The organism is Verrucomicrobiia bacterium, from assembly GCA_036405135.1.
GTDB lineage: Bacteria > Verrucomicrobiota > Verrucomicrobiia > Limisphaerales > JAEYXS01 > JAEYXS01.
In genome coordinates this window covers 57,672-115,342 of sequence record DASWYF010000025.1, presented here as the reverse complement: position 1 = coordinate 115,342, position 57,671 = coordinate 57,672, and the positions used below count along the sequence as shown (strand labels likewise).

38 protein-coding genes, 2 tRNA genes, 3 rRNA genes, 1 other RNA gene and 1 pseudogene (2 of these 45 cut by a window edge) are annotated in these 57,671 nt (G+C 55.5%); 21 read left to right on the top strand and 24 right to left on the bottom strand.

The features are described from left to right. On the bottom strand, window positions 1-293 hold the 5' portion of the coding sequence (locus VGH19_13385) for an MFS transporter (GenBank protein HEY1172354.1). The gene continues 877 nt to the left of window position 1, outside the view; 293 of the gene's 1,170 nt are visible here — the first part of the coding sequence; the start codon lies at window positions 291-293; its stop codon lies off the left edge, out of view. A gap of 1 nt (window position 294) precedes the next feature. Next, window positions 295-789, bottom strand: coding sequence for an NUDIX domain-containing protein (locus VGH19_13380; protein ID HEY1172353.1), 495 nt, complete (start codon window positions 787-789; stop codon window positions 295-297). Window positions 790-1,053: 264 nt separating this feature from the next. Between VGH19_13380 and VGH19_13375 the strand changes: the two genes are divergently transcribed. Then, window positions 1,054-1,692: a DUF1080 domain-containing protein gene (locus VGH19_13375; protein HEY1172352.1), complete on the top strand. Its 639-nt coding sequence runs from the start codon at window positions 1,054-1,056 to the stop codon at window positions 1,690-1,692. 151 nt (window positions 1,693-1,843) lie between these two features. Here the strand turns inward: VGH19_13375 and VGH19_13370 are convergent, their stop codons facing one another. From VGH19_13370 to VGH19_13360, 3 genes are read right to left on the bottom strand one after another with little or no spacing between them, the layout of a single operon-like run. Further along, a complete protein-coding gene (locus tag VGH19_13370; protein ID HEY1172351.1) occupies window positions 1,844-2,851 on the bottom strand; it encodes a type II secretion system F family protein in 1,008 nt (335 codons plus the stop codon). A 30-nt stretch (window positions 2,852-2,881) separates the two neighbouring features. Continuing rightward, complete coding sequence (gene trxA, locus VGH19_13365) at window positions 2,882-3,211, bottom strand: thioredoxin (protein HEY1172350.1); 330 nt, start codon at window positions 3,209-3,211, stop codon at window positions 2,882-2,884. A 59-nt stretch (window positions 3,212-3,270) separates the two neighbouring features. Continuing rightward, window positions 3,271-3,870, bottom strand: a complete 600-nt coding sequence (locus tag VGH19_13360; GenBank protein ID HEY1172349.1) for a hypothetical protein — start codon at window positions 3,868-3,870, stop codon at window positions 3,271-3,273. A gap of 134 nt (window positions 3,871-4,004) precedes the next feature. Here VGH19_13360 and VGH19_13355 point away from each other — a divergent pair, with 134 nt between their 5' ends. The 3 genes from VGH19_13355 to VGH19_13345 all read left to right on the top strand — a co-directional run bounded on the left by VGH19_13355 (window position 4,005) and on the right by VGH19_13345 (window position 4,820). Beyond that, complete coding sequence (locus VGH19_13355; protein ID HEY1172348.1) at window positions 4,005-4,358, top strand: hypothetical protein; 354 nt, start codon at window positions 4,005-4,007, stop codon at window positions 4,356-4,358. A 59-nt stretch (window positions 4,359-4,417) separates the two neighbouring features. Further along, a complete protein-coding gene (gene arfA, locus VGH19_13350) occupies window positions 4,418-4,537 on the top strand; it encodes an alternative ribosome rescue factor ArfA (GenBank protein HEY1172347.1) in 120 nt (39 codons plus the stop codon). 121 nt (window positions 4,538-4,658) lie between these two features. Then, window positions 4,659-4,820, top strand: a complete 162-nt coding sequence (locus tag VGH19_13345; GenBank protein ID HEY1172346.1) for a hypothetical protein — start codon at window positions 4,659-4,661, stop codon at window positions 4,818-4,820. Between the two features lie 79 nt (window positions 4,821-4,899). Here the strand turns inward: VGH19_13345 and VGH19_13340 are convergent, their stop codons facing one another. Both VGH19_13340 and VGH19_13335 read right to left on the bottom strand, forming a co-directional pair. Next, window positions 4,900-8,232 carry a PSD1 and planctomycete cytochrome C domain-containing protein gene (locus VGH19_13340; protein HEY1172345.1) on the bottom strand — a complete coding sequence of 1,111 codons (3,333 nt, stop codon included), beginning with the start codon at window positions 8,230-8,232 and terminating at the stop codon, window positions 4,900-4,902. Between the two features lie 246 nt (window positions 8,233-8,478). Then, the gene (locus VGH19_13335; GenBank protein HEY1172344.1) at window positions 8,479-9,894 is read right to left on the bottom strand and encodes a DUF1501 domain-containing protein; all 1,416 of its coding nucleotides are present in this window, start codon (window positions 9,892-9,894) and stop codon (window positions 8,479-8,481) included. Window positions 9,895-10,364: 470 nt separating this feature from the next. Here VGH19_13335 and VGH19_13330 point away from each other — a divergent pair, with 470 nt between their 5' ends. Continuing rightward, window positions 10,365-11,168, top strand: coding sequence for a hypothetical protein (locus VGH19_13330; GenBank protein ID HEY1172343.1), 804 nt, complete (start codon window positions 10,365-10,367; stop codon window positions 11,166-11,168). Window positions 11,169-11,208: 40 nt separating this feature from the next. Here VGH19_13330 and VGH19_13325 read toward each other — a convergent pair whose 3' ends face one another. The 3 genes from VGH19_13325 to VGH19_13315 all read right to left on the bottom strand — a co-directional run bounded on the left by VGH19_13325 (window position 11,209) and on the right by VGH19_13315 (window position 16,255). Further along, window positions 11,209-11,955, bottom strand: coding sequence for an SDR family oxidoreductase (locus VGH19_13325; GenBank protein HEY1172342.1), 747 nt, complete (start codon window positions 11,953-11,955; stop codon window positions 11,209-11,211). Between the two features lie 3 nt (window positions 11,956-11,958). Further along, on the bottom strand, window positions 11,959-13,146 hold the full coding sequence (gene eboE, locus VGH19_13320; protein ID HEY1172341.1) for a metabolite traffic protein EboE: 1,188 nt from the start codon (window positions 13,144-13,146) through the stop codon (window positions 11,959-11,961). A 181-nt stretch (window positions 13,147-13,327) separates the two neighbouring features. Continuing rightward, entirely contained in the window at window positions 13,328-16,255 is a 2,928-nt protein-coding gene (locus tag VGH19_13315) for a M28 family peptidase (GenBank protein HEY1172340.1), read from the bottom strand. A 227-nt stretch (window positions 16,256-16,482) separates the two neighbouring features. On the opposite strand from VGH19_13315, the gene VGH19_13310 reads away from it, so the two are divergent. Continuing rightward, window positions 16,483-17,265, top strand: a complete 783-nt coding sequence (locus VGH19_13310; protein HEY1172339.1) for an MBL fold metallo-hydrolase — start codon at window positions 16,483-16,485, stop codon at window positions 17,263-17,265. Between the two features lie 148 nt (window positions 17,266-17,413). After that, on the top strand, window positions 17,414-18,046 hold the full coding sequence (locus VGH19_13305) for a hypothetical protein (protein HEY1172338.1): 633 nt from the start codon (window positions 17,414-17,416) through the stop codon (window positions 18,044-18,046). A gap of 69 nt (window positions 18,047-18,115) precedes the next feature. Here the strand turns inward: VGH19_13305 and VGH19_13300 are convergent, their stop codons facing one another. Together VGH19_13300 and VGH19_13295 are read right to left on the bottom strand one after the other, a co-directional pair. After that, window positions 18,116-19,567 carry a hypothetical protein gene (locus tag VGH19_13300; GenBank protein HEY1172337.1) on the bottom strand — a complete coding sequence of 484 codons (1,452 nt, stop codon included), beginning with the start codon at window positions 19,565-19,567 and terminating at the stop codon, window positions 18,116-18,118. Window positions 19,568-19,752: 185 nt separating this feature from the next. Further along, the gene (locus VGH19_13295) at window positions 19,753-21,198 is read right to left on the bottom strand and encodes a hypothetical protein (GenBank protein HEY1172336.1); all 1,446 of its coding nucleotides are present in this window, start codon (window positions 21,196-21,198) and stop codon (window positions 19,753-19,755) included. A 1,225-nt stretch (window positions 21,199-22,423) separates the two neighbouring features. Here VGH19_13295 and VGH19_13290 point away from each other — a divergent pair. The 11 genes from VGH19_13290 (at window position 22,424) to VGH19_13240 (ending at window position 32,132) form a co-directional block, all read left to right on the top strand. Then, window positions 22,424-23,988: ribosomal RNA gene (locus VGH19_13290) — 16S ribosomal RNA — on the top strand. Between the two features lie 161 nt (window positions 23,989-24,149). After that, window positions 24,150-24,225 (top strand) — tRNA-Ala (locus VGH19_13285). A 26-nt stretch (window positions 24,226-24,251) separates the two neighbouring features. Next, window positions 24,252-24,328 (top strand) — tRNA-Ile (locus VGH19_13280). Window positions 24,329-24,497: 169 nt separating this feature from the next. Further along, a 23S ribosomal RNA gene (locus tag VGH19_13275) occupies window positions 24,498-27,358 on the top strand. Between the two features lie 105 nt (window positions 27,359-27,463). Beyond that, window positions 27,464-27,579: ribosomal RNA gene (rrf, locus tag VGH19_13270) — 5S ribosomal RNA — on the top strand. Together the 16S, 23S and 5S rRNA genes with 2 tRNA genes alongside form the textbook arrangement of a ribosomal RNA operon. A 168-nt stretch (window positions 27,580-27,747) precedes the next feature. Beyond that, window positions 27,748-28,479: a C4-type zinc ribbon domain-containing protein gene (locus VGH19_13265; protein HEY1172335.1), complete on the top strand. Its 732-nt coding sequence runs from the start codon at window positions 27,748-27,750 to the stop codon at window positions 28,477-28,479. A 124-nt stretch (window positions 28,480-28,603) separates the two neighbouring features. Continuing rightward, an RNA gene (gene rnpB, locus VGH19_13260) (RNase P RNA component class A) lies at window positions 28,604-28,995 on the top strand. A 146-nt stretch (window positions 28,996-29,141) separates the two neighbouring features. Continuing rightward, on the top strand, window positions 29,142-30,191 hold the full coding sequence (locus VGH19_13255) for an Mrp/NBP35 family ATP-binding protein (GenBank protein ID HEY1172334.1): 1,050 nt from the start codon (window positions 29,142-29,144) through the stop codon (window positions 30,189-30,191). A 116-nt stretch (window positions 30,192-30,307) separates the two neighbouring features. Beyond that, window positions 30,308-30,526: a hypothetical protein gene (locus VGH19_13250; GenBank protein ID HEY1172333.1), complete on the top strand. Its 219-nt coding sequence runs from the start codon at window positions 30,308-30,310 to the stop codon at window positions 30,524-30,526. Window positions 30,527-30,651: 125 nt separating this feature from the next. Further along, on the top strand, window positions 30,652-31,185 hold the full coding sequence (pyrR, locus tag VGH19_13245) for a bifunctional pyr operon transcriptional regulator/uracil phosphoribosyltransferase PyrR (protein ID HEY1172332.1): 534 nt from the start codon (window positions 30,652-30,654) through the stop codon (window positions 31,183-31,185). Next, window positions 31,182-32,132, top strand: coding sequence for an aspartate carbamoyltransferase catalytic subunit (locus VGH19_13240; protein HEY1172331.1), 951 nt, complete (start codon window positions 31,182-31,184; stop codon window positions 32,130-32,132). The genes pyrR and VGH19_13240 overlap by 4 nt, the downstream gene beginning before the upstream one ends. 113 nt (window positions 32,133-32,245) lie before the next feature. Here the strand turns inward: VGH19_13240 and VGH19_13235 are convergent. The 5 genes and pseudogenes from VGH19_13235 to VGH19_13215 form a co-directional block, all read right to left on the bottom strand. Further along, window positions 32,246-33,707, bottom strand: a pseudogene (locus tag VGH19_13235) (FumA C-terminus/TtdB family hydratase beta subunit). Window positions 33,708-33,768: 61 nt separating this feature from the next. Beyond that, window positions 33,769-37,413: a PAS domain S-box protein gene (locus VGH19_13230; GenBank protein ID HEY1172330.1), complete on the bottom strand. Its 3,645-nt coding sequence runs from the start codon at window positions 37,411-37,413 to the stop codon at window positions 33,769-33,771. A 224-nt stretch (window positions 37,414-37,637) separates the two neighbouring features. Beyond that, window positions 37,638-38,942, bottom strand: a complete 1,305-nt coding sequence (locus VGH19_13225; protein ID HEY1172329.1) for a PhoH family protein — start codon at window positions 38,940-38,942, stop codon at window positions 37,638-37,640. Further along, window positions 38,939-39,607, bottom strand: coding sequence for a glutathione S-transferase family protein (locus VGH19_13220; GenBank protein ID HEY1172328.1), 669 nt, complete (start codon window positions 39,605-39,607; stop codon window positions 38,939-38,941). Before VGH19_13220 ends, VGH19_13225 begins: the two co-directional genes overlap by 4 nt. Window positions 39,608-39,928: 321 nt before the next feature. Then, entirely contained in the window at window positions 39,929-40,645 is a 717-nt protein-coding gene (locus VGH19_13215) for a 3'-5' exonuclease (GenBank protein ID HEY1172327.1), read from the bottom strand. A 373-nt stretch (window positions 40,646-41,018) separates the two neighbouring features. On the opposite strand from VGH19_13215, the gene mutS reads away from it, so the two are divergent. Beyond that, entirely contained in the window at window positions 41,019-43,586 is a 2,568-nt protein-coding gene (mutS, locus tag VGH19_13210; protein HEY1172326.1) for a DNA mismatch repair protein MutS, read from the top strand. A gap of 233 nt (window positions 43,587-43,819) precedes the next feature. Here mutS and VGH19_13205 read toward each other — a convergent pair whose 3' ends face one another. Beyond that, window positions 43,820-46,402, bottom strand: coding sequence for an FtsX-like permease family protein (locus VGH19_13205; protein ID HEY1172325.1), 2,583 nt, complete (start codon window positions 46,400-46,402; stop codon window positions 43,820-43,822). A 242-nt stretch (window positions 46,403-46,644) separates the two neighbouring features. Between VGH19_13205 and VGH19_13200 the strand changes: the two genes are divergently transcribed. Next, complete coding sequence (locus tag VGH19_13200; GenBank protein ID HEY1172324.1) at window positions 46,645-48,054, top strand: hypothetical protein; 1,410 nt, start codon at window positions 46,645-46,647, stop codon at window positions 48,052-48,054. Between the two features lie 108 nt (window positions 48,055-48,162). Here the strand turns inward: VGH19_13200 and hrpB are convergent, their stop codons facing one another. The 6 genes from hrpB to VGH19_13170 all read right to left on the bottom strand — a co-directional run bounded on the left by hrpB (window position 48,163) and on the right by VGH19_13170 (window position 56,434). Continuing rightward, window positions 48,163-50,772, bottom strand: a complete 2,610-nt coding sequence (gene hrpB, locus VGH19_13195; GenBank protein HEY1172323.1) for an ATP-dependent helicase HrpB — start codon at window positions 50,770-50,772, stop codon at window positions 48,163-48,165. Window positions 50,773-50,893: 121 nt separating this feature from the next. Continuing rightward, the gene (locus tag VGH19_13190; protein HEY1172322.1) at window positions 50,894-51,409 is read right to left on the bottom strand and encodes a hypothetical protein; all 516 of its coding nucleotides are present in this window, start codon (window positions 51,407-51,409) and stop codon (window positions 50,894-50,896) included. 13 nt (window positions 51,410-51,422) lie between these two features. Then, window positions 51,423-52,772, bottom strand: a complete 1,350-nt coding sequence (locus VGH19_13185) for a DUF1552 domain-containing protein (GenBank protein HEY1172321.1) — start codon at window positions 52,770-52,772, stop codon at window positions 51,423-51,425. Window positions 52,773-52,804: 32 nt separating this feature from the next. After that, a complete protein-coding gene (locus VGH19_13180) occupies window positions 52,805-55,165 on the bottom strand; it encodes a DUF1592 domain-containing protein (GenBank protein HEY1172320.1) in 2,361 nt (786 codons plus the stop codon). A gap of 372 nt (window positions 55,166-55,537) precedes the next feature. Then, window positions 55,538-55,726, bottom strand: coding sequence for a hypothetical protein (locus VGH19_13175; protein ID HEY1172319.1), 189 nt, complete (start codon window positions 55,724-55,726; stop codon window positions 55,538-55,540). Window positions 55,727-55,948: 222 nt separating this feature from the next. After that, window positions 55,949-56,434, bottom strand: coding sequence for a SprT-like domain-containing protein (locus VGH19_13170; protein ID HEY1172318.1), 486 nt, complete (start codon window positions 56,432-56,434; stop codon window positions 55,949-55,951). Window positions 56,435-56,521: 87 nt separating this feature from the next. Here VGH19_13170 and VGH19_13165 point away from each other — a divergent pair, with 87 nt between their 5' ends. Further along, window positions 56,522-57,671, top strand: the 5' portion of a protein-coding gene (locus tag VGH19_13165; protein HEY1172317.1) for a hypothetical protein. The gene runs 497 nt beyond the window's last position; the window shows 1,150 of its 1,647 coding nt (coding positions 1-1,150); its start codon is at window positions 56,522-56,524; its stop codon lies beyond the right edge, outside the window.

Sequence of the window (57,671 nt, the reverse complement as noted above, 5' to 3'; positions counted from 1 at the left end):
AGCTGCATCACGATGGAGGGGAAAATCCCGCCCAGCAGTACGCTCAAAGCCATGCCAATGAAACCGATGCGCAGGATGCTGAAATAACCGGCCTTCTGCCCGATCTTGCCGCCCAGCCACGAGGCCACCACGTAGATGAGGCCATGCACGGCACCCACGGCGAGGTTGTGCTTATTATCGAACTGATACTCCTTCTGCAGGAGAAACATCAGGTAATTGAAATAATACGCCGTGGCGAAGGCGTTCAGGCCTTCGAGCAGGTAGCAAATGACTTTGACGAACGGCGGGCGCATATCAAACCAGCATCACTGGCTGCTTGGCGTCGGCGGGGATGGCGGAGATCTCACTGATAGCCTTCAGGCAATACCACTTCACGGCATCGGACATCGGCGGATCGAGCGTGAGCAGTTCATCCGCGCTGCACCAACGGATGGCGTGATGCTCCTCTTCCGCAAGGGCGACATCGCCCCCTTTCGGTCGCGCCCAGTAGATGAGGCCGATGTGTTCGTGCGTGTCACTGATACGATGAATATCGAGAAAACGTGGTGCGATGAGCGCGCGGGTGCCGGGGCTGGTGGTGGGCGGGCGTTCGCCGATGAGTTCCACGTCGAGGCCGCTTTCTTCTTTCGCTTCACGGAGCGCGGCTTGCTCGGGCTCCTCTTCCAATTCCACGTGTCCGCCGAGCGGGAGCCACTTGCCAAGCTTGCGGTGATGGATGAGCAGGATTTTCTGCTCGTGCACCACAAAGATGGCGACGGTGAAATCAATTTTCTCGTGAATGTGCGGCATATAGCGAGACGTTAAGGCGGCGGAACTCTGTGGTGAACGGGGCGAGCCGTCAAGGGAGGGGAGGGAGCGCGGCTTTTAAGCCGCTTCAACGGTCATAAGCTATAAGCAGTTTCAAAACGCCTTACAGTCTCAAGAGCTATTCACTCGATGACCTTAAAATTTCTATGTCATCTGGTTTGCGGACGTTGAAGCGGCTTGAAAGCCGCGCTCCGCTGGCTGCGTCTGCGCTCGACAGATTTTAGGTTCCTCTTTTTAATCACACTCATGACCACCTTGAAGTGTTTGTTCGGCCTTGTGTCGGGTTGTGTGTTGCTGGGTTCCGTATTCGCAGCGGAACCGGCGAAGAAGGTTTCTCTTTTCGATGGCAAGACGTTTACGGGCTGGGAAGGGGATACGAGCAAGAGTTTCCGCATCCAAGATGGCGCGATCGTGGGCGGCAATTTGCAGACAGCGATTCCGCGTAATGAATTCCTCTGCACGACGCGGCAATACACGAATTTCGTCCTGCGCGCGAAGTTCAAGCTGTTGGGTGGTGAGAAAGCGAATGCGGGCATCCAGTTCCGCACGCAACGCATTCCGAATCATCATGAGGTGATCGGGTATCAGGCCGATATGGGGCAACAGTATTGGGGCGCGTTGTATGATGAATCGCGGCGCAAGAGAATCTTGGCCGGTCCGGCGAAGGAGGAGATTCCGCAGTTCGTGAAAACGAATGACTGGAATGAATATGAGATCCGGTGTGAAGGGGCACGGATACAGCTTTTAGTGAACGGTAAGAAGACGGTGGATTACACCGAGGAGGATGCGACGATCCCGCGCTATGGAATCATCGCGGTGCAGATCCACAGCGGTCCGCCGACAGAGGCGTGGTATAAGGATATCACGATCGAGGAGCTACCGTAACAAGGAGCGGGGTCCCGCATGCGAGACCGCTTCAGCATTCGATAACTTGCGGAGTTTAGAAGCAGGAAGAAGCCCTCTTCTTGGACGCAGGACTGGATTTTGAACCTGCTGTGATAGCTTTTACATTGAAGCGGCATAAATGCCGCGCTCCTTAATCGCCACCGGCAGCAGCGCCCATCTGGTTGAACATGCCGACGTAGAACATGATGATGCTGGCGGCGATGCCGAGCATGATGAGCAGGGTGATGGCTACGCCCAAAGCGGTAAGAAAACTGCGCATCTTGCGGGAGCCTTCTTCCTGATAAAAGGTGTAGATGCGGCCCAACGATTCATCGAGTTGACCGCTTACTTCGCCGGAGTGGTAGAGATTGCCAAAGAGTTCGGGGAAGACGCGGGCTTCGTTGACGAGTTCGGAGGGGAAATCGCCGTTCTCCAATCTTCTTTGCCAGCCTTGCACAGTCCAATGGATTGCAGGTGAACCACAGGCAGCGGAAGCCAGCATCCATGCTTGAATCGTGGGCACACCGGCGGCGAGCAGTGCTTCCAAGGCAGCGGAGAGGCGGGCCAAGGCTAGGCTACGCCGGGCGGTGCCCAATACTGGGATGGGGTGGAGGACTTTTTCGATGATGCCCCGCCATGTTTCGCCATGACGACCTTGACCGATGAGCAGTGTCAGAAAGACAAGGGCATAAACCGGGCCCACGATGAACGCCTTGCCGATGATGTATTGTGCCACCGCTCCGTCTTTCACCAACGCCACCAACGAACTGACCGGAAAGATCAGGACTGCGAAGTGAAAAAGGAAAACGGGGTAAGCAATCCGTTGGATGAGGGCATAGATCAGTTCCGCACGCTCACGGTAGTAGTTCGAGAGCATTTGGAAGCACTCGGGCAGACGACCGCTTTTTTCGCCTGCTTCCAACAAGGAGAGGTCAAACTGAGTGACCCATGTGCCGGTCTTGGCCAAGGCTTCGGAGAAAGTCAGGCCCTGACGGAGATGATTCAGGGTGATCTGTAACGGCTCGCGGAAGGAGTGTTTCGGCGGATGTTTGGCAAGCTGTTCAATGACAGAAGGCAGGCCGAGGCCTGCCTTCAACATGGAACTCATCTGATGATACAGCTCTGCCCTGAGGGCAAGTTCGCGGGGTGTGATGATCATAACCGCCGCCGAGCTTTGGTATCGGAGCCGTTAAGCGAGCTTGTCCAGTTCGCCTTTGAGTACGGCCTTGCCCTTCACGCCGACCATCTGATTCTGGATCTGGCCGCCCTTGAAGAACAGGAGCATGGGGATGGAGGACACGCCGAATTGAGCGGCGAGATCCTGATGATCGTCTACGTTCAGCTTGGCGATCTTCGCCTTGCCGACGTATTCGTTGGACAACTCGTCGAGCGTGGGCCCAAGCATCTTGCAGGGACCGCACCATTCAGCCCAGAAATCCACCAGCACCGGGACGGAGGACTTCAAGACTTCGGTTTCGAAGTTGTCGGATGTCAACGTGACAATATTGGCTGAACCCATAACGCGCTAAATACTTACGCCGTTTCCGGCGGCTGGTTGCGTCCACCCCAAAGGCAGACTTAGAACATCCCGCCCAAATGCAGTCCGTAAACGACGGCACCAATATTCACCAGAAGCGCGAGGATAGCCAATACCAAATCCAGAACGCTGGTCTTGCCGGGGACGCCGGGAGCCGGAGCGGGTTTGGGGGCCTTCGCGGGCTTGCCACCTTTGGCTGGAGCTGTTGCTGGGGCCGTGGCTACTGCAGTAGCGCCACCGGCGGTGGCCGTGGCGGTCACTGCTGCGGGAGCCGTCGGAGCGGCGGCAGGTGCAGCGGCCGGAGCTGCTGCGGGACGCGGCACGGCAGCTGCCGTAGGCGCGCCACCGGGACGAGGCCCGGCAGGAGGCAAAGTGATACGAACCGTGGCACCGGGAGCCGCTGGAGCAGGTGCTGCCGGGGCCGCAGCCACAGGGGCAGCGGCAGGAACGGGCGGAGCCGGGATGGAAGCAGTCGGCGGAGCGGCCGGTTTTGGCGGCAGACCAGGCGCGGTGGGCTTGGGCAAACCGATACGCACGGTTTCTTTGGCCTTAGGCGGCAGGCTGATACGGACGGTTTCCTTCTTCGGCTGAACCTTTGCGGCTTCGGCCGGTTTCGGTGGTACTGGTGTCTCTTCCGACATACTTAGTTGGTGGTTAGGTCTCGGAAACGTAGTTTCACTGGCCTAGGGGTGTCAAATCCTAATGTATCAGTTTAGTCTGAGATTGGTAAGCGGAGTCTTGCTCCTCACCGTGTTGCAGCCTTAGATTGCCTGTCATGGAGACGGCTAAACACTATCGTAATGGTTTAAGAATAATGGCTGATTACAGCAATTCGGGTGTTTGGGCCATCTGTCTTCCCGGTGAAAGAGATCCTTTTAGGCATCAAATGATAACTCATGATACGCTCGGTATTCCGCCTGAACTGGCTTCTCGCTTTGAGAAGTGGGTCGCCAATTGCAGTCTTTGGTTTGAATGGAAGCGAGGCTATGGGGTGTCAGCGTTTTCGGCGGAAGAGCTGAATGCGGAGGGAAGGCTGTTGGCGAGTGAACTGAAACAGCAAGTGGGGAGTAACTGTCCAGTGTTTTACGCCTCGATAGGTAATCCCAAAGTTGATGAACCGATCAGGTGATGTCTGGGGATGTCAGTTTGTGGCTCGCAAATTTTAAAGGGATATGCTTTAATAGTTTGGTGAGCAAACCACGTGTTCGCGTCAAGTGGAACACGGGCGAGCGGGTGCACAAGCCCAAGAAGGGCAAAGGCAGCTATCATCGCCGCCCGAAACATCACAACAAGGAACAGCTCCCATGAGCACAAATAAAGCGGGGCTGAGCCGCATTGCGGCTCAACCCCCTATTTGTGGGAATGTCAGGTCAGGCTTGAAGAGGATCACGGGTAAAGGTATCAAACTTCTGAACCAGCACAGAAAACCATGAACTTATCGCGTACATCCAAACGGGTTGTATTAGCAGTGAGCGGACTTTTGCTGCTGGTGGTCATCGGATTGTTGCTGCCGCCAATCGAGACCAAGAACAAAGCCGAGTCGCAACGGATCAAGACGGCTGTAAACCGAGTGGACCAGCCCGTACCGTAACCACTCCATCAATTTAGAATGAAAAGGGGCGGAACCATTCCGGTTTCGCCCCTTAACTTTACCAACCAACCTATCGAAATCAGTTCACGTAGATCAGCTCGTTCGTCAGGAACAGCGCTTGTGCCAGTTTTTCCCAGCTATTGAGCGGGGTGACTTGTTTGGTCTTGCTCGGCAGCGCGAACTGCGTGCGGGCATTCCATTCCGGGCCGTCTTCCATGCGGATGACCGGGGCCCAGACGAAGCGGTCCTTGTCGGCGTTCTTGCCGCAGGTCACCACGAAGTCGATCGTATCACCGGCTTTCACGTCTACATGTTCCAGCGTGACGTCCTGTTTGCCGCTGAAGACCGTCCAATTGCCCAGCTGCCCGTTCCGGCTGGAAACGATGTGGGCCACGATGCCGTCGCCTTCCTTCACATTGTGCGCGATGGGGCCGGAGATGAACACCCGACCATCTTTCGGCGCGGTCCAACGACGGATGACGCCGATCTTCGGGTTGATCGTCGGCAGACCGCCCACGGCCGTCAGCGTCGCATCACCCGATTTTTTCCCGCCCGAATAACCATTGCCGACGGTCTCAGTGAAGGGGCGGAAACGCATCTGTTTGGCTTGCGCATCATAATTGCCGAAGCCATAGCTCCAATCCTGTTTGCCTGTCTCCGTCTTCACTTCCTTGGCAGATTGCGCGGCCATGTATTGTTGTGCCATGGTGATCTCGCTCGCGGTCGGATTGCGCTGATACAGCGTCTGGAAAAGGAACTTAAGCTTATCCTCATCCGTCTTGCGCGCGAGGAAGTCCGTGCGTTGCACCATGAGCTTCGCCTGCTCGATGACAAACGGGCTGTTCATCATGAAGAGCGCCTGCTGCGGAACGGTTGTCGGATTGCGCACGCTGGTGGTCATGTCCGGGTTTGCGAAATCGAACGTGCGGAACATCTCCGGCAGATCGAAGCGATCTACGTAACCATACACCGTGCGGCGGTTCGGGGACGGGTTATCCGTGATGTCCACCGGTTTGCCACCGTTGCTCAAGTCCATGTTGCCGCCGTGCATCAGCACCGTGTCGCGGATGGCCTCGAAGTCCAGGCGGCGGATCGGCGTCTTCCACAGATAGAGGTTCGCCGGGTCTTTTTCCTCATACTTCGCATTGTCCATCGTACCCTGCTGATAAACACCGGAGAGCAGGATGTAGCGGTGCAGCTTCTTGATGCTCCAGCCGTTATCCATGAAGTACGTGGCCAAGTGATCGAGTAATTCCGGATGCGTCGGCGGTTCGGCGCGCAGGCCGAAGTCGCTAACGGTGCGCACGAGGCCTTCGCCAAAGTGCTTCGCCCAGATGCGGTTCACGATGACTCGCGCCGTGAGCGGGTTGTTGCGATCCGCGATGGCTTCCGCCAAGTCGATACGGCCGCTGCCCGTCGTGAGTTTCTTCGGCGCTTCCTTCGAGAGGATCTGCAGGAACTGACGCGGGGCGAGATCGCCACGACGACCGCGTTCACCACGGATGAGCACCGCCGAATCACGCGGACGCGGCGCATCTTCCATCACCATCGCACGGGCGGGTGAACCCGGATGTGTCGTTTCGAGCGTGTAAATCTTAGTGTAAACACGGTTCTCGAAGTTACGGACTTGCGCGCCGCCGATGAGTTGCAACGTGCGCGCATCGCGAACCGTCAGGTAGAGCGGTGATTTCGGGCTGTGCAGCACGAGGCGCACTTGCTCCTCGAACTCATCCTTCATACCCGCGCTGCCAGCAGCCTTCTGCTCGGCCCAAGCCTTCTCGTTATCCTTGATGATCTTGCCGTAAACACCCGCGACGTCCTCGATAGACTTCGGTTGCGCCTTCGTAAGCGCAGCGGCGATGAGCGGATTCACGTTGGAATCTTTACTCAACTTCGCCGTGATGGCATCCGCCTTCGCACCGAATTCATCTTTGCTAAGCGCGGCGTAATCGAACCACGGCTTCATCACCGCACCGGGATTCTTCTCCATGCCTTTCAAGGCCTTGGCGAGAGTTTCGTAACCGTTCGCGTTGATGGTCTTCTCACGCAGGAAGCTGCGGAGCGGTGCAGCATTCTTCGCCGTGCCGAAACGATAGCTTGCGAGCAACACATCGCCGAACGTGCCGCGCAACTGCGCCAGCGAACGCTCGTATTCGTAAGTAGCCGTGCCCGCCAGTTCCTCCTGCAATTCGTCGAGCTTCTTTTTGAAGTCCAGATACTCCGCCGTCTCTTTGGGCGGCGTGAGGAACGGACCTTTCTCCGGTTCCACGGAGCTGTTGAAGACGCCGTGAAGCGCGTAGTAATCCTTCGTGGGAATCGGGTCGAACTTGTGATCGTGGCAACGGGCGCAAGAGACCGTCAGGCCCATGAAGCCCTGCGTGACCACGTCGATGCGGTCATCGATCACATCTTCCTGGTTGCCCATGAAACGCTTGCCGACCGTGAGGAAGCCCATCGCCGCCATGTCCCGCTTGTCGTCACCCTTCACGACGCGGTCCGCCGCGATTTGTTCCTTGATGAACTGGTCAAACGGCTTGTCCTCGTTGAAGGCTTCGATCACGTAATCGCGATACGTCCAAGAGAACGGATAGTTCGGGTTACCACGATTCTGCCGGTCACCCGTGTTATCTGCATAACGCGCCACATCGAGCCAATGGCGGCCCCAGCGCTCACCGTAACGCGGCGAGGCGAGGTAACGGTCCACGACTTTTGCAAACGCGTTCGGTGACTTGTCCTTCACGAAATCTTCCACTTCTTCCGGCGTCGGCGGCAGACCCGTGAGATCATAAGCTGCGCGGCGGATGAGCGAGCGCTTGTCCACTTGCGGCGAGGGGCTCAAGCCTTTCTCGTTCATCTTCGCGAGGATGAAACGGTCGATGTCCGTTTTCAGGATGCCGTTCTTATCAGCCACCTTCGGAGCCGTCGGATTCTGCACCGGTTGGAACGCCCAATGACTGCGGGATTCCTCGATGCTGATGGCCTTCATGGCCGGAGCCGTGCCAGCACGCGGATCGGGCGCACCCATCTGCACCCAGGCGACGAGGTCGGCGATCTGTTCATCGCTCAGCTTGTCCTCTTCCTTGGGCGGCATCTTCAGATCTTTATTATGATACTGGATCGCCTCGATCAGCAGACTCTTCTTGGGATTGCCAGGAACGACGGAAGGACCGCTATCACCACCCTTGAGCAAACCATCCTTGGAATCCACCACCAGGCCGCCCTTGATCTTCGCATCAGGGGCGGTGCTGTGACATGAATAGCAAGCAGTCGCCAAGACGGGCCGGATGCGCTTCTCGAAGAACTCGAGTTGCTTCGGATCCAGCTTCGCATCAGCCGCGCTGGCTTGCCATGCGGTGCCAGCGGCCAATACCACGGCCAGCGGCAGCACTTGTTTGAAAATCGTTTTCCTCATAGGCCCTAAAATCTTTGCTAAGATACCGGTGAAATTTTGCGCTCGTTGTTGAGTTTGCGACGTGGCGACTGGCTATCTTCCTTCTCCCCTCGGAGGGGAGAAGGATTGAGGATGAGGGGTGCCCCTATCTCAGGAAAGCCAACTACCATATGGAAAATACCGGCACCCCTCACCCCGGCCCTCTCCCCTCCGAGGGGCGAGGGTGACGGACTGACTAATGTGCCTGATGTTTTCCCACGCATAATATTAAGCGATCAGTTCCTTCACCACGTTGCCGTACACATCCGTCAGGCGGAAATCGCGACCGTTATAGCGATACGTCATCTTCTCGTGATCGAACCCGAGCAGGTTCAGGATCGTCGCGTGCAGGTCATGCACGTGGACCTTGTCTTCCACCGCGTTGTAGCCGAATTCATCGGAGGCACCGTGCACGTAGCCCTTCTTCACGCCGCCACCCGCCATCCACGCCACGAACGAGCGATTATGATGATCGCGACCCGGTTCACCACGGCCACCACGATCATGACGCGGCGTGCGACCGAACTCACCACCCCAGATCACCAGCGTGTCTTCGAGCATGCCGCGCTGCTTCAAATCTTTGAGCAACGCACCGATCGCCTGATCGCAATCGCCCGCCTTACGCGTGATGACCGTTTGCAAGTTCGCGTGATGATCCCAGCCGCTGTCCCACACCTGCACGAAGCGCACGCCTTTTTCCACAAGACGACGCGCGACGAGCATCTGACGGCCTTGTGCGTTGGAACCATACATCTCCTTGATGTGCTCCGGTTCCTTGCTGATATCGAAGGCATCGACGGCCTCGGATTGCATCTGGAAGGCCAGCTCGAAGGACTGGATGCGCGCTTCGAGTTCCGCTTCGCGTTTCAGGTTCTGGTTATGCAGTTCGTTGAACTTCTGCACCAAGTCGAGCTGCTCGCGCTGATCCTTCAGCGGCGTGTAGTAATTCTTGAGATTTTCGATGACGCGCTCGGCGCTCATGTTACCCGTGCTCACCATCGTGCCTTGGAAGGCACCGGGGAGGAACGCGGAACGCCAGTTCGAGGAACCACCCAGCACATTGCCGTTCGGCGAGAGCGCGATGAAGCCTGGCAAATTCTGATTCACGGAACCCAAACCGTAGAGCGCCCAAGAACCCATGGACGGCTTCACGATGCGGCCAGAGCCGGTGTTCATCATGAGCGTGGCAAATTCATGCGCGGGGATGTCCGTATACATCGAACGAATGACCGTCATCTCGTCGATGTTCTCGCCGATCTTCGGGAACAGTTCGCTGACCTCGATGCCCGATTGGCCGGTCTTCTTATACTTGAAGGGCGAAACCATCGGCACACCGCCGATCTCTTTCACGTCCTGATCGCGATACTTCTCCAGACCGGGCTTCGGATCCCAAGTATCGAGGTGGGAAGGGCCACCTTGGGCGAAGATATGGATGACCCGCTTGGCCTTGGCGGGGAAATGGGGTTCCTTGACCGCGAGCGGAGACTTGTTCGTATCGGCAAACAGGCTGCTACCACCCATGAGCTGCGAACCGAGCATCGAGCCGAGGCTGAGGGCACCGAAGCCCATGCCGAAACGGTTCAAAAACTGGCGGCGCGTGACACACAGGTCGGCGGGTGACGGTAAGTGCTGCTTCAGGTCCATAGCGTTGGTCTGTTTATTAAATTGTTTATGCCGTCCATCCCCGGTCGGCAACCCTTCCGTGAGTCCTTCGGATTCAACCACTTGGCTAAAATCCAACACGGGCTGGTAACGATATCAGACGAGCCGGATAAGGGGGAGGTTACAAGCCAATTTCCACCCTCATCAATCGTCCTCGTTCTCGTCGTCGTCCTCGATTCCCCCTTCTTCATTCATCACTCATCCTTCATAATTCATAATTTACCCGAGGGTGTAGGACATTGGTTGTATTGGTGAATTATTTCTGAAAAACCCTTTAATCCAACCTAACTATCTGAAAATAAATTACTTAGACTAGGTGCAATCTGTGGGATTCGGAAATCTCCCGAAAAATGATCGCTGCATTTTAGCACTCCGAGCTTTTAACACACCAGATTGCCATGATTTCTCTGATTACTTAAACTTTAACCCACTTGGTTAATCATAACCCGAGAATGACCCCAGACCACATCATCGATTTTGCTATCCGGCTGGGTGCCTATGCGGGGATGGATAGCTTGTTGCCGGCAGACCGTGATGTCTGGTTGATTTCAGAGGCTGAAGTTTATTGTGACATGGAGGGTATCGATTCCTTTCTTGATCAATATGATGCCGATACAGTGCGACTAACGGCTCAAGCTTTCGATGCGATTGGCGCGGAGCAGATTGCTACCGCATTGAAGAACGTGCATGGCGCACTGCCCAGCCGACCCGCTGAACTGCTAAATCTCGCGGGAGACTTGATATCCCTGCGCTCGGGTTACAGTTACGAAAACATCCGTGAATATGTTTCCGCAGCCTATCCTTCAGGCCATCCATGTGCCCGGGCGTGGATCAAGCCGGACGTGAACCAGATCATCGCCGAGTTGAAAGAAACGGATGTGCGCAATGCATATATCTTGGCGTTCAAGGGGATGATCTATTCGTCCTATACCGAGAACGCCTTGGTGCTGATCGAAAAAACAAACTCCCAGTGGGTCTTGGTAAATCTGTACCGTCATCTGATAACATTTGAAGGTAACTACAAGCCATGGTCTGTCAGCGGTATCATGGATGATCTTTCTTACGAAGGCTGGCGAGAGTATCCCTCTCTGCCGGCCCAAACCGAGGTCGAAGAGTTTATTCATGTTTCCCGTTGGAGCTATCAAGTCATGGCCGAGCGGGGCTGCTTTGTGCATGGAGAAATCTATCTGGATACGTGGGACGCGGTCTTGGGCTTCACTCCGAAAGACCGTTTCCCGAAACCGGCTCAGTCATAGACGGCCGTCCTCAGCCATCCGCGATCGAAGCCCGCGCTCCTTATCTCCCGCCTGCCATCTCGATAAAAGTCCCGGTCGCATACGAGGCTTCTTCGGAAAGCAGCCAGAGTATTGCATTGGCGACTTCTTCGGGCTGGCCGCCGCGTTTCATCGGCAGGGAATCTTTCAGGCGGTCCACGCGATTGGGTTCGCCGCCGCTGGCGTGGATGTCCGTGTAGATGAAGGCGGGGCGCACGGCATTTACGCGGATGCCTTCACCGGCGACTTCGCGCGACAGGCCCAAGGTAAAGGTATCCATCGCGCCTTTGGAGGCGGCGTAGTCCACATACTCGCCCGCTGATCCGAATCGTGCGGCAGCAGAGGAGACATTCACGATGCCGCCTCCGGAGCCGCCGTGCTTGGTGGACATGCGCAAGATGGCCTCACGGGCGCAGAGGAAGGAACCAGTGATATTCGTAGTGAAGACGCGGTTCAGGCGCGCGGCATCCATGGTCTCGATGCGCATCTGCGTTTCCAGAATGCCCGCGTTATTCACCAAGGCGGTAAGGCGGCCGAGCTGTTCATCCACAGTTTTGAAGAGACGGACGACATCGGCTTCACTCGCCACATCGGCACCCACAGTGATCGCTTCACCGCCACCAGATCGTATCTCTTGTGCGATTGTTTCTGCGGCAGCCTCATTCGTGCGATAATTGACACACACGGCATAGCCGCGCTTGGCTGCGAGACGTGCAGTCGCTGCGCCGATACCACGGCCCGCACCCGTGATGAGCATCACCTGTTTCATAGCTCAAGCCTGCTTGATCCCGCGCCGGTTCAGTTCCTTGAATGTCCACTCGTATTCACTCACAAGCTGGTCCACGACGTTCCGCTTCTTCATTGCATCGGGCATCACTTCCCACGTGTAGGTCTCCATCTCGAGGTGCGGGCAGAGTGTTGGTTCCTTCGCCAAGATATCGAGCACGCCTTGGATGTGGTCTGAGGTGCTGTCGTAGATGGCCGTGGGCTCGCTGTGCAGGGGAATGTGGAAATGGATGCGCCACTCGAGTTTGCTTTGCGCGGCAGGATCAATCGTCCACTGAGCTGCTTTATCCAAAGCCACGTCGAGGTCTTTGTAGCGTTTGATGTTTCCAGCGGTATCACGCTCGATGACTTGATGAAAATAGACGGTGTCCAAGTAAGATTTCAGCGCCTCACGCACTTGCGGTGTGGGGCGCACCTTCAGCGCGGAACTGAAATGCAGTTTGGAGATCTTCACGCCGTTCGCCTTGAAACGGGCGATGACATCGGCGGGTTCTTCGTATTCGATGGCGAGATGGCAGGTGTCGTAATTCACGCCGAAATGTTCGCTCAGGCGGGCATCATTCGGGCGTTCTTCGCGCATCTGGTTGTAGAATTTCACCATCTCCGTGCTGGTTTCCAGATAGCAGAGCGGCTCGGGTTCGAGGCCGAGGTGCAGTTTCTTGCCGGTGCGTTCGCTGACCTTCGCGATGTGTTCCACCGTGCGCCAAAGATTGCGACGCAGGGCTGCCTCTTGCGCCTCGCTGGTGATAAATTCTTTGTAAGAGCAGGGGACAGAACTGATGCTGCCTTCCACGCCTTCCGGCACGATCTGCGCGAGGAGATCGAAAAGGCGGTTCGTGTAAACGACGCGCTCCTCGGTGGTCCAGTCGGGTGCGAAGACCTGTTCCTTCACGCGGGTGCCGTGGAAGCTGCCGTAGGGAAAGCCATTGATCGTGAAGACGTAGCAATTCTCCTTGTCCAGCCACTTGCGAAATTCCGTGAGACGCGCAGGCTCGCTCAATTCGAGTGAGGCTTGCTCACCGAGACGCAGGCCGATGGCGTAAGGTTTGCCGTTGGCCACGCGATCACGCACACCGAGTGTGAATTGCTTTAGCGTGCCAAAAGTCTGTTCCCACGTCTCACCGCGATGGATGTTCGTACAATAAGCCAGATGCAGCCCATGCGTCAGTTGCATAATTGAATGATTGAACAGGATTCAGGCGGGCAGGGGGAAGGGGAAATTTTAAATCGGGCCGCAGCGGCCACGATTGCAAATGGGCGGGTTGAAATATTTTTAGACTGTCCTTTGCTTTTCACATGCTGCGACTGGTCCCTCGGCGGGACACAGTCGCGGTCCAAAGAAACCCGCGCTCCGCTTACTTCCGCGCCTCTGGCGTGATGCTCAGCTCCACCTTCTTGCCGTCGCGCATAATGATTACTTTTACGGGGGAGCCGATCCGCACGGCGTCGAGGGCGTAGGTGTAGTCGTAGATGTTCGCGATCTTTTGCCCGGCGAATTCGATGATGACGTCGCCATTCTTGATTCCCGCCTTGTCCGCTGGGCTGCCGCCGCGAGCGCCGCTGAGTTTCACCCCTTGGACTTCGGTGGCGTAATCGGGAATCGTGCCGAGGTAGGCGCGCAGGCCATCGCGGGCTCCGCCTTTATCGCTCTTCTCGACCTTCACGTAATCCGGGCGCGTGCCTTCCTTCGCGAGATCCAGCACGATGCGGCGGGCCATCTTGGTGATGCGCTCCATGCCTTCGTAATTCAGCGTGTCCACGTCATCGGCCGGGCGATGGTATTGGTCATGGCTGCCGGTGAAGAAGGCGAGCACGGGAATGTTCTTGGGATAAAACGCGGTGGTGTCTGTGGGCAGATACGGATCATCTTGCAGGACGAGATTGAAACCGCCCACCACGTTCGCCTTCTCGATCAGGCCCTTCCACGCGGTGGAGGAGCCGATGCCTTGCAGCGTGAGCCGGTTATCCCGCACGCGACCCACCATGTCGAAATTCAGATACGCGACGACGTTCGAAAGCGAGAGCGTGGGCGTCTCCGCGAACTTGGAGGAACCGATGAGGCCCATCTCTTCACCGGACCAGAAGGAGAACACGATGCCGCGCGTGAAGGCGGTGGGGTTCTTCTCGCGTTCGGCAGCGAGATTCGCGGCAAGTTCCAGCACGGCGGAGACGCCGGAAGCGTTATCATCCGCGCCATTGTGGATCTGGCCTTCCTCGCCTTTGATGCCGAAGCCGCCGGTCTCGCCACGGCCCAAGTGATCGTAATGCGCGCCGAGCATCACATACTCATTGCCTGAAACAGGCGGGATGACGCCGACCACGTTGCGATCCATCTTCTTCAGGTGATTCACCTTCGTGGCGATGTTCACGGTGAGATTCGGCAAGGTGAAGCGCACATCGGCGGCATGCGGGTCTTCCTGGTCCAGCATGTCTTGCAGATGCTTCAGGGTTTTGCCACTGCCTGCCAGCATGGCATCGGCGACCTTGCCGGAGATGGAAGCGGCGACGATGCCCGACCCGGCGAGGCTGCTATCATAGGTCATGGGCGCGAGTTCGCCGGGATTCGGTGAGTTCGGTCCAGTGACGATGAGTAGAGCCTTCGCACCATGGGTGCGGGCGACCAGGGCCTTGTAGCGCAGACCGGCGTATCGGTTCAGCTCCACGCGACGCTTCTGATCCACGCCTTCTGGCACGTAGCGGAAGGCGACGACGATCTTGTTCGAGACATTCAGTGAGCCGCCGTAGGAATCGTAACTGTCACCCAGCTTGCCGGGGACGGTCATGCCGTAACCGACGAAGACGACTTCACCAGAGACTTCGCCATTCGCGCTGAAGGAGAGCGGGCGGAAGTCTTGTTCCGGGATGAAGTTCAATTCGCGCAGGCTTTCGCCAGATTTATGCAGGGTCAGTTTGTTCTCATTCGTGATGGTTTGAACGCCTGCGGTGAATTCGAAGTTCTGGAAGTATGTGCCCGTGTGTCCCAAAGGCCGGACGCCGCTGGTCTGCAATTGTTGCGCGATGTAGTCGGAGGCCATTTGCGCGCCCGCAGTGCCGGTGAGTCGGCCTTCGAGCTTGTCACTGGCGAGGTAGGAGACGTGGTTGTAGAGGTCGTTCGTGCTGATGGCGGCAGAGGGAGCCACGCTGATACTGACAGGGTTCGCGCCTTTGATGCCGACGAATGACGCACCTTTCGCTTCATTCGCTTTCAACGCGGCTTGCACGGCAGCATGATCCCAGTTCGCCATGAAGATCTGTGAGCCAGCACCACCGCGACCCGAGGTCCACGAGAGCTTTTTGCCATCGGGCGAGAAGACGGGGAGGCTATCGAAGCCGTCCGTGTAGGTCACGCGGATGGGATCGCGGGTGCCTTGGGCATCCACGATGTAGAGTTCGAAATTCGCAAAGCCTTCCTTGTTCGAGCCGAAGATGGCGTATTCGCCGGAGGGATGGAAATACGGCGCCCAGGACATGGCCTTGAAATCCGTGAGACGCAGGACGTCGCTGCCATCCAGCTTCATGGTGTAGATGTCCGCCGTGTCGCCCTTTTCATTGAAGCGCCGCCAGACGATGCGTTGACCATCGGGCGTGAAGAACGGGCCGCCATCGTAACCGGGCGTCTTGGTAAGACGGCGTTGCTCGGTGCCATCGGCGTTCATGATGTAGATCTCGCCGAAATAGGCGGCATCCAGCTCATAACGCTGTCGATCGGGGGAAGAAAGTTTCTCCAGCGGGAAGGCATCGCGCGTGGAGCAGAAGACGATGTGCTTGCCGTCCGGCGAGTAAGCGCCCTCGGCATCGTAGCCTTGGGCACCAGTCAGGCGTTTGACATTGGAGCCATCGCGTTGGGCGGAAAAGATGTCGAAAGTCTCATCGTAATCCCAGGCGTAGCGGCGGGATTTGCCGGAGGCGCGGAAATCGATCTCCACCTTTTGCTTTGCCTTGGCTTCGATATCGAGATGGGTGGAGGCGAAGAGAACTTCATCGTGGTTTGGGCGGTAAAAGGCGCAAGTCGTCTTGCCCATGCCGGGCGAGATGCGGCGGGTATCGCCCGTCTCCAGGTCGAGCGTGAATATTTGATAGAAGGGGTTATCCGCTTCGCGCTCGCTCTGGAAAATGAGGGATTTGCCATCGGGCGAGAAATAGCCTTCACCACTGCGGCGGCCTTCAAAGGTGAGTTGGCGGGGTTGAGAAATAAACGTGGCCTCATTCACCGCGTGAGCCATGCCCGTGATGCCCACCCAAGCTGCCAATACCCCGCTGAACCAATGCCGATGCTGTTTCATACGCATGAGAGTCTGACGCATTAGAGCACAGATTTGCACAAAGGAACAGTGTCGGTTGCACCGACGGGCCAAAAGGTTTCTGGTTCTTGGTTTTGAGTTTCGAGTAAAGTCCGCTTGGAACCGTTAAAGTCAGGCTAATTAGGACGGGTTATAGAATGAAGGTATGAATGGCTGAGCTTGCTTTGCTGGGCAAAATCCGGGTAGTTAGGGGGCGTTCGCGATCGAGGATGAGTCCTTTTGAACTGACATGTTACGGCGTTGGAGATGGTTGGCCTTGTGCTGACCGTAATCATTCGTCGTTTCACTATCGCTTCGGCAAGACCTCTTTCATCGTCGATTGTGGAGAATCGGTCAGCCGCTCATTCAAGGCTTCAGGGCTGAGTTACGATTCCTTTGAGGCCATCCTGCTTTCCCACCTGCACTGTGATCATATCGGCGGGTTTTTCATGTTCATGCAGGGGTTATGGCTGGAGAAGCGGCAGAAGGATTTGCCGATCTACCTGCCGGAGGATGGCATCAAGCCCATGCGCGAATTGTTGAACGCGGGGATGATTTTCGAGGAATTGCTGGCATTCACGCCGCAATATACGCCTCTGCATGTGGGTAAGTCCTTCAAGGTGAAGGACGTGAAGGTGACCCCATTTCCCACGACCCATCTGGAGAGCTTGCGGAAATCTTTCCAGCGCAAGTATCCGTTGGAGTTCGCGGCCTATAGTTTTTTGTTGGAGACGGCGAAACTGCGCATCGCCCACAGTGCGGACATTGGAGCACCGAAGGATTTGGACCCGTTATTGGAGAAGCCGGTGGATCTTTTGGTGTGTGAGCTGGCGCATTTTGAGCCGAAAGACCTGTTCCGTTATCTAAAAGGGCGGGATATCGGGCGCATCGTGTTCATGCATGTGGCGCGGCAGTATCGGGAGGAACAGACGGCGATCAACAAGCTGGCGTCGAGGTATTTGGGAGAGATTCCTTTCACATTCGCGACCGATGGGATGCGGGTGGAGATGTAAGCCGGGGGAGGAAGAATTAAAAAGGTAGAATGAAGAAAGGGCTGGCATGCCCTGTCTTGAGGCAGATTTCGTGTATTATTTGGACTGGCGGGCGGGGAGGGTTTTTGTTCTAGTCACGGCACCGCCACGTTTTTGTGGTGCTGAAACCATGCAATTGGTCAAAGAAACCCGCTGGTCGCGCCAGTATGAAATGGACGATCTGCAGACGAAACTCTTCGAGTCGAAGTTTGCGGACGGCTCGGCGACGATTTCCGTGGCCCAGTTGGAGCAGGAGTGGGGCGCGTGGACACCGGTGGAGCGGGCGGATTTTTGCCAGGCAGTGACGCAAGCGCGGTTTCCGCATCTGGGAGATGTGCTCAGGTTCATCATGAAGAACGGGGATGTAGCTTCCTGGGAATCCGTGGCGAACAGCATTGCGCGAAATCTGCCGGCGGAAGAAGCGGTGCCGTTCCTGACGGACATGTGCAAGACGGCACCGATCGGCAAAGGAGCGAAGTTTTACCAGGCATTGGCAGTGAGCCGTCCGGCCTTTGTGCGGGATACGTTGATGGGCTGCCTGAACCGGACCTGGGCGGACAGCCGGTTGTTCAGCGAGGATGAGGTCTTCGACTGGGTGGCGAATGATGCGGTGTGCCTGATCGAGTATCTGGTGCAGCTCGGGCAGAACCCGAACACGCTGGCGGACAAATACAAGGTGCTGGTGCGTCACCCGAACAACATCAACAAGCAGAGCGCGATCACGCGGTTGAGCCAGTTTTTCCCGGGGTATCCCACGGGTTGAGTTTCAAGTTTTCAGTTTGAAGTGTTCAGTTTTTTGGGGAAGTTTTTGCCACAGACGGAACACGAAATTTCACGGATTAGGAGGAAGGTCGATTGGATCAAGGCGGGGCCATGCCAGATCACGGGCGTCTTGGGGGAAGTTTTGTTTCTTGGGATCGGGCATGGAGAAATCGCCACCGTCGTCTTTGCCGTCGAAGCCGATGGACCAGAGGGTGAAGGTGCCGTCCGGGTTTAGGCGATAGCGCAAGGGGCGGCCATCCATGGGGTCGTGGGGGATTTGTGCTAGGAAATCGGGGATGAGTTTTGCGAGGGTGTCCGGATAGTGGCCGTGTTTGAGGCGGTGGCGTTCGAGGGCGGTGGCTACGATGGCTTGCTGGCGGCGGGTTTCGGCCAAGGCGAGAATGGAGAAGGCTTTAACAATACGGAGGGTGAGGTTTTGCGTGAGCCAGCTCTTGCCATCCAGGTTGGGCTTTTGACTGCCATAGGGGATGCTGGCATCGATGGCTTCGAGTTGCTTGATGGCATCCGACCAGTGCGGTGATTGTGCTTGAACGCGGCTGATATCGAGCCGTTCCTGCTGGGTGCGGAGGAAGAGGTGTTCATCATGGTTTTGACCACCAGAATGCCAGTAGAGGGTGAGGAGAGGTGCCCATGGATTATCGTAACCGCCCTTAAAGTTCACGGAAAAGGATTCCTCTCGTGCCAGCTTAAAACTACGAACTCCATAGGCCCGTTCATATAAGAGAGCGTGGTTGAAATTTGTGACGAGGGAGATGTTTTCCAGACGCCGTTGGAAGGTGGAGAGTTGTGGTTCAGACCAGATGCGTGATTCCAATCCGAAGTTGAGAGCACTGAGGGAAAGGCTGGTGATGGCGGGGCGTGTCACCTGATTGACGACGGACCATTCTTCGCGTTGTAGATCGGTCAGGTCGAAGAGGGCGATCATGCTGGTGGCGGCATCATCGCCACGGCGGGCATGCGTATCGGCAATGACGGCGTTTTGCAGCAGGTAGGCGGTGGAGCGGCGCAGGTGGTAGTTTACCTTTGGATAATTGAGATTATCGCGATAATCGCCGCCTTTTTCGAGTGGGGGATTTTTCAGGGCCTGGCTTAGCAGGAGAAGATCGGCGCGGCGGTTTTCCATATCCGCTTCCATTTGTTGCCATAAGGGTGCGCGTTGGGCCGGGGTGAGGGCATTGGTATTGGCGTACCAGATAACGCGCCAATGGGAATTGGTGGAATGTTCCAGCGTGAAGAGTCCGACCTTCATCTGCTGGATGTTTTGTTTGAATTTTTTGACGGCTTGTTCGAGGGGGGCATCACCATCGGGTTCACTGCCGGTGCGTTTTGGGGCTATTTGGTCGAGGTCGAAGATTTCGCCTTGGGCGATGAGTTGGGCTTTGTAGCGGTCGAGTTCGGTAGGGCCGGAGCGGGACCACCAGAAGATGGTGGCGAGCAGTAAAAGAACGGAGAGGGTGATGAGCCAGCGGCGCTTTTTATTGGCGGATGCGGCGGGGCTCATTGGTGAGTGGGAGTTTAAGGGGGTCGATCTTCAAAGTTCAAGGCCGGTTGCACCGGCGGGCCTATATGAAGATGGGGAAACATCAAAATCCGAACATTGAGAGAAAGGAAGAGTTTGAGCCGCGGCGACGGCTGGGGGTGGGACTGCCGGCAAGATGCCGACAGTACATTGGGGGGCGAGGACTATTATTGGGGTAAATCTGTAGGGTTGATCCGGGGCCAGACGAAATCGCGGGTCTTTTTGAGGGAGTTATGTTTTTGCGGATCGGGGTTGAAGGGATCTCCCTGATTGTCTTTCCCGTCGAAGCCGATGGACCATAGGGTGTAGGTGCCATCTACATTCAGGCGATAGCGCATGGGACGGCCATCAATGGGGTCGAGGGGAAGCTGGGAGAGGTAGTCAGGCATGAGTTTTTCCAAGGCGTCGGGATAGCGGCGGTGTTTAAGCCAGTGACGTTCCAGGGCGATGGCGGCGATGGCTTGCTGGCGACAGGCTTCGGCGAAGAGGAGGGTGGTCAGGCCCGAATCCATAGAGGAGTAGAGCGCTCCGGTAAAATTGAGTTTCAATTGGGAGGAGTAAGTGGTGGCGGGGCGAAACAGCGTTTCCCAATCGCTGCGTAATTGGTCCGGCACACCAGCCCAGTTTGGGGAGATCAGATTTGGGCGGATAAGATCGAGTCGCTGTTGGGAGATTTTAAGGAAGTTGAGTTCGTCCTCATCGATGGCGAAATGACTCCAGAGCGTGGTGTGGAGGCGCCGTTTCCAATTGTAGGAATACGGAACGAAATAAGCGTTGGTGGCCGCAGAATGGGCATCCCGCCGGGCTTCGGCGAAGAAGGCGAGGCCCACGGCGCGTTCGTAAAGGAGGGCTTGATACACGTTTGTGACGAGCGAAATGGGAGCGATGTGGGCGTGCAGTTCGGCGAGTTGGGCATCATCCCATGCGTGCAGGGCGAGGCCGTAATTGAGATCTTCCAAGGGGAGTCTGACGACGGCCGTGCGCACCATCTGGTTCACCAAGGTCCATTCCTCACGATGGTGCTGGGCCAGGCGCAAGGAGGTGAGGAGATTCGTGAAGGCATCTCCATAGCGACCGGCATAGGCATCCAGCACAATGGCATGATGGAGAAATTGGGAAATGGTGCGGCGCTGGACGAAGTTGATTTTGGGATGGTTGAGGATCTGCCGGTAATCACCCCCTTTTTCCGCCGGCAAATTGGTCAGGCCATGATGGAGAACAAGCAGGCTGTGACGTTTGTTTTCGATCTCCGCGACGCCGTTCTGGATGCGCGTGAGGGTATTGCTGTGATGCTGTCCGGTGATGTAGTTCCACTCGATCTTCTGAACACCATTGGTGGTGGTGAACATGAACCAAAGGGATTTAGGGACGAGATCATTGGTCAACTGGCGGACGGTCTGGCGCATGGGTTCATCACCGTCCGGCTCTGTGCCCGTGCGTTTCGGGGCGAGTTTATCGAGATCAAGGATCTCGCCTTGGGCGATGAGTTGGGCCTTGTAGCGGTCGAGTTCGGTAGGACCGGAGCGGGACCACCAGAAGATGGCGGCAAGCAGTAGGAAGATGGTGAAAACTATGAGCCAGCGGCGCTTTATAATGGGTGCGGCAGGACTCATGGGTGAGGTGAATAATGTAGGAAATTGAGGAATGACCAAGCTCGAATGGAAAAGAAGCGGCTTCTAGTAAGAGTAAACCGTTCGGGCAAATGGGAGGTATCTGCATTCCTGACCGTGCTGACTCGGGAGAATGTTTCGGCTAATGGGGAGAGGAAATGGGCAATAAGGCTGATATTCTGCTACGAAATGGCCGATCAAGGCCGGAAACTAGGCGCTAAAGGCATAGGCGCAGGTCCCAGTTAGTCCGTTATATTGGCGAAGAATGGGGGATTTGAGGGGGAGATTTAGGTGTATTCGTGCCTCTCGCTGGCTGATTTCCGGCGGGTTTAGTGGGTGAATCCATAAAGGTATTCATGGGTGAAGGCTATGACTGAAGGTTTGTAATAGGCTGAAAATGCCCAATTTATTGAGGTTTTATGAGGCTATGAGCCAGTTCAGAGGGTGAATGGGCTGAGATGCGGATGGAAAAGCAGAGATTCAGTGATCTGAATGTGGGGAAAAAGAATGCTTTGTGCTTCTAAACATACGTAACCTATTATGATTAAATGTTTTATGTAACGAAATAGAGGGGTTTATGCAAAAGCACAGAAAAGCGCTTTAGGTGACTTTTCGGTGACGGATTGAGAGGTTTTTGAGGTCCACAACAGAGAGATGAGACGAAAAAATGAAAAAACTTTCAGAAAAAATAAAGGAGCTGAAATTGGAGAAAGCAGAGAGCGACGAAAGGGGCATGGATAAAGGATGAAATGGGGTTTTCCAAGGGTAGGAAATGGGGTGTTTTAGAGGGGTGAAAAGTGGGGTGTGTCGAAAATAATTTTAAAAACCTCTTGTGCTGAAACAATCTTAGTATATCTTCGTTCTCGTTGGTGCGCGACACGGTGAGCGAAGAAAGTGAACGGTGAACGCAGCGACAACTGATCGGTAACAAAGTAAAAAATGTTACGAAAAGTTGTTGACGCGAAATTAATCGTCTCTAAAGTAAGCGCAGTTAGTTGATGAAAGGCACTGAGAGGCCGAGTAAGTTGTAAGTCGAAAGCCTCTCGGGTTTTTTATCCCCTAAAACGGGAAAATTTTGAGTGGAAACACTCGATTGCTCTTTGAAAGTTGAATTGTGCGATAAGTTTTAGAGCCCTCTCAAAGGCTTCTTAACTGAAGTCTGAGAGATTAATCTTAACAAGTGACTAATAAACGCGAATCTACGGATTCGCAACAGAAGTCAAAACTTTCTACGGAGAGTTTGATTCTGGCTCAGAACGAACGCTGGCGGCGTGGATAAGACATGCAAGTCGAGCGGGACATTTCGGGTAGCAATATTCGGAGTGTTCAGCGGCGAAAGGGTGCGTAACGCGTGGGTAATTTGCCGCGAAGTTGGGGATAACTCGCTGAAAGGCGAGCTAATACCGAATGTGATCCGTTGGAGGCATCTTCGATTGATCAAAGCTGGGGACCGTAAGGCCTGGCGCTTCGCGATAAGCCCGCGACCTATCAGCTAGTTGGTGAGGTAACGGCTCACCAAGGCTAAGACGGGTAGCTGGTCTGAGAGGACGACCAGCCACACTGGAACTGAGACACGGTCCAGACACCTACGGGTGGCAGCAGTCGAGAATTTTTCTCAATGGGCGCAAGCCTGAAGGAGCGACGCCGCGTGGGGGATGAAGGGTTTCGATCCGTAAACCCCTGTCATTTGCGAACAAACCTTACTATTGAATATTTAGTGAGCTGATTGTAGCGAAAGAGGAAGGGACGGCTAACTCTGTGCCAGCAGCCGCGGTAATACAGAGGTCCCAAGCGTTGTTCGGATTCACTGGGCGTAAAGGGTGCGTAGGCGGTGGAGTAAGTCTGGTGTGAAAGCTCGGAGCTCAACTCCGAAATGTCATTGGAAACTACTTCACTCGAGGTTTGGAGGGGGGACTGGAATTCTCAGTGTAGCAGTGAAATGCGTAGATATTGAGAGGAACACCAGTGGCGAAGGCGAGTCCCTGGACAAATCCTGACGCTGAGGCACGAAAGCTAGGGGAGCAAACAGGATTAGATACCCTGGTAGTCCTAGCTGTAAACGGTGCACGTTTGCTGTGAGCGGATTCGACCCCGTTCGTGGCGTAGCTAACGCGATAAACGTGCCGCCTGGGGAGTACGGTCGCAAGATTAAAACTCAAAGAAATTGACGGGGGCCTGCACAAGCGGTGGAGTATGTGGCTTAATTCGATGCAACGCGAAGAACCTTACCTGGTCTTGACATGCTAGTAGTAGGAGCCTGAAAGGGTGACGAGGTAGCAATACCAGCTAGCACAGGTGCTGCATGGCTGTCGTCAGCTCGTGTCGTGAGATGTTGGGTTAAGTCCCGCAACGAGCGCAACCCCTGTGTCCTGTTGCCACCCCTTAATTGGGAGCACTCTGGACAGACTGCCTCGCTTAAACGAGGAGGAAGGTGGGGATGACGTCAAGTCAGTATGGCCCTTACGACCAGGGCTGCACACGTACTACAATGCCCGGCACAAAGGGACGCGAAACCGTGAGGTGAAGCAAATCTCAGAAAACCGGGCCCAGTTCAGATTGTAGTCTGCAACTCGACTACATGAAGCTGGAATCGCTAGTAATGGCGCATCAGCTACGGCGCCGTGAATACGTTCCCAGGCCTTGTACACACCGCCCGTCACATCATGAAAGCCGTTTGTACCCGAAGTCGCTATGCTAACCGCAAGGAAGCCGGCGCCGAAGGTATGGATGGTGATTGGGATGAAGTCGTAACAAGGTAGCCGTAGGGGAACCTGCGGCTGGATCACCTCCTTTCTAAGGAGAACTACGGGTCTGAGCAATCAGATACCCTAGGTCGGAGCAACCCTTCGGGGTTGTGGGCTCACCTTATCGCACAATTCAGCTCTCAAAAGAGCAACTGTTCTTTGTAATACGGAAGTGGAAATTATTCCGTTGGCCAATTTGGCTCCGGCCATGGGGCTGTAGCTCAGTTGGTAGAGCGGTAGCTTTGCAAGCTATAGGTCAGGAGTTCGACTCTCCTCAGCTCCACCATTCAAGGTCCAATGTGAGACTTTCATGGGCCTGTAGCTCAGTTGGTTAGAGCATGCGCTTGATAAGCGCAGGGTCACTGGTTCGAATCCAGTCAGGCCCACCACTTCAGTAACAAATTGATTTCGTGATACGGAATCTTGATAGCTTAAACGTTATCAAGTGGAAGCATCGCAAAGTTCTTTGACATCTGCACATAGAAGAAATTGTTAGTAATAGGGCAATTAATACATGTTTCGCTGAGTTACTGTTGAGAAATCAACAGGTAATTTTGTGATCAAGCTACTAAGGGCTTATGGTGGATGCCTTGGTGCCAAGAGGCGATGAAGGACGTAGTAAGCTGCGATAAGTCCCGGGAAGCCGCAAACAGGCTGTGATCCGGGAATTTCCGAATGGGACAACCCACTAGCTTTAATCGGCTAGTATCTTTGGATGAATTCATAGTCCAAAGAAGCAAGACGGGGTGAAGTGAAACATCTCAGTAACCCCAGGAAAAGAAAACGAACTGATTCCGTAAGTAGTGGCGAGCGAAAGCGGAGGAGCCTAAACCGGAAGGACTTGTCCTTCCGGGGTTGTGGGACCTCAATGTGATATCTGAAGGATTAGCGTAACGATGTGGAAACGTCGGCCATAGACCGTGACAGCCGGGTGCGCGAAAATCTCGAGGAGTCTAGGGGTATCCCAAGTAATGCGGTGCACGTGAAACTCTGCATGAATCTGTCCCGACCACGGGATAAGGCTAAATACTACTTGGCAACCGATAGTGAACTAGTACCGCGAGGGAAAGGCGAAAAGAACCCCTGCTAGGGGAGTGAAATAGAACCTGAAACCATCTGCCTACAATGTGTGGGAGCCCGTAAGGGTGACCGCCTGCCTTTTGCATAATGAGTCTGCGAGTTATTGTCCGTGGCAAGCCTAAGCTGTTCTGCAGCGGAGGCGAAGCGAAAGCGAGTGCGAAATGCGCGTCAAGTCGCTGGCAATAGACCCGAAGCGGAGGTGATCTACTTATGAGCAGGTTGAAGCTGCAGTAACATGCAGTGGAGGACCGAACTCGTGGATGTTGAAAAATCCTGAGATGACTTGTGAGTAGGAGCGAAAGACTAATCAAACCCCGTGATAGCTGGTTCTCTCCGAAATAGTTTGAGGGCTAGCGTTGGATAAGTACCCCGAGGAGGTAGAGCACTGGATGGCTTAGGGTCCACACCAGGATGCCAAAACCAATCAAACTCCGAATGCCTTGGGTCCCATTAATCCAGCAGTCAGGCTGCGAGAGATAAGTTTCGTAGCCGAGAGGGCAACAGCCCAGACCGCCAGCTAAGGTGCCTGAATATAGTTAAGTGGAAAGGATGTGACGTTGCTTAGACAGTGAGGATGTTGGCTTAGAGGCAGCCATCATTTAAACAGTGCGTAATAGCTGACTCATCGAGCGATGTCGCGCCGAAAATGATTGGCGATTAAACTATATACCGAAGCTGCGGACTTAAGAAGATTTCGATCTTCTTATTTGGTAGGAGAGCGTACTCAGTGCGGTAAAGCCGAACAGGAATGAACGGTGGAGCGCTGAGTAGTGAGAATGCAGACACGAGTAGCGATAAACCAGATGAGAATTCTGGTCGCCGTAAACCCAAGGTTTCCTGGGCCAGGTTCGTCCTCCCAGGGTTAGCCGGGAGCTAAGATGAGGCCGTAAGGCGTAATCGATGCACAGCAGGTTAATATTCCTGCGCTGGCATGGGTTAAGGCTGTGAGTGACGCAGAGAGAAAAGTGACTAGACAATCGAATGTTGAGCTTAGGCTTCGGCCGAAGCGTATCACCGGACAATCTGTCGAGAAAAGCTTGCAGCTGTTCCCCATGGTACCCGTACCGTAAACCGACACAGGTGGGTGAGTGTAAGTGCACTAAGGCGCGCGAGAGAAACCTCTCTAAGGAACTCGGCAAATTAGCCCCGTAACTTCGGGAGAAGGGGTGCCCACTTCGGTGGGTCTCAGTAAATTGCGTTTAGCGACTGTTTAACAAAAACACAGCACTCTGCCACGTCGTGAAGACTACGTATAGGGTGTGACAAGTGACCAATGCGGAAAGATCAAGGTGCTTTGTTAGCCGCAAGGCGAAGCTCGGTGCCTAAGTCCCCGTGAATGTCGGCCGTAACTATAACGGTCCTAAGGTAGCGAAATTCCTTGTCGGGTAAGTTCCGACCTGCACGAATCTTGTAACGACTGAACGACTGTCTCGGAGAGGATCTCGGCGAAACTGTAACGGCGGTGAAGATGCCGCCTGCCCGCAGTAGGACGGAAAGACCCTATGCACCTTTACTGTAAGCTCGTATTGTGTTCTGATTAATGATGCGTAGCGTAGGTGGGAGACTTTGAAGTGAGGGCTTCGGTTCTCATGGAGTCGCAATGTGAAACACCACTCTTCGTTAATTAGAATTCTAACCTCAACCCTGTGAAGCCAGGTGGGGGACAGTGCGTGCGGGTCAGTTTGACTGGGGCGGTTTCCTCCCAAACGGTAACGGAGGAGCGCGAAGCTTGGCTCAGCATGGTTTGCAACCATGCGTCGAGCGTATGGGTATAAGCCAGGTTAACTGTAAGACCAACAAGTCGAGCAGATGCGAAAGCAGGCCCAAATGATCCGACAGTAGAATGTGGAATTGCTGTCGCTCAACGGACAAAAGGTACGCTAGGGATAACAGGCTGATCGGATCCAAGAGTTCACATCGACGATCCGGTTTGGCACCTCGATGTCGGCTCATCGCATCCTGGGGCTGGAGAAGGTCCCAAGGGTCCGGCTGTTCGCCGGTTAAAGCGGTACGCGAGCTGGGTTCAGAACGTCGTGAGACAGTTCGGTCCTTATCCACTGTGGGCGCAGGAAACTTGAGGGGTTCTAACCTTAGTACGAGAGGACCGGGTTAGACGCACTTCTGGTGTGGCAATTGTTCCGTCAGGAGCATCGTTGCGTAGCCATGTGCGGAAGAGATAAGCGCTGAAAGCATCTAAGTGCCAAGCTCCTCCCAAGATATGGTTTCCCGGACGCAAGTCCCTAAAGACCCCCGGAAGACTACCGGGTTGATAGGTTAGGCGTGTAATCAGAGTAATCTGTTCAGCGGACTAATACTAATCGGTCGTGCGGCTTGATCGCTTTTTTCCTTCACAGGAAATTGCGATTTTTGACTCGCGAAACATGTCTGCTCTATTCGACATGTCTCTATGTGCAGATTTCAGAGAACAACGTTCTTTAAAACTTTTTGGTGCTTATAAAGCAGTGGTCCGACCCGATCCCATCCCGAACTCGGCCGTCAAACACTGCGTTGCCAATGGTAGTGGTTGTATAGCTTCCGCGAGAGTAGGTAGGCGCCAATTCTTTCTAAAAAAAGACCGGTCTGTGCAGTTCAGACCGGTCTTTTTGCTTTTACACATCTTCATTTTATTCGCTTCACGCAAAGTATCAAAAATTTCTCCCACTTTCCGTGATGTTCCGTTGACGCCCTTGGTTCTGCCCGATACCGTCTCCTCACTTTTCAGCCAAGCATGCTCGACGTCATTGAAAAACTCCTGGTCCTCCAGTCTCACGATCAAAAGATTCTCAAGACTCAGGAAGAACTTTCCGGTGTAGGCCCGCAGCGTCAAGCTGCGAATTCCAAGATCAGCGGCTCCACCCAAGCCTTGGAAAACGCCAAAACCCAGCTCAAACAACTCGAATCCGAGCGTAAACGTCTCGAGCTGGATGTCGAAGCCAAGCAGGAACTCATCCGCAAGTACGCCACGCAACAATCCCAGACCAAGAAAAACGAAGAATATAAGGCTTTTGCGAGCCAGATCGAGACCTGCAAAAAGGAGATTAGCGGCATTGAAGACGTGGAACTCGGTGTGATGGAACAGATTGATTCTGCGAAAGTCGCTGTCACTAAGGCTACGGATGTCGCCAAGGCTGACAAAACCGTCTTGGACGGCATGCTCGCCAAACTTTCTGAACGCGAAAGCGTATTGAAATCAGAACTCGCCGCGCTTCAAGCCAAACGCCCGGAATACGCAGCCGCTGTTTCTGATGAATCAGCACTTAGCCGTTATGATCGTCTTTTCAAAAATAAAGCCGGTCGTGCACTTGTTGGTGTCGTCCACAGTGCCTGCGGTGGGTGCCACATGAAGCTTCCCACTCAAGTCATCGTTGGTTGCCAAGGCCAGCAAGAGATCGTCAGTTGCCCGAATTGCGGTCGCATTCTCTACTACACGCGGGACATGGATCTCACCGTGTCCGATTGATTTTCCCCAAAGCATCACGTTTTCAAAAAGTCGTTTTCGTGCAATAAACACCGCACGAAAACGATTTTTCATTTTCTCTCTCCGCTTGTGTTTTCACGCGTGAAAACGTAGAGTGAAACTGACTTTGAAAGGGCGGAGGATCGCTCGCCGGCAACGGCGGGAGGAAAGTCCGAACTCCACAGGGCGCGACGCCGCGTAACTCGCAAGAGATACACGCGGGAGACTGGTGCGAGACCAGTCGACGGAAAGTGCCACAGAAAACAAACCGCCTAAGCCGGACTTCGGTCCGGCCGGTAAGGGTGAAAGGGTGGGGCAAGAGCCCACCGCTCCAAGAGCAATCGCGGAGGCGCGGAAAACCCCGTCGGGAGCAAGGCCAAATAGGAAACCGAGAAGCGGCCCGCTTCGTGGTCCGGGAAACCGGCCAGGTTTCGGGTACTGGCTGCGCAGACAAATGATTCTCTCCTTCAGCCGTGAGGCTGAAGCAGACAAAATTCGGCTTACAGCCCTTTCAAAGTCAGCTTCAGTTTATACCTGATTTCATTGACTGAAATCCACTTCGGTGCAGATGAATCGCATTTATCGTCATTTCATTTGCCAGACGATTTTAAAAATTCTCCCTCTTGCGCGCTTGCCTCTCTCCCCACACAGTAGCCCTCACAAACATGGTGACCGAGAATGACATTCTGAACGCGCTGAAAACCGTGAAGTATCCCGGTTACTCGCGCGATATCGTTTCCTTTGGCCTCGTGAAACAGGTGGCCGTGAGCAATGGCGCGATCCACGTCGCGATGCAATTGACCACGAACAATCCTGAGATCGCCCAGCAGATCAAAACGGAATCCACCAAGCTCCTGCAGGCCTTGCCCGACATCCGGGCCGTGCATGTGGATGTGCGTCCAGCACCTGCGGCCACCAGTCCCGGTGCGCCTGCAAGTGGTGCTGCGCCAGCCTCGAATAAAATTCCCGGCATCAAACGCATCGTTGCCGTCGCGAGCGGTAAAGGCGGCGTGGGCAAATCCACCTGCTCGGCGAATCTCGCTTGTGCTCTTGCTAAGCTCGGTGCCGATGTCGGCCTCTTAGATTGCGATATCTACGGCCCCAGCATTCCGCTCATGATGGGCGTGCATGAGCGTCCGATTGTCAGCCCGGATGAAAAACTCGTCCCGCTTTTCAATCATGGCGTCAAACTCATGAGCATGGGTTTCCTCCTCGATCCCGATCAACCCGTGATCTGGCGTGGGCCGATGATCCAGAAGACGATTCAACAATTTTTCAGCCAAGTGGACTGGGGAAATCTCGATTACCTACTGGTCGATCTGCCTCCCGGTACAGGCGATGCACAGCTCTCCCTTTGCCAGACCGCTCCGCTCGATGGCGGCGTCATTGTCACCACTCCGCAGGAAGCTTCCTTAGGCGTTGTGCGCAAGGGCATTTCGATGTTTCAGAAGGTGAATGTGCCCCTCTTGGGCATCGTGGAAAACATGAGCTACTTCACCACGCCGAACGGCGAACGTGTGGAGATTTTCGGTCACGGTGGCGGACGCGGTGAAGCGGCGCGTTTGGATATCCCGTTCTTGGGAGAGATTCCCATCTACACGGAGATCCGCGAAGGTGGCGATCAAGGCGTGCCCGTCGCTGTGTCGCTCGCAGATAAGCCGCCCGGTCAGGCATTCCTCGAAGTGGCGAAGAAGCTGCGCGAGCAACTTGGTTGATTACCAACGGTTAACAGAAGCGACTACGTAGTCTCCCTCATCCCAAATTCAGGATTGTCATCCGGGGGAGTGGTGTTACATTCGGTTAACAATTCGACGCCTCTATTACAGTGAGTATGTCCTCTGAGACAAAGAGCATTACGGGCGGGAACGATTTGCTGAAAAACTCGTCACTCTATCGCGAGTTTCAAGCAGAGCGCGAAGAGATTTTGCGGCATAAATGGATCGAGTCCGAGAAGGCGGGTTACGATATCGGATTCGAGCGGGCACTGACGGATTGGATCATTCATCACCGGTCCAAGTGGCGTAAAGCCCGACAGTCCCAAGCCGCCTAAACTTTTCGCCGAGCATTATATTTTTTCCTTTAAGGCGGTCCTGAGAGGCTGCCAAGGAACCAGAATGAATCTTGTACACCATTTCGACGGGCCTGCACTGAGCTGCGGGCCCTTTTCTTTTTTGTATGCCTGACCGGATCACCATCATGAACGCCAGTGCGCTCCAGCGCACTTTAAGTCGTATGGCGCATGAGATCGCCGAACGCAACGACGTCAGCACGGACACCATCGTCGTGGGCGTGCAACGCGGCGGCATTCACCTGGCCAAACGTCTCTCCACCTTGCTCGAACAAGTCTGCGGTCACGCCGTTCCTCACGGAGTGCTCGATGTGAATTTCTATCGCGATGACTTGGATACGAACCACACACCGAACGTCCAACCCACGCAGATCCCGGTGGACATCACCGGGAAGGTCGTCGTGCTCGTGGATGACGTGCTCTTCAGCGGCCGCACCACGCGCGCTGCCATGGATGCCTTGAAAGACCTCGGTCGCCCGCGTCGCATCCAGCTCGCTGTGCTGGTCGATCGCGGCCATCGCGAACTGCCCATCAAGGCGGACTTCGTGGGCAAGAGCATCCCCACCGCTCGCAATGAGAACGTGGACGTGAAATTGAAAGAAGATCAGGGCGACGACACCGTTTACCTGGAACGCGTATGAGCTGGAACAAACGTCATCTGCTGGACATCGAGTCCCTCACCGCGGACGAGATCACTACGATTCTCGATACCGCCACCGCGTTTAAAGCCGTCGGTGAACGCGCCATCAAGAAAGTCCCTGCGCTCCGTGGCAAAACGGTCGTGAACCTCTTCGTGGAGCCATCCACGCGCACGCGCATCAGCTTCGAGCTCGCCGCGCAACGTCTCTCGGCGGACGTCATCAATTTTTCCGCCGAAGCTTCTTCACTGAAGAAAGGCGAGACGCTGAAGGACACCGCGCGCAATCTCGAAGCGCTGAATGCGGACATCATCATCATCCGTCATAGCGCCACCGGAGCACCGCATTTCCTCTCCCGCTTCCTGAAATCCAGCGTGGTGAACGCTGGCGATGGCGCGCATGAACATCCCACGCAAGCCTTGCTCGACACTTTCACCATCCGCGAGAAGAAGGGCAAGATCGCCGGCCTGAACGTCACCATTCTCGGTGACATCCTCTACAGCCGCGTCGCCCGCTCAAACATCTGGGCACTCTTGAAACTCGGCGCGAATGTCACCCTTTGCGGACCGTCCACTCTCGTCCCGAAAGTGTTCGAGAAGATGGGGTGCAAAGTGACTTGGAATCTCGATGAAGCCGTGCGCGGTGCGGATGTGGTGAACCTCCTGCGCATCCAGCACGAACGCCAGCGCAAGGCCATGTTCCCGAGCATCGGCGAGTACACCAGCCTCTTCGGCATCAACAAAGCTCGCTTCAGCCGCTTGAAACCGGATGTGATGATCATGCACCCCGGCCCCATCAATCGCGGGGTGGAGATCGACAGCCAGGTGGCGGATTGCGATCAATCCGTCATTCTGCAACAGGTGACCAATGGTCTAGCCGTCCGCATGGCCGTGCTGTTCCTCGTGAACGGCGGCAAGGGACCGCAGGAAGTGGCGCCTACCGCCCCGTAGCAGCCGACGTGAGGAGGCTCTAGCCTTAATTCGTTAAAAAGTTAAAACCGTTGAAACGTAAGAACACGCTTCAACGGTTTAACTATTTTAACCTTTTTAACGATTCCCCCGACTCACAGCCTCTTCGCCAGCTCCGCCTGACTGTTGTTAAACACTTCCTGATGCAGCGAGCCGCCGTGTGAATCCATCGTTACCACCACCGGGAAACGTTCCACTTCCAGTTCCCAGATCGCTTCCGGTGATCCGAATTTTTCCAGGAAATACACGTTCCGCACGGACTTGATGCACTCCGCCAGTACTTGTGCTGCGCCACCGATCGCGTGCAGATACACACAACCGAATTCCTTGTTCGCTGCGAGCGTGCGATCACCCATGCCGCCCTTGCCGATGACCCCGCGCAACCCGAAATCCTTGATGATATGCCCCTGATAAGGCTCCTCGCGGATGGATGTCGTCGGCCCTGCCGCCGTCACCTTCCACTTGCCCTGTTCATCTTTGATGACCACCGGGCCGCAGTGATAGATGATGCCGTCCTTGAAGCTCACGCCCTCGGGCAAGGTGCCGCCTTCATGCAGATACTTGTGCACGGCATCGCGACCTGTGTAGAGGATGCCCGTGATCTCCACGGCATCGCCCACCTTGAGCGCGCGTATCTTTTCTTCGGTAAATGGAGCGGTTAGATGAGTCATAAGCCTGTTAGTAGAGCCACTTCTCGATTTTCGACTCGTTGGAAAGGATCACGCCTTGGCGCCGGTAAGCCCAGCACATGTAACTGATGCTCACGAAGAATGACGCAGGCAAGCGATTCGCCGCGCAGATCTTCACGCCCAGCAATGTCGTCTTGCCGCCGAAACCCATCGGCCCGATGCCCAATTCATTCGCTGTCTTCAGAATGTCCTGCTCCAGCGCATCCAGTTCCGGATTCGGATTGCGATCTTCGATCGTGCGCAAGAACTGCTGCTTGCTGAATTCATAACCCGTCGCGCGATCACCACCGATGCACACGCCGAGAATACCCGGACCGCAACCCTTACCTTGCGCTTGCAGAACGGCATCGAGGATCACCTTGCGGCAACCATCCAGATCGCGATTCGCCTTCAGCTTCTCGCTCGGCAGCGAGTATTGCGCGCCGACATTCTCGCAACCGCCACCCTTGAGCATGAGCGAGACCTTGATCTCGTTCGAGCGATGCTGATGGCAATGCACCGTCGGAGCGCCGGGGCCGACATTCGTGCCATCGTTCTTGCCCGTGAGCGAATCCACCGAGTTCTGGCGCAGATAACCCTTCTTCGTGGCAGCGGTCACAGCCTGGCGCGCTGTCTCTTCAAAAGTGATTTGATCGAAACCAACGGGGCATTCCACGTAGAAAATGATACTGCCAGTGTCTTGACAGATAGGCTGGGACTTCTGCTTCGCCAGCTTGATGTTCGCCTCGATGATCTTGAAGGCTGATTCCGCGATCGTCCCTTTCTTCTCATTCTCCAGCGAAGTCAGGATGGCTTTCTGCACGTCATCGGGGATTTCTGCCGATGTGCGGCGGATCAATTCGATCAAGGACTCCAGTAAGGCGCTCATATGGTCCGGTCAACCTAGGACGTGGGCGAGGCGGTGTCAACGCGTGCGACGTAACGCAGAACTACCTTTGAGACGAAGAAGACCGGTCTGATGGTTCAGGCTCAAGCGTTTCGCCGCTCAAGACCAAGCTGATATTATTCAGCAACTTTTCAGCCGAGAACGGCTTGTGCATGATCGGCGGAACTCCCAGACGTCGCAGTTCATCCACCTTGTTCACCATTGATGCGCCAGAGGCGAGTCCGCTGGCCGCGATCACCTTGATGGTTGGTGCCATCCGTCTCAAACTTCGCACCAACGCGACACCATCCATGAAGGGCATCATGATGTCCGTTACCACCAGATGCACCTTGCCGTGGTTTTGTGCGATCTGGGTAAGGGCTTCCGTGCCATCGGAGGCTGTCAGTACCCGATACCCATGTCTTACCAAAATATCACGGGCTACATCCACAATGGCCGGTTCATCATCCACCACCAGGATCAGTTCGCCGTGGCCCTGTGGCGGAGCTGTCTTCTCGATCACCGCTACGTGTGAAACCGCATCTTTGACCGCCGGCAAATAAACCATGAACTCCGCGCCTTTCCCCAATTCGCTGACGATCCGCAGATAGCCATGATGACTCTTCACGATGCCCATCACCGTGGACAGGCCCAATCCCGTCCCTTTGCCTTGCTCTTTTGTTGTAAAGAATGGCTCGAAAATCCGTTCATGCAATTCCGGAGGAATGCCCATGCCTGAGTCTTTCACCGATACCACCATATAATCTCCGTCCGCGATCTGCATGCCCAGTTCGCTCTGTAAATTTTTCACAGTCTCATTATGGGCTTTGATCTGCAGTGTGCCGCCGTCAGGCATCGCATCGCGCGCATTGATGGAGAGGTTTAACAATACTTGATGCAATTGCGTCGGATCACCCGTCACGCTCCATAGGTCATTCGGAATGTCTGTGGAGACTCGTATATTTCTGGGGAACGCTTCCTGTGCCACACGTCCCATGTCTTTGATCAGGTGCTTCGGAGCTACCAGCAATCGTTCCCCCTTGATGCCCCGTGCGAATGTCAGCACCTGACGGACGATGTCGGCTCCGCGTTGGGCAGAATCCTGCAAACTTTGCAGAATCTCCCGCGTGTCATCGTCCGGATGCATCTCTTGCAAGAGCTGAATGGACATCAGGATCGGTGCCAGCACATTGTTCAGGTCGTGCGCGATGCCACCAGCCAGCATGCCAATGCCTTCCATGCGTTGCGCCCGCAGATACTGCGCTTCCATCTGCTTGCGCTGCGAGATGTCCTGCTTGATGGCGATGAAGTTTATCACCTTGCCATCCGATCCCCGCACCGGAGTGATGGTCATCTCCTCATCGTACAATGTGCCATCCTTGCGTCGGTTGATGAGTTCGCCCCGCCAAACTTCACCGGTTGAAATCGTCTGCCACAGTTTTTGATAAAAATCTCCTCCCTGTCGTCCCGACTTCAAAACTTGATGCGTGAGGCCGCTCACTTCTTCTGCCGCGTAGCCGGTGAGCGCGCTGAACGCGGGATTTGACCACACGATTTTGCCTTCGGAATTGGTGATGACGATGCCGTTGGCCGCGGCATTGAGCGCAGATTCCTGCAGAAGCAAACGTGCTTCATTGCGCTTACGCTCGGATGTGTCGATGCCTATGCCCAAGATACAAGGACGTCCATCCATCTCGATGCGGCGGCCATGGAAATGATGCGGATGTTCTGTGCCATCCAGTGCCACGAGACGCGCCTCCGCTTGCGCCTCCCCGTTGCGGAATACCGCTTCAATGGCCTGCATGGTATGGGCATGGTCTTCGGGATGGAGCACCTCCATGCAGTTCACGCCTTTAAGCTGGTCTGCATTTCGGCCGGTGACGCGTTCCAATTGCGGGTTCCACGCCCGGATGCGTCCGTCCGCCTCGATGACATAGAAGACGCCGGGCAGAACATCCATCGTCCAACGCGAGAAATCGCGCTCCTGCCGCAACTGCTGCTGCATCCGTTTCAGTGACGTGATGTCCGTGATGCGCACCAACGCCGTCCGGCTGTCCGGCAAATCCAGCTTTCTGGCCGCAAACAATCCCCAAAAGAATTTTCCCTTCAGCGTTTTGTATTCCACCTCCTCAGTCCATTCACGCCCCGCTGCGACCGTCTCATGAGACTGACGTGCCCGCTCCTCCGTTCTGGGGATTCGATGCCACTGATGCCCTGCCTGGCCGATGACTTCCTCCTTGGAATTCGCCTCGAAAATCCTGAGCGCCTGTGCATTGCAGTCCGTGATAAGCCGCGTATCCCAATCCACCAGGAACAGCGCATCGGACGAACTGTTGTATACACCGCTGAAAAGCTGTTCGTTTCTCTGCAAAGCTTCCTGTGCTTGCCTGCGCTCGGTGATGTCCTCGAACACACCGAGTATACCAAACACCTCACCACCATTTCCGATCAGTGGCGTCTTCGATGTTGTTACCCAGCGAAATGAACCGTCTGCCATCGTGATGGGTTCGATGATGTTCATCTTGGGAGTCCGTGTTTCCATCACGCTCCGGTCATCCGCCACGTAATTTTTCGCCTCTTTCGATCCCCAAGGCAGTTCGAAATCATTCTGGTCGATGATATCTGAAGGTTTCTTCAAACCTGCCGCTTTGGCAAAAACCCTGTTGCATCCCAAGTATATGCTGTTCCTGTCCTTCCAGAAGATGCCCTGCGGCACGGAGTTCAGGATGCTCTCCAGCATCATGCGCTGCTCGTCCAGTGCTTGCTTCGCCCGTTTCGGCACATCGATATCCTGGTGCGTGCCGAGCGCACGCAGAGGCTTGCCTGCGGCATCCCTTTCAAAGACTCGGCCTGTGTTCATCACCCAAAGCCAGCCGCCGGCCTTGGTCTTCATCCGCATCTTGGCTGTATAATGTTCGGTGAGGCCGGTTAGATGATCGGCCCATGCTTTTTGTGATGCCGGGAGGTCTTCCGGGTGGATCAGATTCCTCCACGCCTCCAATGTCAGATCCAACTCCTCCAGCTTGTAGCCCAACATCTCAGCCCAGCGGCGGTTAAGGATCAGCTTTCCCGTCTGGATGTTCCAATCCCAAGCACCCAAGCCCGCGCCTTGCAATGCCAGTTCATAGCGTTGATGGGATTCACGCAAAGCAGCTTCAGCCTGTTTTCGTTCCGAAATATTGCGCCACGAACCGGCCAGATATTCTTTCCCGCAGAAAACCACTTTGTTGGCCGAGACCTCCACTGGCACGATCCGCTTGTCTGCCAGCACATGTGTGGAGTCAAACCCGATATGACCTTCGTTTTGGATACGCGTCCACATCTTCGCGGCCAGTTCCAAGGTGGAGGTGGGACTCCACTCATGCACCAGCAACGTCATGAGATGCTCGCGCGGATGGCCAAAATGCTTCACTGCCGCCTCATTCGCGTAGACGATCCGGAATTGGTTTTCCGGGTCGAGCATGAAGATGGCGTCATGAGATGACTCTGTGAGATGCTGATAAAGCAAAGCCTCCTGGGTGATCTCCTCGCGCCGCACCAATTCCTTGAGCAACAGCCTCCAAAGGACGAACGCCGTGATGAAAACGAAGAGCAGTCCTTTGCCCATGTCCCCCACGTCATCCCCGAAACGGGTCTCCGTGAAGTGATTCACCAGCAAGTCCGATAGGATGATCCAGAAGCCTCCAACGAAGCCATAGATCAGGGCCATGCGCTTGGCATCTGCTGCTGCCGAGCGCCTCTTGACAGGTTCTGTACTTTGTAAACTGGGCCTGACCATGTGCTTTTTCAGGCCTGAAAAGGCAGAGCAGAGCTCCGCCTGACTATTCCCGGCCCCAAACAAAGCGTCACGTGAAAATCCAGTTCCTGCCAACCGGATTTTGGCAGTTGCCAGTGCAAGATTGCACCAGCTTTCTGCGTATCTTTTGGTAGTGCCTAAAGGATGTTCGCCGCCAGTTCCGCGAGTTCCGAGCGTTCACCCTTCTGCAGCTCGATATGGGCCGCAATGGCATGCGGACGGAAGCGGCTCACGATATAGTTGAAGCCGTTGGAGGAGGAGTCCACGTACGGATTGTCGATCTGGTAAGGATCGCCGGTGAGAATGATCTTCGTGCCTTCACCTGCGCGCGTGATGATCGTCTTCACTTCCAGCGGCGTCAGGTTCTGCGCTTCATCGATGATCATGTACTGATTCGCGATGCTGCGACCGCGGATGAAACTTAGCGCCTCCACCACGATGGAACCCGAACGCATCAGATCGCCGCTGCGGCGATGCTCGTTGCCCATGTTCAGATCGCTCAAGAGCTCCAGCGCGTCATGAATGGGCTGCATCCACGGATTCAATTTCTCTTCCAGCGTGCCCGGCAGGAAACCGATCTCTTTGCCCATGGAGATCGTCGGACGCGCCACGATCACACGGCGGAACTCACGGTCCATGATGGTGCGCTTCAATCCCGCTGCCATCGCCATGAGCGTCTTGCCCGTGCCCGCTTTGCCCATCAACGTGACGAGCTTGATCCGGTCATCCAGCAACGCATCGAATGCGAAATGCTGTTCACGGTTGCGTGGCTTGATTCCCCAGACGCCCTCACGAACATCCACGATAGGGATGAGCTTTTTGCCCGTCGGATCTACCTTGGTCAACGCGGTACGCTTGGGATTCGCCTCATCAATGAGTGTGCAGTACTCGCTCGGGCTATAACGCATGGAGGAGTCCAGCTCGAGTTCTTCATCGGCACGGAACTTGGCCAGGACATCAGCAGAGACGGTTTTTTCCGTCATGCCCGTGTAGAGGTCCGAGATGTTTACCTGATCTGTCTCATAATCTTCCGCTGGCAGACCGCTCGCATCTGCCTTGATGCGCAGGTTGATGTCCTTCGTGACCAAGATGGTCCGCACCTTCTTGTCGACGGCCTGAACATCCAGCGCACGGGAAACGATCTTGCTGTCCACCGTGTTGCTGATGGGGGCAGCTCCGGCACCATTCTTATCCTTGAAAATGATGGTCAGCTTGCCACCGTTGGGGAGCTTGACGCCTTCGCTCAGGCTGCCCGTCTCGCGGAATCCATCCATCATGCGCGAGACCATGCGCGCGTGCTGTCCGAGTTCGGAGGATTCTCGCTTGAAGCGGTCAATCTCTTCGATCACCTCGATGGGGATGAAGACATTGTTCTCCTGAAAGTTCAGGAGGGAGTGGGGGTCGTGGAGGAGTACGTTGGTGTCGAGGATGTAGTTTTTCACTTAGGCAATTCCGCCAGTTTGATTTTGACCATCCGCTTGTACCACGCCTGGAGCTGGGTGTGCTCGGCGGGCAAGCGGTAATGACCGCTGTAGAGGTAGTTCCCGAGTATGCCGAACAGGTCGAAGTCGACAAATCGGGGCCGGTTGTCCAGGAGATATGGACGATCGAACAGCATCTGTTCGAAAGGCGCCAGCTTGGCGCCGAGTTCGGCGACGAGCAGTTTCTGCTGCGCTCGCCAGAGATCGATGCAGCCGCGGCCGAACTTGCGTTCCTTGTGCCGCAGAAAGCCAAGATGACTCACCGTGGGGATGAACTCACGGTAATAGATGTCATTCAGTTTGAAGCCCAGACCTTCAATGTCATTCTCGATGTAACGCCAGAGAATGCTTTGCAATCCGCGCAATTCACGCGGGAAAAGGCCGAGTTCAAATTTGTTATCCAGATACTTGGCGATGACTTGCGAGTCTTCCTGTGTCTCGAAGATCACCTGCTTGCCATCCTTCAATACCGGCACCTGATAATAACGCTGCTTGGTCAGTTTCCAGATGATGGAGCGGTCATGGTAGGGGACTTTGACCGTCTTGAAGGGGACCTTGCCGAACTCGAGGATGCGACGCTGAACGATGACGAACGGGCTGTAATCGACTCCGTAAAGTTGTATCATAGCTGCTGTGTTGTCTCGCCGCGCCGTGGCAAATATTTCCTGCCTACGTCAGAGGAACGGACCGGCACCAACGAACGGTCAGGGTTGAGTTGATGGTTAAGCCTGCTGAAAAACTGGTTCCACAAACATTTCAGTGAAACCGCCGGGACTATGGGAGTGAGGGACAGAAAGTGAGCCTTCAGCTTTGACAAGCTTTGGTTGTTGAAAACCCGGCTTAACTGCACGAGCGAAATTTAGTACCACATCTGGACTCTGACAAGCGCAAGTTGGAAACTTTTTCGTGACGCATGAAGTCGTCCTTCGCTCTTCTCACCTTGCCCCTTATTTGATTCCGCCGAGCCGCTCCTTCCAGATCTTGTAGAGCGACACCGTTGCGCGCACATCACGCAGGCAATATTCCGCGATCTCGCGATGCCTTCCCTCGGCCATCATGTTGTTGATGTCCATTCCCGTGACGCCATGGCTCTTGGGCGATTCGATGCCGAACGCCTTGCAGTAGAAATCCAGGTTGAATTTGCGCGCGGCGCCTTCGCGTCCGCTTACGTTGTAGAAGGTCAATTGCTCCGCCAGATCGCAATGCGGCTCGATCTGATAACGGTAACCGAGCCAGTTCTTTTTGGAGATGGGCACATTCAGCACAGCGGAACGCAGATACATGAAGGGGACATCAAAGCCGCGTCCGTTGAACGTCACCACGGAGTCGTAATGCTTCGCCACATCCCAAAAGGCGGTGATCAGTTCGGATTCATCGGCAAAAGGCACGAATTCAACGGCTTCATTGTCACCGGTATCTTCGAAATCTTCCGCCAGATAGAGCACCTGGCCACGTTGGGAATCCGCATTCAGCATGGCGATGCACACCACTTGTGCGGTGAAGGGCCACAGGCTGAACATGCGCTCGATCTCGTTCTTTTTCTGCGCACGGGCTTCTTCATCCGGGATCTTTTCGGCTTCGCGGAAGAGATATTCGATCTGCACGTCGTCGAAATGTTCGAGCCCCAGTGCGGACGTTTCGATGTCGAAGATGAGCGTAGCCATGGTGTCTCTATGTGTTGTGCCGGGCGGGAGGATGACAGTATCTGGAAACGAAAGGAAGTCCTGTCAGATGTTTCCGAGCAGGACTTCCCTCTGAATCTTATCTGCTAAAGAGAAGGGTTACTTCTTCTTTGCAGCTTTCTTAACGGCGGGTTTCTTCGCAGCTTTCTTTGCAGCTTTCTTAGCGGCCACGGAAATCACCCCCCCTCGGCTTCGGATAAAATCCGTTCAAAAATTTTTCTGACAGTTGCTTTGTCACGCGTTTGTAACCAGTTCTTTGAGGCTGTCTATGCTGTAGTTCATAGACTTCAAAAAATAATTTGCAAACTTTTTTGCGTTCGACGTTCGATTATTTTTCCGCAAACTGCTCTTCACGATGTCACGCGAAACGAAGTTAACACCGATGATGGCCCAGTACCGCCGCATCAAAAGTGAGTTGCCGCCCGATGCGTTGCTGCTGTTTCGTCTCGGTGATTTCTATGAAATGTTTTTTGAAGATGCGCAGCTCGGCGCGCAGCTTTTGAACGTCGCTTTGACGAAACGCGGTGAGATTCCGATGTGCGGCATCCCGTTCCATGCCGCGAACAACTACATCTCACGCATCCTCAAAGCAGGCCGCAAGATCGCCATCTGCGATCAAGTGGAAGAGGCGAAGCCCGGTCAGCTCGTGCGTCGTGAAGTGACGCAGATCCTTAGCCCCGGCACGCATTTCGATGAGCGCATGCTCACAGCGGAGCGGAACAACTATCTCGCGGCCATCTATCGCAGTGGAAAAAGCATCGGCCTAGCGATCGTGGATCTGACGACGGGTGACTTTAAAGTGACGGAACTCACTGAAGAGGCGGCATTGTTGAGTGAGTTGGAGCGTCTAAGACCTGCGGAGATCATCCATCCTTCAGAAGATTCGGGGTTGAATGAGCTTTTGCCCGGCGCTTTGGCTGTGGTGAGTGGCTATGATGGCTGGGTTTTCGCAGTGGAGACGGCGCAATTCACCGTGCGCGAGCATTTCAAAGTCGCTTCGCTCGATGGCTTCGGCCTTAAGAATCGCAATGCAGCCACTGGCGCGGCAGGCGCGATCCTACACTACCTTACGCAACATCTGCGGCGTGATATCTCCCATCTCACGCGCCTCTCTTGCTACGAATGCGGTGATTACCTCACGCTGGATGCCATTTCGTTGCGCAATCTCGAGATTCTGGAGCCTCTTCATAAGGATGGCCCTCGTGATGCCTCATTGTTCGGGGCTTTGAACCGCACGGTGACACCCATGGGCGCACGTCGCCTGCGTGATTGGCTCACGCAACCGCTCGCTTCGGTCAGTGCGATCCATTGGCGGCAGGCAGCGGTGGAGACATTCATCCGTGGGGGGCGCGCCTTGGAAGACCTTCGTACGAGCTTGAAAGAAGTGCGTGATCTGGAGCGCACCATTGGTCGTTTGAGCCTGGGCAGTGGCAATGGCCGCGATCTGCAAGCACTGCGCCTCGCTTTGGAGCAAGTGCCTGCCTTGCGCGGCTTGCTGACTTCCATGGCTTCAGTTGCTGCGCCTGTTGAGACATTGCCATCCTTGCAGGAAGAAGTGGCGAGTCATGCGCCTGCTTTACTGGCGGAACTGACCTCGCGCCTGAGTGAATTGCCCGATGTGGTGCATGAAATCACCCGTGCTATCGTGGATGAACCGCCGCTCGCGGTGAAGGAAGGCGGGCTGATTCGCACCGGTTATGATGCGAATCTGGATGAATTGCACTCGGCCACGCGTGATGGCAAGGACTGGATCGCCAAGCTGCAGCAAGATGAGATCGAGCGTACGGGCATTCCTTCTCTGAAGATCCGCTTCAACTCCGTTTTCGGCTATTACATCGAGATCACCAAGTCGAACTTGGACAAGGTGCCGGCCGATTACATTCGCAAGCAGACCATTGCAAATGGCGAACGCTTCATCACCCCAGCGTTGAAAGAGATGGAAGGCAAGATCCTTGGTGCGGAAGAGCGCAGCACCAAGCTGGAATACGAGATTTTCCTGCGCGTGCGTGAAGCGGTGATCGCGCGTCTGCCAGAGATCCAAGAAACCGCGCGTGCGCTGGCGCAAGTGGATGTGCTGTCCTCCTTCGCGGAAACTGCACGGCTCTACAAACATGTGCGGCCCGAGGTGGGTAATGAAGGCGTTTTGAATATCCGCGATGGCCGTCATCCTGTGCTGGATCAGACTGTGACAGAAGAGCGTTTCGTGCCGAACGACACAGACTTGAACAACACCACGCAGCAGATCGCGCTCATCACCGGCCCGAACATGGCGGGTAAGAGCACCTTTATCCGCCAAGTGGCCTTGCTTTCGCTCATGGCGCATACGGGCGCGTTCATCCCGGCAGGCAAGGCACGTATTGATCTCGTGGACCGTATCTTCACGCGCATCGGTGCCAGCGATGACCTTGCACGTGGTCAATCCACCTTCATGGTGGAGATGAGCGAGACGGCGAACATCCTGAATAACGCCACGCAACGCAGCCTGATCATCCTCGATGAGATCGGTCGAGGCACGAGCACATTCGATGGTTTGAGCCTCGCGTGGTCCATCGTGGAGCATTTGCACAATCAATCCGGGGCCAAGACGCTCTTCGCCACGCATTACCACGAGCTGACTGAGCTTTCTGCACGTCTTCCGCGCGTGAAGAATTACAACGTGGCTGTGCGTGAATGGAACGACCAGATCATCTTCCTGCGCAAGATCGTGGAAGGCGGCACGGACAAGAGCTACGGCATCCAGGTGGCGCGCCTCGCCGGTGTGCCCAAATCAGTCATCGAACGGGCGAAACAGATTCTCGGAAATCTCGAAGATTCCGAACTGACACCGGAAGGCAACGTCCGCCGAGGCACCACGCGCAAGAATCACGATCGTGAGAAGCTGAAACAGCTTACGCCCCCGCCGCAGTTGGATTTGTTTGGATGAGGCTTTTGCCCCAAAGGGGCTAAGTCTATCAGCCCAAGGTTGCGAGCTTGCGAGCTACCTTGGGTAAATCCGTTTTCAGATTTTACCCTGAAAGGGTTTCATCACCACCGTGCAGTGATAAAACCCTTTCAGGGTAATGACTTTGTTGCGACTACCCAGCGTAGCTTCGCTCCTGCTGTCGCGAAGCAACGCTGGGCTGATAGACTTAGCCCCGTTGGGGCAAAGAGAAGGGCTCACGCCTCCGCGCGCAAAATCTCCAATGGCGGATGATTCGCCACGCCACGATTCGTCAGCCAGCCGACAAAGATCGTCAATGCAGGCAAAGTCACCAACGCCACCGCTACGGCGAACCAATCGATCACCCACGTCATCTTGAAGACCCACCATGCCAGCGCGGCGTTCGCTGCCAGTGCCAGCACACACGCGGTCAATGCCGCCAGCACGCCGAGGCAGAGATACTCCACGAATTGTATCTGCTGCACCTGCTGGCGTGAAGCGCCCAAGGTACGCAGCAGCACGCTTTCCTGAACGCGCTGGAACCGTGCGGCGAGCAAGGTGCCTGTAAGCACGATAAGGCCCGTAGCGACGGTGAAGAGCGCCATGAAACGGATCACGGAGGAAACCTTGGTGAAGATGTCATCGAGCGTGTGCAGGACCAGTGTGAGATCGATAACCGACACATTCGGATATTTTTGCAGCACGGTCCGTTGCATCTGGGCTGAGGCTTCAGGAGTGGCGACATGCGTGGCCGTGATAAAAAAGCCCGGAGCTTCCTCCAAGACGCCCGGAGGAAACACGATGAAGAAATTTGGTTCGATGCGTCGCCAGTTCACTTTGCGCAGGGCAACGATCTTCGTAGTAACAGGCAGACCTTGCACGTCGAAGATGAGTTCATCGCCCATATCCACCTGCAGATCCTTGGCGATACCTTCTTCTATGGAGATGGGCACGAACTTATCGGCATCGAACTTCGCGGGAGGCCACTCGCCTTTGGTGAGTTCTTCGCTGAAACCCATCGTATCACGGTAGCTGGAGCGATACTCGCGGCGAAGCGTCCATGTCGGGATGGGAGATTTATCATCCTTCAGGATTTTTTCGACTGGCGTGCCTTTGATATTCATCAAGCGCATCGTGACCACCGGCACTTGCTGCATCGCCTTCAATCCCTGTTGCTCCAATATCTCCTGCACTCCGGCGCGTTGATCCGCTTGGATATCGAAGAGAATGGTATTGGGACGTTGCGTGTCTGTCTCAGGCAGAAGGCCATGAAGCAGCGAATACTCGGTAAGCCGCAAGGTTAGGAGAAGAAATGCGCCCAAGCCCAAAGAGAGCAACAGCACGAGCGTGCGGTTGTTCGGCCGGTGCAAGCTCGCGATACCTTGCCGCCAGACAAAAGGAAGCTGTGTCTGCCCCGCCTTGCGCGCGAGCTTGCGCAAACCTTGCGCGACTAATGCCAGCAACCCGATGGCAACCACCAAGCCGCCTGCCATGCCGAGTCCCACCCGCCAGTCATGGCTCTGCACCACGCTGAATGTGATAACGCCAGCGCCCAGCAAAGCAGCGGTGATCCATTGTGCGGAATCAAAGCGTGCGGGTGTTTCCTCCCAGTTTTTCCGTATCGCTGCGAGCGGGGGCACCAGCCGCACGGGCAGCAATGGCAGCAATGCGAACAGTCCGCAGAAGAGCATGCCAAAAAACGCGGCGCGCAGCAGTGCAATCCAGGAGAAGGTGAAAGAGACATCGAAAGGCAAAAACTCTTTGACTATGCCTGGCAATGCCTTCTGCACGGCTACGCCTGCCAATGCTCCGCCAAAAGCGCAGATCACCCCGATGACCAGGGCTTGGATGAGGTAAATCGCCATGGTCCGTTTTGCATCCACACCCAGACAGCGCAAGGTGGCGACAGTCGCCAGCTTATGTTTGATGTGCAGTTGCAGCGCGGAACCTACGGCGATCCCACCGAGCAGAAGGGCGATGAATCCCGCCAGGTTGAGGAAGTTGTAGAGGTTGGTCATGGACTGGCCCAGTTCCTCGCGCCGTTCCTTCACTGTATCTGCACCGAGCCGCATGGCGATCAGTTCCGGCTCCACCTGCTCCATCAATTGTTCGACATCGAAAGATTCGGGAAACTTGAAGCTGGCTCGGAAGCGCACCAAACTTTCCGGTCGCAACAGGCCGGTCTTCATCAAATCCTCACCAGAGATATAAACGCGCGGAGCAAAAGCTCCGAAGGCCAGAGTTTCCCCGGGCACTTGCTCCAGCTCGCCTGCGATCACGCCTTCCCAGCGTCCCAGCTTAACGGGGTCACCTACCTTGGCGTTGTATTGGGCGAGCAAACTGGCTTCCACCAACACGCCGCCGCGCCGAAAAGTTTCTTTGGCTGAGGCCGGTTCTGTGGTGAAAATCCCGTAGAATGGAAAATTATCCTCAACCGCCCGCAACTGGATGAGCCGCCCGTCATTGCTCTTCGGAAAAGAGATCATCGCCGAGAGATTGGCCCCCATGCTCATTTCTCCGTTGAATGATTTGAAAAACTTTATCTGCCCTTCGGTAAATGGACGGCGACCGGTGATGACCAGATCCGCCCCCAGCAGAGAACGCGATTGCTGGTTGATGGCTTCGCGCAAGTTTTCACCGAAAGCAGTGACGCCAGCGATGGCCGCCACACCGACCAGCATCGCCAAAGCAAAGAATAGCAGTCGCCCGCGGCTGGTGCGGCTGTCCCGCCACGCCATGCGCCAGACAAAGGGGTCGAACCATGGCGAGCGTGCGGCTTTGCTGGGTGGTCCGGCTTGCGTGGAATCAGATGCGGGCATCGGGAAGGTTTGGGAAAAACTTAACTTATGGTGGGAAGGCAGCCGGTCGGCAGTTCGCTTAAGAACTGCATCGCATGAAGTGATGTCTCGCTATGTTTCATTCCAACCAGGTGAGGCCCCTGCGACCCGCACAGAACTATGACCGCATTATCCCATATCATGCTCAAAGAGCAAACCTTGGTAGTCTTCCGATATGGAAAGTGACTGGACTTGGAGGCGAACTGGCCGGACTATTCCATACGATGCAAGCTCAACAGATCATGCCCTCATGGCGGCAGCTCCTTCTGCTGGTGGTGGCGTGCCTTGCAGCCGTGCCAGCTTTCGCTGCAGAGCCACCACAGGAGCCGCATGTGCTCACTTTGAGCAATGGGGATGTGCTCAGAGGCAGGATGGTTTCCTATGAGCAAGCGGCAGGGCTTGGCTGGTCCCGCGCGGACAGCCTAGGGACGATGGTATTTGATGCGGCAAAGGTGCAGGCGATTGATCTTGGTCCGGCAAAATCCATCCCGCCCAGCGGTGAGTTGCCTGCGCGCGTCCGCTTGCGGAACGGGGATGTGGTGGATGGCAGCGTGATGGCGCTGGAGACGAATGCGCTCAAGTTTGAAACGGTCTTTGACGGCCAGCTCACCATACCCAGGCCGCTGCTCCGTTCCCTTTCACCGCAATCGGCGAATCTGAAGACGGTCTTCGATGGCATCAAGGACATGAATGGCTGGACTTTTGCAGAAGTCACCAGTGCGGGTGACGATGCTGGGTTTTGGACTTTTCAGCCGGGTGCATTTCTGGCCACGAAGTCGGCATCCGTGGCCCGTGATCTCAAGCTGCCCGGCCAGATGACCATGGAGTTCGATGTGGCCTGGCGGGGGACCTTGAACCTGGCCATCGCGGTGTTCACCGATTCGTTGAAACCCATCAGTTTACGTGCCACGGAGAATGAGCCGGCATTCGCGGCTTTCTACAGCCTGCAGATCAACAGTCATTCGGTGAATTTGCTCTATGTAAGCCAGAAGGAACCGGTGCGCACGGTGGGGCAGGTGATCGCCCCGGTCTTGAGCCAGAAGAACGAGGCGCGGGTGACGATCCATGCGAGCAAAGATCGCAAGACGATCACGCTGCTGATAGATGGTGTGCTGGTGAAACAATGGACGGAAGGGATGTCTCCCGCGCAAGGAACGGGCGTGCGTTTCGTGCATCAAGGGCAGGGTAGCGTGCGATTGAGCAATCTGCGCGTGAGTGAATGGGATGGCCGCCTGGATGAGGTGAGCCCGTCCAATCATGTGGGGCCGGATGAAGCACTGATCACCGTTTCTGGTGAGAGAATGGTGGGCAAACTGCTCGCTTATAACCAGACAAACGTGACGCTTCAGACCGGCCAAACTTCATTCAACGTAGCGCTGGAGCGCGTGCAACGGATCGAGTTCAGTCCGGTCAAAAATATTTCAGAAGGAGCTGTGACCGCCGGGAAAGGCCGTCTGGCGCGGGCGAAACTGGGCAGTGGCGGCGTACTGACGTTTGAGCTGCTCTCGTGGAAAGATGGCAAGGCACGTGTGCTCCTGCCGGGCATCGGTGAAGCGGAGATCAAGACGGAGTTGATTCAGGAGATGGTGTTTCTGGATGCCGCAGGGGCGGTGAAGCAGGGTGGCGGAGAATGACGAATGACCAAGCCTGTATGACGGAGGAATGACCAATGGCGAATGATTGAAGGTGTTAAAAATCTAAAACGATTTAACACTCTTCACGCTTCACCGATAAGGGTTGTCCTATGGCCACAACAGGCTGCTGAATTTCTTCTGCAAAGCTGGCTTTAGCTTCGGATACTCTTTCGCACGGAAGTTTGCCCAATCAATGGTGGAGCCGAGGCGTTTGCCATCGGGGGCACAGACCCAGAGGCGCACGGGGATGCGGCCTTCGCAGAGGCGCGGATGGTCTTTCAGCGTGAAGCAGTCGGTGATCTTCACTTGCAGTTCGGGCAGGATCGGCCACTCGGAGTTTTTATCTTCATCCTCCCCGTATTGCAGTTTGGCGGGTTTGCCTTCGCCCCAAGGGATCGTGTTCGGTGCGAGTTCATTCAGCCAATCCCACTGGCCTTTCGGCCAATGTTTCAGGAAAGCTTCTTTGAGGTTCGTGGCTTGCGCTTCTTTCGCGAGCGTCTGGCCGTTAAAGGCTTCGGCGAGGCACGCGATGATGGCGGGTTCATCAAAGGGCTTCAGTTCCAGCTCGGGCTGGATGCTGCAGATGAGGTTCACGCGATTGATCAATTGCTTGATCTCGTGATTGAAGAGCGGGAGCTCGAACCATTGCTTGCGTGCGGCTTCCGCAAGGCAACGACCTGAGGGGCCGGGCTCCACGTCACGCTGATGTTCGTGTGCGATGACGAGGTCGTGGAAGCGCACGAGCTTCACGGCGGCGACTCGTTTGTGGCCGCGGTCATAGAGATGCTCGACCTGTGTGTGGAGTTGCTCGGGGAACGTCTCGCTGAGCCACTCGGGTTTGATGTGCGTGGCCATGCCGAGCAAGGTCATGTGACCGGTGCGACCGCTCACCTCGCGGATCGTGGCAACGACGAACATGGTGGATTGCTGCACGACGCTCTCGCGCATAAGTGTGCCAGTGCGGCCTTCGGTGAGGTCGCATTCCAGCGTGCCTTTATCACGGCGGATGCAAAGCTGGTCGATGAAGCCGGTCATCAGGCAGCGTTGCAGAGAGGTGTCATCGGTCTTCGGTGGGGCTTCATCGGGCGAAAGTTCGTGGAACTTTTGACGGCGGCAGATGTCTACGATCTGCAAATAGGTCTGCTCGATCTCACGCGCAGAACGGGCGTTGATGCCGTAGCGACGGCACGTATCCACGTTGAAGCTGTTCTTGCGCGCGAACTGATAGGCGCGCATGAGCGTGAAGAAATCGGAATCCTGGCTGCCTTCAAACAGTTCACGGTTTTCTGCGATATGCTTTTCATCGCGACCGATGCGTGTGAGGAGATCGCGTCCGCTGACGAGGGCGGCGCACAAGGCGGCGGCACCGACACAGCCGCGCTTCTGCGCTTCCACGAGCATGCGTGAATAGCGCGGGTGCATGGGCAGGCGCATCATCTGGCGGCCAATGGGCGTGAGATCGCTCGCGATGCGGTCGGCATCGGGATCGTCGTTGCCTTTCGTGGCCGGACGCAGAGCACCTAAGGTGTGCAACAGCATCTCGGCACGTTCCACGGCGACGGGATCGGGCTTATCCAGCCAATCGAAACCGGCGGCGTGTTTGATGCCGAGGGAATGCAGGAGCAGGACGACTTCCGCCATGTCCGCACGTTGGATCTCCGGCGTGTTGCGCTCGGGACGATTCAAGTGCCCGCTCTCGGTCCAGAGGCGATAGCACACACCGGGAGCAGTGCGGCCAGCGCGGCCTTTGCGTTGATCGGCAGAGGCGCGGCTGATCTCTTCGAGATGCAAGGTGCTGATGCCGCGTTCGGCATCGTAACGGGCCACGCGGGCGATGCCGCTATCCACCACGGAACACACGCCATCAATGGTGACGGAGGTTTCCGCGACGTTCGTGGCAACGACGACTTTGCGGCGATCACTGGCTTGGAAAGCGAGGTCTTGCTGGTCGGGCGAGAGTTCGCCGTGCAGCGGGATGCAAAGAATCTTTTCCGAGACGCGGATGCTGTGCAGCGCGCCAATGGTGGCGTTGATCTCCGCCATGCCGGGCATGAAGACGAGGATGTCGCCGGGCTCGCGCGCATTGATGATCTTCTCCACGGCATCGGCGGCCTGCTCGGTGATGTTCCGCTCGTCCTTGAACTTGATGTATTCCACCTGCACGGGATAGCTGCGGCCTTCGGAGACGCAGATGGGGCAGTCATCCAGATATTCCTTCACGGGCTGCGCATCTAGCGTGGCGGACATGACGAGGAGATGCAGGTCCGGGCGTTTGTGCGTTTGTAGACGCTTCACGAGGGCGAGGGCGACATCGCTCAACAGGTTGCGCTCATGAAATTCATCGAAGAGGATCGCGCCGACATCGGCGAGCGTGGGATCATCCTGCAACCAGCGCAGGAGAATACCCTCCGTGACGAAACAGATGCGCGTGCCGAGCGAGGTGTGGTCGTCAAAGCGGACTTGGTAACCGACTTCCTGACCGAGCACGACATTGCGTTCCCACGCGACACGCGCGGCCACGGTGCGCGCAGCGACACGGCGGGGTTGCAGAACGATGATCTTCTTATCACTGGCGAGTCCGGCATCGAGGACCATCTGGGGGACTTGCGTCGATTTACCGGAGCCGGTGGGCGCGACAAGCACCAACCGGTGCGCAGTGCGCAACGATTCAACGATCTGAGACTGGACCTGCCAAATGGGCAGCGATTTCGGTTCCACGGCGGCGTAGTGTAGGGATGAAAACGGTGATAGCCACAAAGAAGCACAGAAGGCGCAAAAAAGAAAACCTGCTCAGGCGAAGAGATTTAACAGAAGAGGGAGTCGAGTCTGACTGATGCTTTCAATTGGGACTATTACCGCCATTGGTTTCTGGCGGGGCAACAGGAGGAGCATAGTAGGCTTTGACAATGAAATACGCGATCACTGGACTTAGCACGATTGGGAGAAGCGCATCACCTTTACCAGTTCCTGTATTGAGCAGATCAAAGACAAAAGCGGAAGGCAAAGGTGCGTGGAAAATCCATAGATAAGCCCATTTACCCCATTGCCCGATGCCATAGAGCAGCATCAGTGAACTCAAGACCACCAATGGCAATGCAATCAATGGATGCAAAATGTTGCTTCGCTCTCCCGCGATGAACAAGTAAAGCGAGATGGAGGAGAGCAGCATCAGCCAAAATCCTAGAATGCCGCAAAAAATGAAACGCAGCATGGTGAGGAACTTGGATTGAATACTTGGTTTCAACTTGCTTGAAACTCTAACGAAAAGCAGAAGCGCAAGTGAAGGAGGGAGTTTGTAATCCCACTTCTTTGAAAATAAAAATCCCCGCCGAATCGCTTCAGCGGGGATTTTCATGAGACTGTTTAGCTTAGGTCACCAACAAGCCCTTCAACTCGCCGGTGCTGTCGCCGAGTTGCTGTGTTTGGATCTCCATGCGGTTGAGCATCGAGAGCCACAGGTTGTTGATCGGCGTTTCCTTCGGATAAACGATGTGCCGACCCGGCGTGACCGTGCCGCAACCGCGACCCGCCATTAGCAACGGCAAGTCATCGTGATTGTGCGCATCGCCGTCGGAATTGCCGGAGCCGTAGCAGATCATCGAGTGGTCGAGGAGCGTGCCATCGCCTTCCTTGATGGACTTCATGCGCTCGATCACATACGCGAACTGCTGCATGTGGAAATGATTGATCTGCGCGATCTTCGCCAGCTTCTCCGGGTTCTTGCCGTGGTGCGAGAGATCGTGGTGACCTTCTTTCACACCGATGAACGGATACGCCTTGCCGGAGCCTTCATTTGCCAGCACGTAAGTGCAGACGCGTGTGGAATCCGTCTGGAACGCCGCGATCATCAGGTCCGCCATGATCTTGAGGTGTTCCTCGTAGCTGGCCGGGACGCCTTCGGGGATGCCGAAATTCTCCGGGGCCTTGGCTTCGGGCATGTTCGCGGCGCGTTCGATGCGCAATTCCAAGTCACGCACAGCGGCGAAGTATTCGTCCAGCTTGCGCTGATCGGACTTGCCGAGCTTGCCGTTCAACTCGCTGAAATCTTCCTTCACCATGTCCAGCACACTCTTGCGCTGGGCATCGCGACGTTCGCGTTCCGCCTTGCTGCCGGTACCGAAGAGGCGTTCGAACACCAGCTTCGGGTTCACTTCCTTCGGCAATGGTTGAGTGGCCGAGCGCCAGGACATCGTGGACGAGTAAACGCAGCTGTAACCGGAATCGCAATTACCCGCCATGGATCCGGCTTCCGTGCCGATCTCCAACGAGCCAAAGCGTGTCTTGTCCGCCAAGCGGGCCGCCGCTACCTGATCCACGGAAACACCAGCGCGGATGTCCGTGCCGTCTGTCTTGCGCGGCTGGCAACCGGTCAGGTAGGCCGAGAGCGCGCGGGCGTGATCACCACCGCCGTCGCCATTGGCGCGGGCCTTGTCGGCAGTCAGTCCGGTCAAGACTGAGAAATCTTTCTTATGGTTATTCAGCACCGCGAGCGTGGAGGGCAGTTCGCCGAGGGTGCCTTCACTCTTCGGTTTCCACTCCGCCATGTTCACGCCGTTCGGCACATAGAGGAAAGCCATGCGGTTCGGCGCTGCACTGCTGATCTTCGTATCAGCGGCCCAGCCGGTCATCGGTCCCATGGCTTCGAGCCAAGGCAGCGCGAGGGCGGCACCCATACCGCGCAACAGCGTGCGCCGGGAGATAAGCATGCGGTTGTTCATAAGCTTTATTTTTGACAGGCTGACTGGGCCTATTATTCACCCAAATCGTTCTTCTCTTTCAACTCTTTCCCGCGGCGAAGACGGAAAGGATCGCTCTGCACGATGGACGTCACCAACGTGGAGAATTTGTAATCGTTCTGCGCCATGTTCGCGACCACCTGTTTAATGGTCCGCTCGTCATAGTATTCCAGGCCCCGGCCCAGCGCATAAATCATGAGTTTTTCCGTCACATTCCGGGCTAGCAAGTCCTTCTTGCCCTTGAGGATGCCTTTCAATTCCCCAGCGCCTTTAAAGCTCTGACCATCGGGCAACACTCCGGAAGGATCGATGACATCGTTACCATCCTTTGAACGGAAACGGCCGACGGCATCGAAGTTCTCAAACGCAAAACCCATCGCATCCATCTGCTGATGGCAGTTCGCGCAGGCGGGATTTGCCCGATGCTGCTCCATGCGTTGGCGGAGCGAACCTTTGAGTTCATGTTGTTCATCCAATTCACTTACGCCTGGCGGAGGGGGTGGGGGAGGTGTGCCGAGGATCTGCTCCAGCACCCATTTGCCACGCTTCACCGGGGAAGTGCGCGTGGGATTGGAAGTCACCGTCAGGATGCTCGCTTGCGTCAGCAATCCGCCACGAGTGTTATCTGGCAACGTCACGCGAATGAAATCATTGTCCCGGCGCCAGTCGCGTTGTCCACGCGGGAAGACCTTGTCCTCGATGCCGTAATGACGTGCCAGTGGCCGGTTCAAATAAGTGAAATCCGCATCGATCAGTTCGAGCACACTGCGGTCTTCACGGATGATTTCGCCCAGGAACATCTCCGTCTCCCGCAGCATGGATCTCTTCAGGCGATCATCTACGCCTTGGAAGAGCGTGGCATCCGGTGTAAAGGCCATCAGACGTTGGAGTTGCAGCCATTGCAGGCCGAAGTTCTTCACGAGCGATTCCGCGCGCGGGTCTTTCAACATGCGCTTCACTTGGGCATCCAGATTGGCCGTGAGCTGGTTCTTCCCGGCCAACGCGAGCAATTCTTCATCCGGCATGGAGCACCAGAGGAAGTAGCTGAGGCGCGAGGCCAGTTGGTATTCACCCAAAGCATGGGCATCCTTCACCTTCGGGCGGTCATCCAATTCCGTGCGGAAAAGGAACTTCGGCGAGCACAGCACCGTCTTCACCATTTGCTGGAAGCCCGCTTCAAAGCTGTTCGTGTTCGCGGCCTTGCCAGCTTCGAATACACGGACATAGCGGGCAACCTCTTCCTTCGTTGCCGGACGACGGAACGCCCGGGTCACGAACCACTCCACCAACGGATGGACACGTTGTTCCGGCGGCTTACCCGCCGCCACTGCATCCGCCTTCTTCATGAACTCCGTGCGGGTATCCGCCGGGCCGATCACTTGAAAAGCGTTCACGTAGAGCATGCGGTTGGTCACCTCGCCGAGTTGCTGGTTCAGGTAGCGCAGTTTGAAGCGGTGTTCACCCGTGCTTACCATGCTGAGCGGCACTTCAAATTCCTTCCATCCACTCCGACTGCGACGCTGCCCCTCGCCTTGCTTCGCTTCCTCGGCGTCCCAGGTGAATTTGCCCAGCTCTTTATCATCGAGCAGCAGGGCGAACTGCGCCGGTTCCGTCCCGGGGGCATTGGTGCCGCGGACCCGGACCCGGAAAATATATTCACCCACCTTGTCGATGCGCTCGTCGTAATACACATCCGGCTCCGAGTTCGTCATCGGTCGGGTGGAATTTTCAGAGCCATAACGGGGCCGGAGAAAGTTGGAGGAAGTCGTGCGGCTGTTCGGCTTTGGCAAGGTCAGGAAGATCGCCCGCTGCGCGATGCCATCCGCCGCATCCAGATACCGCTCCAGATGCACTGGTGAGATGGTCAGCACATCACCGATGTTGTCAAAGCCGTGGCCGATGTCATCCGCCGGGAAATTCTCCGCCGGAAAATAATCCACCGCTGTCAGGTCGCGCACCGTGTTGTTGTATTCCAGACGGTTCAGACGGCGCATCGTCACATGGCCGGGGTCCGGCTTTAGTTTGGACTCCGCCTTGTGAAACGATTCCGTGAGCGAATTGTTGAACTTCTCTATTTCTTCCGGCGTCGGCTTATGTGCGGCTTTTTTTGGCGGCATCTCGCCCGAATTCACCTGCTGGAGCACCCCGCGCCAAAGTTTGTGGTCTTCCAGGATCTTCTTGTCATCCTTGATCGCCTTCAGGTCCAGATCCGCCTTCGTGCTCTTACCGCCGTGGCAATCGTAGCAATACTTCTCCATGAACGGCACTGCGGCCTTCTTAAAGTCCAGCGAGGCAGCACCCTGCACGGGTGTGACAGCTAGCAAAAGCCCCGTCACACCACAGCACAACAGCAGTTTTTTGGTCAGAGACGACATCACGTTTATCAGACTGGGTATAGAGACGCTTATTCAACACTTTCTGTTACGTAAGCAAAGCTGAATTTACCCCATTCTCCTTCCTTTTGTTAACCCCTTTTTGCTTCCCCTTTGTAATCTGCTTATCACTCGCTTGCAGTGGCCTATTTCCTCTCTTCTTTTTCTCTAGTTAGGCCGCTGGTACAACCAGCTCCGGCCAGTGACGGTTCCTGTCATTGGTTGACCGACTGGCCGGAGGGCGGGCCATTCCTCCTTGGCATTCCGCAAAATAAAAAAATCGTCCTCGAACCCAACTCGTAGCAGCCGACGTAAGGAGGCTCTAACTTTTCCGTGTCCCTCTGAACACTGAAAACTTGAAACTCCTTCCTTTCCTCATTCCGTCGCCAATGGCAACACCCTCTGCCGCGCCACCTTCACCGGCTCCTCCGTCGGACAAGCCTGCTCCACCGCCCGGCGCATCTGTCCAAACCACCAGTTCGCCTGGCTGATCTTCCGATACCGCCGACTCGCCGGACGACATCCCGTTTCCATCTTCAACTCGCTCTGTTCTGTCAGTTTCATAATGAACCTTTTTGTTATCTTTCTGCGTCCACTATGCAGAGGGGGGTAGGACATTGGCTGTCCATGCCTCCCTTTTTCTGAAAATATTTAAAACCATCCTAACAATCTGGAAATGAATGCTTTAAGCGTTAAAAACCCATCCAAACCCGGAAATTCCCCTCCCTAATTTGTGCCAATCCGTGAAATTCGTGTCTTCTCCCCCTGAAAACTGAACACTTGAAACTACCCTTGAGGCAGATCAGTCCGCGCCGACACCGCCAACCCGAACACCTCTTTCACCTCGATCACTGGTCGTGGCACGAACCCTGCCTTCTCCATATACTCCTGCCATTCCACGCCGTGCTCCTCGATGGCGGGGCCATAACGCAAGTGCGCCGTGATATGTGCCGCTTCATGACACAACGTCTCGAACAATAGCTTCTCATTCTCTGGCAATAGCAAAACGCCGTTCAGCAGTATCTGCCCGCTCTTTGGATCACACTTTCCCAGCGCCAGTCCGAGTTGCGTGGAAAAAGCGATCTTCGCCTCGCGAGATAACCGGTACAAACCCCACAACGTGCACCACCGCTCCAACTCGCGATGCAACTTCGCCAACGTCTCTTGTGTCCGGTCTTTCAAATCGCCGCCATCGAATCCCCAAACCGCCTCCGATTGCAAGCGTAGGTGATGGAGCGCAGGGTGCGCGTCCCCACAGGTCAGGATATCCACCTTTTATGGATCTCACTTTTAACCATTTAACGGACCTTAAGATATTCTTGTCACCTCGCTGTCCCCCGCCTAATTCTAGCTCCCGGTATGACCAAGGAACTGAAACTCCATCACCTGTTCACCTGTCTGGCACTGGCTGTCGCGCTCACTTTTTCCGCGTGTTCACCTAAAGCCCCATCATCCTCCGATCCGTCAGCTCCAGTTTCACCCGGTGGATCCGATGCTAAACCTGCCATTACCTCCGCCCATAAAAACAGCTTCGCCGAAGTCACTGCACAGCTTGATCCAAGGGGTGATTTTTATCTCTATCTCAGCACTGAGCGCTGGTTAGAGGGTCTTTCCAAGTCCGTTGTGAGCTGGAAGAATGCTTTTTCCGCCGCACCGAATTTGACGCCTGAGGATAAGGCCGCCATCGGTATCGGCTTCGATTCTGTCACCCGTCTCATCCGGGATGCCGGTGTTGAGGAGATCAGCGGCTTGGGTGTGAGCGGCATCGCCCGGGAAAAAGGCCTCTTTCGCACCAAGCTCCTGCTGCACCATTATCCCGGCAAGGAAAAGGGCTTCGTCTGGTCCATGCTCGGCTCCAAGCCTCACACCTTGGACGGGCTGGATTACCTGCCTGCCACGACGGCCTTCGCGACCTTCAGCGATCTCGATTTGCCCAAAGCCTGGCAGGTCATTGAAAAACAACTCGATGCGACCGGCGTACCCGAGGCCAAGAAGATCGTCGCGGAGACGAAAGCATTGGCGGAGAAGGAACTTGGCATGAGTTTGGACAAGCTGTTCGGTTCTATGGGCGGTGAAGTGGGCTTCATTCTCACGCTGGATGAGACCAAGAAAATGCCGTTGCCTTTTCCCAGCGCCTCAGGTGAACCGGCGCAAATGCCGGAACCTGGATTCATGTTCGTCGTGCGCGTGAAAGATCAAACCCTGTTCAACCTGGTGGATAGCAAGCTGCCGCCCAGCCAGCAGATGATCAAAGTGGATGAGGCCGGACTCAAGATGCGGACGATGCCTCTGCCGCTGCCCTTCCCCTTGCGTCCCACCGTGGCCCAAAGCGGTGATTATTTCTTCTTCGCTTCCACTGACAAGCTGCTCAAAGAAGCCTTGGCCGTGAAGAAAGGTGAAGTGAAGGGATTGAAATCCACACCCGAGTTCATCCGTCTTTCACAGGATGTGCCTTTGCAAGGCAATGGCTTCAATTACATCAGCCAGCGCTTTGGACGCACCTGGTCGG

Excerpts from the sequence above, each read along its gene's own strand:
- VGH19_13380 (HEY1172353.1), bottom strand. The coding sequence starts at position 789 with ATGCCGCACATTCACGAGAAAATTGATTTCACCGTCGCCATCTTTGTG.
- VGH19_13375 (HEY1172352.1), top strand. The coding sequence starts at position 1,054 with ATGACCACCTTGAAGTGTTTGTTCGGCCTTGTGTCGGGTTGTGTGTTG.
- VGH19_13370 (HEY1172351.1), bottom strand. The coding sequence starts at position 2,851 with ATGATCATCACACCCCGCGAACTTGCCCTCAGGGCAGAGCTGTATCAT.
- trxA (HEY1172350.1), bottom strand. The coding sequence starts at position 3,211 with ATGGGTTCAGCCAATATTGTCACGTTGACATCCGACAACTTCGAAACC.
- VGH19_13360 (HEY1172349.1), bottom strand. The coding sequence starts at position 3,870 with ATGTCGGAAGAGACACCAGTACCACCGAAACCGGCCGAAGCCGCAAAG.
- VGH19_13355 (HEY1172348.1), top strand. The coding sequence starts at position 4,005 with ATGGAGACGGCTAAACACTATCGTAATGGTTTAAGAATAATGGCTGAT.
- VGH19_13345 (HEY1172346.1), top strand. The coding sequence starts at position 4,659 with ATGAACTTATCGCGTACATCCAAACGGGTTGTATTAGCAGTGAGCGGA.
- VGH19_13340 (HEY1172345.1), bottom strand. The coding sequence starts at position 8,232 with ATGAGGAAAACGATTTTCAAACAAGTGCTGCCGCTGGCCGTGGTATTG.
- VGH19_13335 (HEY1172344.1), bottom strand. The coding sequence starts at position 9,894 with ATGGACCTGAAGCAGCACTTACCGTCACCCGCCGACCTGTGTGTCACG.
- VGH19_13330 (HEY1172343.1), top strand. The coding sequence starts at position 10,365 with ATGACCCCAGACCACATCATCGATTTTGCTATCCGGCTGGGTGCCTAT.
- VGH19_13325 (HEY1172342.1), bottom strand. The coding sequence starts at position 11,955 with ATGAAACAGGTGATGCTCATCACGGGTGCGGGCCGTGGTATCGGCGCA.
- eboE (HEY1172341.1), bottom strand. The coding sequence starts at position 13,146 with ATGCAACTGACGCATGGGCTGCATCTGGCTTATTGTACGAACATCCAT.
- VGH19_13315 (HEY1172340.1), bottom strand. The coding sequence starts at position 16,255 with ATGAAACAGCATCGGCATTGGTTCAGCGGGGTATTGGCAGCTTGGGTG.
- VGH19_13310 (HEY1172339.1), top strand. The coding sequence starts at position 16,483 with ATGAGTCCTTTTGAACTGACATGTTACGGCGTTGGAGATGGTTGGCCT.
- VGH19_13305 (HEY1172338.1), top strand. The coding sequence starts at position 17,414 with ATGCAATTGGTCAAAGAAACCCGCTGGTCGCGCCAGTATGAAATGGAC.
- VGH19_13300 (HEY1172337.1), bottom strand. The coding sequence starts at position 19,567 with ATGAGCCCCGCCGCATCCGCCAATAAAAAGCGCCGCTGGCTCATCACC.
- VGH19_13295 (HEY1172336.1), bottom strand. The coding sequence starts at position 21,198 with ATGAGTCCTGCCGCACCCATTATAAAGCGCCGCTGGCTCATAGTTTTC.
- VGH19_13265 (HEY1172335.1), top strand. The coding sequence starts at position 27,748 with ATGCTCGACGTCATTGAAAAACTCCTGGTCCTCCAGTCTCACGATCAA.
- VGH19_13255 (HEY1172334.1), top strand. The coding sequence starts at position 29,142 with ATGGTGACCGAGAATGACATTCTGAACGCGCTGAAAACCGTGAAGTAT.
- VGH19_13250 (HEY1172333.1), top strand. The coding sequence starts at position 30,308 with ATGTCCTCTGAGACAAAGAGCATTACGGGCGGGAACGATTTGCTGAAA.
- pyrR (HEY1172332.1), top strand. The coding sequence starts at position 30,652 with ATGCCTGACCGGATCACCATCATGAACGCCAGTGCGCTCCAGCGCACT.
- VGH19_13240 (HEY1172331.1), top strand. The coding sequence starts at position 31,182 with ATGAGCTGGAACAAACGTCATCTGCTGGACATCGAGTCCCTCACCGCG.
- VGH19_13230 (HEY1172330.1), bottom strand. The coding sequence starts at position 37,413 with ATGGCCCTGATCTATGGCTTCGTTGGAGGCTTCTGGATCATCCTATCG.
- VGH19_13220 (HEY1172328.1), bottom strand. The coding sequence starts at position 39,607 with ATGATACAACTTTACGGAGTCGATTACAGCCCGTTCGTCATCGTTCAG.
- VGH19_13215 (HEY1172327.1), bottom strand. The coding sequence starts at position 40,645 with ATGGCTACGCTCATCTTCGACATCGAAACGTCCGCACTGGGGCTCGAA.
- mutS (HEY1172326.1), top strand. The coding sequence starts at position 41,019 with ATGTCACGCGAAACGAAGTTAACACCGATGATGGCCCAGTACCGCCGC.
- VGH19_13205 (HEY1172325.1), bottom strand. The coding sequence starts at position 46,402 with ATGCCCGCATCTGATTCCACGCAAGCCGGACCACCCAGCAAAGCCGCA.
- VGH19_13200 (HEY1172324.1), top strand. The coding sequence starts at position 46,645 with ATGCAAGCTCAACAGATCATGCCCTCATGGCGGCAGCTCCTTCTGCTG.
- VGH19_13190 (HEY1172322.1), bottom strand. The coding sequence starts at position 51,409 with ATGAAAATCCCCGCTGAAGCGATTCGGCGGGGATTTTTATTTTCAAAG.
- VGH19_13185 (HEY1172321.1), bottom strand. The coding sequence starts at position 52,772 with ATGAACAACCGCATGCTTATCTCCCGGCGCACGCTGTTGCGCGGTATG.
- VGH19_13180 (HEY1172320.1), bottom strand. The coding sequence starts at position 55,165 with ATGTCGTCTCTGACCAAAAAACTGCTGTTGTGCTGTGGTGTGACGGGG.
- VGH19_13175 (HEY1172319.1), bottom strand. The coding sequence starts at position 55,726 with ATGAAACTGACAGAACAGAGCGAGTTGAAGATGGAAACGGGATGTCGT.